A 57,671-nucleotide genomic window follows, 5' to 3' on the forward strand; every position below is an offset into this window, starting at 1 on the left:
CAAATCGGCGCTGCGTCCGGCGCAACCTTTACCTGAGGAAAATACATGAGCACTTTGCTGGAAACCATCGAACTCGACAGCGCACCGAACCCTACCGTCTCCATCATCTGGATGCACGGCCTGGGCGCCGACGGCAACGACTTCGTGCCGCTGGTCAAAGAGCTCGACCTGCGCGGCTGCCCCGCCATCCGCTTCATTTTCCCCAGCGCCGGCACCATGCCCGTCACCATCAACAACGGCTATGTGATGCGGGCCTGGTACGACATCCTCGTGAGCGACCTGGTGCGCCGCGAAGACGAGGCCGGCCTGCGCGCCTCGCAAGGACAAATTGAGGCGCTGATCGCGCGCGAAAAGGCGCGTGGCATTCCCGCCAGCCGCATCATCCTGGCCGGTTTCTCGCAAGGCTGCGCCATGACCCTGCAAACGGGCTTGCGCCACCCGGAGCCGCTGGCAGGCCTGATGTGCCTGTCCGGCTACCTGCCGCTGGCCGACAAGACGGCGGCGGAGCGCACGCCAGCCAGCTTGGCAACACCGATCTTCATGGCCCACGGCACGGCCGACCCGGTGGTGCCGCTCGCCCGCGCGCAGCAGTCGCGCGACTTGCTGACCAGCATGGGGTACAAGGTGGAATGGCACGAGTACCGGATGCAGCACTCGCTGTGCCAGGAAGAGATCGACGCCATCGGCGCGTGGCTGAAAAAAGTGCTCGTCTGAAGCAAACAAGGCGCGGCTCGCGCCACGCCTTGCCGTCCTGCCCCGCCTGACGCTTGCTCAGGCTGGCAGCGGCGTTACGCCCAATGCCGGCACCGCCGTCTGCGCGCCATTCATCACCATGGCCAGGAAGGTGTAGTAGCCATTGATGCCCATCAAGTCGACCACGCCGTGCTCGCCAAACAAGGCCAGCGCGCGCGCGTACGTGGCATCGCTGACCTGCTTGCTCTGTTGCAACTCCATGCAAAAGTCGTGCACGGCTTGCTCGTCCTCTTTCAAGGCCGCGGGCAGGCGTCGTGCCGCGATGGCGTCCACGGCCGCTTGCGCGATGCCGTTCTGCACGGCCAGCGGCGCGTGGATGGCCCACTCGACTTGCTGGTCCCACTGGCGCGCCGTCACCAGGATCGCCAGTTCAGACAGGCGCGTGCCGATGGCGCTGCGGTAGCGCAAATATTCCCCCATGCGCTGCGCCGTTTCCATCAGCTCGGGGCTGCGGATCAGCGGCACGAAGGGGCCGTACAGCGCCCCGCGGGGACCGTCGATGATGGCTTGCGCGGCCGCGCGCTGCTGCGGGTCCAGCTGCGCCAAAGGCAGCGGCGGCAAGCGGTCGATATCGCTACCGGCCATCAGGCGGTCCAGGCAACCACGTCCTGCTGCTGTTCGCCCAGGCCGGCGATGCCCAGACGCATGCTGTCGCCTTTTTTGAGGAAGCGCTGCGGCTTGCGGCCCTGGCCCACGCCCGGCGGCGTGCCCGTGGCGATGACGTCGCCCGGTTCCAGCGTCATGAATTGCGACAGGTAGCTGACGATCTGCGCCACGCTGAAGATCATGGTTTGCGTATTGCCCGTCTGCATGCGCTTGCCGTTGACTTCCAGGTACAGGTCCAGGTCCTGCTCGTCGATGACTTCATCGCGCGTCACCAGCCACGGGCCGACGGGGCCGAAGGTGTCGCAGCCCTTGCCCTTGTCCCACTGGCCGCCCCGTTCCAGCTGGAACGAACGCTCGGAAATATCGTTCACGACGCAGTAGCCGGCCACGTATTTCAGCGCGTCTTCCTCGCTCACGTACTGCGCGCGCGTGCCGATGACGACGCCCAGTTCCACTTCCCAGTCCGTCTTTTTCGAGCCTTTCGGCAACACGACATTGTCGTCGGGGCCATTCAGGCAAGTGATTGCCTTCATGAACACGATCGGCTCGGCCGGGATCGGCATGCCCGATTCGGCCGCATGGTCCGCATAGTTCAGGCCGATGCCGATGAACTTGCCGACCTTGGCCAGCGGCACGCCGAAGCGCGGGTTGCCGCGCACCAGGGGCAGGGTCTTTTCGTCGAGCTTGGCCAGCTTGCGCAGGGCCTTGTCGGACAGTTGTGCGCCGTCGATATCCTGGACCACGCCGGACAGGTCGCGCAGTTTGCCTTCTTCATCGATCAGGCCCGGTTTTTCCTTGCCTGGACGTCCATAACGAACGAGTTTCATAGTCTTCCTTGGAGTTGATCATTGCCGCTGTGCAGGCTGCCATTTTACCGGATGGCCCGGCACGCCTGTGGCGGCCGATGAAAAACATCGCAAGTCCCGGCAACTGCAAGGCTGCCAGCACGCCAAACGCCACCTGGTATGCCTGCGGCGGATACTGCAGCTGGCTGTTCAGGGGCCAGCAGCCAAGGATCAGGCCAAAGCCCGCCTGCACCAGGAAGGCGCCCGTGAAAATCAGCAGATTCAGGCAGGTGGCCGCCCTGCCCGTCAAGCTGGCCGGCATGCTTTGCGCAACGATCGCATATTCGAGGCCCGTGACCGTGCCCAGCAAGGTAAACAGCACGGAGAGCAAAGGCAGACTGGGCACGCTATTGCAGGCCATGGCCACCTGCACGGCGACAAACAGGGCCACGCCGATGGCGGCCACCTGCATCGGTGCGATGCCGCGCCGGCCCGCCCACTCCGTCAGCATGCCCATGCCGATGGCGCCAAAGATCACGGCCGCCATGCCCAGGTACAGCAGATATGCCACGTTGCCGTCAGACATGCCGCCCACGTCAGCCAGCCAGCGGCCTATCCACAAGCCTTGCACGCCAAAAAACACCGTGTGCGGCAGCAGGATCAAGCCGATGGTGCGGCGAAAGCCGGGATCGCGATACACGCTCCAGACGCTGACCTTGCTCGCCTTGCTCGCCTTGCTCATGCCTGCGGCAGGCGCGGGCATGGCCGGCGACAGCACGCGGATCAGCAAGCCGATGGCCAGCGCCGCCAGCGCCAGGCCCAGGAACACGCCGCGCCAGTCCGTGTAGTGCAGGGCCAGTTTGACGGGCATGGTGGCCGTGGCCGCGCCCAGGCCGCCGATGGCGATCAGGTAGCCATGCACGGAAGGCAGGCGCGACGGTGCGACGGCGCACGAGATCGCTTTCACGGCGGCCATGAAACAGCCGCCGAGTCCCGCCCCCATGATGGCGCGCGCCCACATCAATTCGGCAAAACCGTGGCCCCGGCTGAACAGCCATACGCCGGCGGCCGCCAGCGCCAGCAGCCAGACTTGCACGGCGCGGGGGCCGTAGCGGTCCAGCGCCATGCCTACGGGCAATTGCACCAGCGCAAAGGCGAGGAAGAAGGCGCTGGTCAGCAATCCCAGCTGGGCCGGCGTCAGGGGCATCGCCGCCAGCAGCTCGGCTGTCAGCACGGCATTGACGCCACGTAGCAGGCAGGACAGATAATGGCCCAGCGCAAACGGCAGGAACACCAGGCAAAACACGGCCACGCCGGAGCGCGATGGTGCGCCGGCGGCCCGCATGCTCAGGCCGCCTGCGCCAGGCGGATGACTTTATGCGGTAGCTGCGGCATAGGCTCATCCGTTTCAAAGAAGAATTTTTCCTGGCCGAACGCGGGTTTCAAATGGTCCATCCACGTCGCTTCCGCGTCGAACTTTGCATAAAACGGCCGGCGCACCCAGTCCGGATTGCGCGCCTGCAAGAACTGCAAGGCGAACAGTTTTTCACCGTTGATGGTGACGATGCCATCGATGACGACCTTGCCGGGGAACGCGCTCATGGAAGGCCCGCGCACCGTGCGCGACAGGCCCGACACCATCTGGTAGGCGGCCTGGAAAATCTCATGCGCCTTGGCCAAAGGCAGCTCGAAATAGCCGCGCGGTCCCGTATCGCGCTCGACAAACATGTAGTACGGAATCGCGCCCAGGCGCGTGCCCGTCTGCCACAGTTCGGCCCAGCTTTTCGGATCTTCATTGATATGGCGGATCAGCGGCCCCTGCATGCGCAAGGTGGCGCCCGTGGAAACGATGCGTTTTACGGCTTGCTGCGCGATATCCTGGCGCAACTCGACGGCGTGGCTGTAATGGCCCATCACGGCCAGGTTCTTGCCCGCCTTGACGATGCGTTCGAACAGGCGCAGCAAGTCGTCCGCATCGCGGTCGGACACAAAGCGCTGCGGCCAGTACGCCACCGCCTTGGTGCCGATGCGGATGTTCTGGATATGCTCGAGGCCCGGCTCCAGCAGCGGCTCCAGGTAGGCGGCCAGTTGCCGCGTGTTCATGATCATCGGGTCGCCGCCCGTGATCAGCACGTCCGTCACTTCCGGGTGCAGCCTCAGGTAGCCGGCCAGTTCATGCGATTCGCGCGCATCGAATTTCATGTCATCCATGCCGACGAACTGCGGCCAGCGGAAACAGAAGGTGCAATAGGCGTGGCACGTCTGGCCCGCGCTGGGGAAGAACAGCACCGTCTGCGCATATTTATGCTGCAAGCCGCGCACGGGCGCATCGTTGACGCGCGGCACGTTATGCGTCATCTGCCCGGCCGGGTGGGGGTTCATGCCCAGGCGCAAGCCATGCACGTAGGCATCGATAGCCGCCTTGTCCTGCCTGACGAGCACCAAGTCGCGCAAATGGGCGTACTGCTCCGGCGGCAGCATGTCGCGGTGGGGAAAGACGAGACGGTAGATGGGGTCGTCCGGGATATTGTTCCAGTCGATCAGCTGGTCCAGCACATATTCGTTGGTGCGAAATGGCAACACATGCGACACCACTTGCACGGCTTCACGCTGCTCTTCCGGCATCCAGGCCCACTGCCGCGCCTGCTGAATGGTTTGCCGCGTATACGGTTTGAACTTGGATGGAAACGGCTCGGTAATCAATGCGGACACGGTTGGCTCCTTGCCAGTAAATAACGATAACTTCCATGAAATCAGCCGAATGGCGGCCAATTCCACCCTTTTTGTCGCACGCGGCCACTCTTGGCATGCTGCGAAAGTCATCATAGTTCTTGCCGCACGGAACCAAATTGCCGCACATCAACAAGCCTTCCGATACGCGGCAAGCTGCCTGCGAGCAAGACCTTAGTTTGTTCCATCGCAATTTGAGCGCGCCCAGACCGACGTAAATTACGGCTTGGCAACACATCCCTCGATATCAAAGGAGTTTTCATGAAACGCATAGTCACGGGTAGCTTGCTGTGCCTGGCATTTGCCAGCGCCAGCGTCAGTGCCGCGGTCGAACCGACGGAAAAAGACGCCATCGCCATGGCCGAACGGGGCGCCGCCTTCATGAAGGCGCATGGCAAGGAAGAAATGATGAAAAAGATCACGGCGAAAGATCCCGATTTCGTCCAGGGTTCGCTGTACGTGGACATGCGCGACATCAAGACGGGCATCGTGCTGGCGCACCCGATCAACCCGTCCATCGTGGGCAAGGACTTGACGGACGTGCCCGACGCGAACGGCAAGAAATATCGCCGTGAAATCATCGAACTGGCGCAAAAGCAGGGCAAGGGCTGGGTCGACTACCAGTACAAGAACCCCACCAGCGGCAAGATCGAGCCGAAGACCACCTACATTTTGCGCGTCAATGACGTCGTGCTGGAAGCGGGCATCTACAAGAAATAAGCCATCCCCGGCGCAGTGCGGGCGCGGCGGCTGGCCGCCGCGGCGCCTGCGGTGTGTACAGCCACTGGCAGGAGTCAGACATGCTCAATAAACTACGCATCGGGCCAAAATTACTGCTGGCGCCCGTCCTCATCCTGCTGCTGCTGATCCTCAGCTCCAGCGGCGCCTGGTATGGCATGGTGCGGCAAAATGCCTCGCTGGAAAACATGGTGCGGGTGCGCATCACGCACCTGAAAGCCGCCTCCGACGTGGCCGGCGACGCCAAGCATGTGCACGGCAATATGTACCAGCTGCTGTCATGGACGAATGGCAGTTTCGCCAAGGCCCGCATCGATGCGCTGGAACAACAGATCAAGGCGCGCCACGCGGCCATCGGCAGCCAGCTGGCCGCCTTGCGCGGCACGGCCACGGGCGCCGAGCGCAGCCTGGTCGATGCGGCCATCACGGCGCTGGCCGCCTACCGCAAGGCGGTGCTGGAAACCATGGAAATGGCGCAGATGGACCAGTCGATCGCCACCAATTCCATGCAAAAGGCGGAAACCCAGTTCGTCCAGCTGAGTACCCAGCTGGCGCAGCTGTCGGCGCTGGAGACCACGCTCAGCAGCCAGGCGCACGCGACGGCCAGCGCGGAATTTCGCAGCCTGGGCTGGAGCATGCTGCTGACCGTGCTGCTGTCCATCCTGGTGTCCATCGTGGTGACGATGCTGGTGCGGCGCGCCATGCTGGCGGAAATCCGCGGCATCGCCGACGCCGTGCAAGACCTGGCCGCAGGCAAGCTGATCGCCGGTGCGCCCAAGCAGGGCAACGACGAGATCGCCGATACGTCGCGCGTGCTGGACCAGACCATCGCCAACCTGAACCAGACCTTGCGCACCATCATGGGTGCCGTGCAATCGATCGATACGGCTTCGCGCGAAATTGCCAGCGGCAACCTGGACTTGTCGGCGCGCACGGAAATGCAGGCCAGTTCGCTGGAAGAAACGTCGAGCGCCATGGAAACCCTGACGGAAGCCGTCAACGACAATGCCAGCAATGCCCAGCTGGCCTGCGACCTGGCCGCGCAGGCGTCGGACCTGGCCGTGCAAGGGGGCTCGTCGATGAAAGAGGCGGTGACGACGATGGCGACCATCCGCGCCAATTCGCGCCAGATCGTGGACATTATCGGCGTCATCGACGGTATTTCCTTCCAGACCAATATCCTCGCCCTGAACGCGGCGGTGGAAGCGGCGCGCGCGGGGGAACAGGGCCGCGGCTTTGCCGTCGTCGCTTCGGAAGTGCGCACCCTGGCGCACCGCTCGGCGCAGGCGGCCAAGGAAATCAAGACCCTGATCGCCACCTCCGTCACCACCATCGACGGCGGCAGCGTGGCCGTGCAAAAGGCCGGTGACAGCATGGGCGCCATCGTTGCCTCCGTACAGCAGGTGAACGACATCATCCAGCGCGTGAAACAAGCCAGCGCCGAGCAGGCGTCGGGCATCACGGAGGTGAACCAGGCCGTCACGCAAATGGATGATGTCACGCAGCAAAATGCCGCCCTGGTGGAACAGGCGGCGGCCGCGGCGGCCAGCCTGCAGGACCAGGCCGTGAAACTGTCGGCGGCCGTGTCCGTGTTTACGCTGGATCAATTGGCGCCGGTCGCGCACGCCAGCGTGGATGAGCAAGCCTTCCAGGATCCGGCCAGCCCCGTCCAGGGCGCACCGGCCGAACGCCGCGCATTGCACAGCCCACTACGCGGCGCACCACGCAGCAGCGCGCCCCGGCGCCAGCGCGGCAGCTGACGCCAGGCATCAAGCCACCGGCACGCGCAGGGGTTTGCTGACATACGGCGAACCTGCCAGCACGAAACGCCACGGCGTCTCCATCGCCTTGGAAATGCCGATGCGCGGGCCCGCCTGCACGCTTGCCTCCCCTTCGCGCGGCAGCAACATGAACGGCGGCGCATCGAGCGCCAGGCGGTTCTGCAAATGGCTCACGCCCAGCGCCTGGCACACCTTGCCCGGCCCCGAGCACAGCAGCCGCAAGGCTTCCACGCCGCGCCGTTCGCGCATGACATCGATACCGGCCAGCGGTTCGATGGCGCGGATCAGCACGCCAGCGCCATGACCCGGCTCGCGGCAGACAAAATTCAGGCACCAGTGGATGCCATACGAGCGGTACACATAGGCGTGCGCGGGCGGGCCGAACATGGCCGCATTGCGCGGCGTCATGCCGCCATACGTGTGCGAGGCCGGGTCCAGCCGGTCATACGCTTCCGTTTCCACGATGCGCCCGCCCACGCCATCGACCAGCACGGTCACGCCGATCAGCTGGCGCGCCACCACATGGGAATCGTCCGCAAAATCGATACCGGCAAGGATTTTTTTCATGCGGCAATTGTAGCGCCGCCCGACGCCGCGCACGCCGCGGCCAGCCTTGAAAACAAATAAAACTTACCGTTTCAACCATGAATGAGCGTCGCAAAACGGCGAAAATCAAACGCGAAGCGGCAAAAAAACAGGATTTTTTCGACAATCCATTGCTGATATGAACTATTGCCATGCATAAACAGCGATAATCGTCCGGCACTGCGTTGCACGCCCCGTGGCGGCCAGCGGCAGCGCACGACAGAATATCCACCAGCAATGCAAAGACAATGATGATGAGAGCGGCAGCGCAAGCGCAGGTAGTGCAGGAAGATCCGGTCGACGCCCTGATGCGTTCCATCCGTATCCCGCCGCGCCCCAGCCTGCTGGTCGATTTGCAGCGCGAACTGGCCGAGGACGACCCGTCGCCGCGCAGGATCGCGCGCATCATCGCCGATGACGTGGGCATGTCGGGCGCCCTGCTGAAACTGGCCAATTCGCCGTTCTATGGCGCCGCGCGCAAGGCCAAGTCCGTCGAGCAAGGGATCAATTTTCTGGGCATCAACCAGTGCAGCGCCATGATGACGGGCCTGCTGGCGCGCCAGGCGCTGGAAGCGGAAGGCGTGGAACTGACCAATTTCTGGGATGTGTCGGCCAAGCGCGCGCGCGCCGTGGTGTTTACCTCGCGCAAGCTGCGCATCGCCCCGCCCGATATCGCCCACACCTTCGGCCTGTTCTGCGATATCGGCGTGCCCCTGTTGATGAACCGCTTCCCCGACTACGTCAACACCTACGCGGCGGCGGCCAACGATGCGCACAACTGTTTCACGACGCTGGAAGACGCGCGCCACCAGACCAACCACGCGGCCATCGGCTGCCTGCTGGCGCGCAACTGGGGCCTGTCGTCCGACGTCTCGTGGGCGATCCTGCACCACCACGACTACACGGTGCTGGCCGACCCGTCCACGGATGACGCCATCCGCTCGCTCGTCGCCCTGTCGCTGCTGGCCGAAAAGGGCATTCAGCGCTACCATGGCAACAGTACCTCGCTGGAATGGGACAAGGGCGGTAGTCTTGCCTGCCAGCATCTCGGCCTGTCGCAGGAAGAAGCGGCCGACCTGCTCGACGAACTGCACGAGATGTTCGATACCGACCATTGATGTCCCAGGCTGTATCATCTATCCCGGCGCCAGGCCAAGCCTTGGCGCCCGTTTCCGTTTGCCTGACCCGAATTACTTAACCTGTTGACCGCCATGCCCAAAAATAAGCGCCCTGTCCCCCGTAAATCCGCCAACACCCCTGAAGACAAGGATGAAGCCGTCACGCGCATGCTGTGCACGATGGCCCTGAACCTGGCGGAACAGGAAGACAGCGAATCGCAGGGCACGGTGCTGGCCGAGCAAGCCGTCGAATTCGGCCGCCTGATCCGCAAGGCCCTGAACCAAAAGAAGGATGAAATCCTGTACGACGCCATCGAGCGTTCCAAGTACGAAGACGTGGGCGCCTACCAGTACCTGCGCAGCCATATCGAGGAAGCTTCTTCCGTCGTGACGATACGCCGCGAGAATGCGCCCGCCATGGAAATCAACGCCTTCGTCGTGCCGCTGCTGGTGCAAAGCACGGGCGGCTTGCAGGAAGCGGACAGCTTCCAGGACCAGGACGCGTTCGAGGCGCTGGTGAAGAGTTTTCAGCAATCCGAGCTGGAAAGCGCCAAGGCCAAGGTGGTCCTGATGAGCCATGCCTACGACCTCGACGAGATCGACCGCATCACCTACAGCCATCTGCACGAGATGGTGCGCGACGCGTATTCGTCGATGACGGACAAGAAGATCGTCGCCACGCCGGGCCTGGAAAGCAGCATCGTCGGCTGGAGCGCAACGGCCTTTGGCCCGCAGGACACGGCCGTCGAACTGCGCTTCCTGCTGGGCTTTGCCCTGAAGCGCGTGGACGACCCCTTCTATGCGGAACCGAAGGATGAAGCGGCGCTCGACGCGTGGTTCGACGCGCGCATGGCGCGCTACCAGCAGTGGACGGCGGATGTGGGCGGCCTCGTCAAGCGCTGCCTGGCGCCGGCCGGCAGCGCGCTGGAAGTGAGCTTCCTGTACCAGGACCTGTTCCACGGCGGCAAGGAACAAGGCATGAGCGAATACGCGATCCTGCAGATGATGTCGGGCATCAATCACGCCCTGGCGGAAAACCAGGTCGATGCCGGCGACGTCGCGGTGGTGGTCGGCCCGGCCGACGAGCACGGCGAGATGCTGCTGCGTGTAAACGTGCATGCGGCCGGCGGCGCCTTGCTGCACAGCGCCGACAAGCCGCTGGACCTGGCCGCCGACCTGCAGGACGAAGTCGACGATATCTGCGACGCGCTGGCCACCATCGGCGTGACGCAATTGTCCGTGGCGCTGAAATTCGACGCCCAGGGGCAGCCGCTCGAAGCGCAGGCGTACACCCCGGCCGCCTGACGGACGCCTGCGGCAATTACGCTTCCAGCTTGAACAGGCTGACCAGCGCCGACAGCTGATGCGCCTGTTCCTGCATCGCTTGCGCGGCGGCGGCGGCCTGCTCCACCAGGGCCGCATTTTGCTGCGTCACGTCGTCCATGCTGATGATGGCCTGGTTGACTTGCGCGATGCCCTCGCTCTGCTCGTGCGTGGCGCTGCTGATGTCGTGCATGAAGGCCGTCACCTTGGCGATGCCGTCGACCACGTGCAGCATGGCGTCGCCCGCCTGGCCCGCCAGTTCGCCGCCCGCCTCCACCTGCGTCACCGAGACGCCGATCAACTGCTTGATTTCCTTCGCCGCGCCGGCCGCGCGCTGCGCCAGGCTGCGCACCTCGCCCGCCACCACGGCAAAGCCGCGTCCCTGCTCGCCCGCGCGCGCCGCCTCCACGGCCGCGTTCAGGGCCAGGATATTCGTCTGGAAGGCGATACCATCGATCACGCCCGTGATCTCGGCGATCCGGCTGGATGACTGGCGGATGGCGCCCATGGTGTCGACCATGCGCGCCACCACGGCGCCGCCCTGGCGCGCCAGCTGCGCCGCTTCGCCGGCCAGCGCGCTGGCCTGGCGGGCATTGCCCGCATTCTGGCTGACGGTGCCCGTCAGCTCCTCCATCGAGGCGGCCGTCTGCTCCAGCGAACTGGCTTGCGCTTCCGTGCGCGCCGACAGGTCCAGGTTGCCGTTGGCGATTTCCTGCGACGCCGTGGCGATGGCTGCGGCGTTGCCGCGAATCTGGCGCACGGTGCCGGCCAGGTCCTGCTGCATGCGCGCGATGCTGTGCAGCAGGCTGGCGCTGTCGCCCGCCCGCAGGGCCACGGCGACGGACAGGTCGCGCCCGGCGATGCGCCGCGTGACGTCGCCCGCGTAGGCCGGCTCGCCACCGAGGGCGCCCAGCACGCTGCGGATCACTTGCCAGCCCAGCGCCGACATCACGGCCAGGGCGGCGAGGAAGCACCACAGGAACTGCATCGCCGCATGCCAGAAGGCGTTCTCGATATCGTCATTGAAAAAGCCCGTGCCTATCCACCAGCCCCAGGGCTTGAAGGCGATGATGCCATTGAGCTTGGCGACCAGCTGGCCTTCACGCTTGCTCTTGACCGTCACCAAGCCCACCTCGCTGCTGGCCAGCGCCTCGACATACGCCTGCGAATCGGGCCGGCCATCCATGGTTTCGCCTTCGGCGATCACGCCGATATTCTTCGGGTTCGGGTGCACCAGGTTCAAGCCGTTCGGCAGGCGCGCCCAGTAATAGCTCTTGCCGTCGTTGTTGAGCTGCGTCAGCGCCTCCCTGGCGGCCGCCTGCGCCTGCTCGCGCGTCAGGCGTCCCGCCAGTTCCTCGGCGTGGTAATGGGCGGCCAGGTGCTCGCCCATCTTGAGCATGTTGACGATCTGCGCCGCGCGGTCATGCCGCATGGCCTGGTGCAGGTTGCGCAGGCTGTAGGCGCCCAGCAGGGCCATGCCGAGCAGGGCGGCGCCAACCAGCAGGATCAGGCGGTGAGAAACTTTCATGGGTATCCTTTGGAGCAATCAGTGTGCATGGCTGCGCGCCATCGGCCACCACAGGCGTGGCTGTCCCCGCCCGGCGGCCGGTGACGGCTGGCGGACAAGCGATGGGCAGGCGCGGGAGGCTAGCGTTTGGGTTTGATGGCGAGATGCGGCATGAAATATTCAGGCCGCAGTTTGCGGGTAATTTCCAGCACCGGCAGCACGTGGTCGAGATGGCTGCGCATGGCCGTGACGGCGTATTGCGGATCGCCGGAGGCCACCGCTTCCACCACTTCGCGGTGTTCGGCCATGACGTCGCTCATGCGTCCTTCCAGGGGCAGGGTCAGCTGGCGGTAGCGGTCCATCTGGGTCTTGGCCTGCAGGATCATGGGCCACACGCCGGGATAGCCGGACAGCTCGGCCAGGGCCGCATGAAAACTCTCGTCGGTGCGGTGGAAGCCGCGGATGTCGTTCTGCGCGATGCATTCGGCCTGCGTCGCCAGAATGGCGCGCAGGCTGGCGATGCCTTCCGGCGTGGCCCGTTGCGTGGCCTTTTCGATGATGGCAGTCTCCAGCGCGCAGCGCACCAGCATGGCTTCCTCCAGCGAGTCGAGCGGGATGCGCGCGACAAAGGTACCCACGCGCGGCAGCACCTCGATCAGGCCTTCCTCGGCCAGCCGCTGCACCGCTTCATGCACGGGCGTGCGGCTGGTGCCCAGTTCATCTGCCAGCTCCTTTTCCACGATGCGCGTCCCCGGCAGCATGCTCATGTCGACGATACGCTGGCGCAGCAATCCATACACGCGGCGCGCGGCGCTGACACCGGTTTCGCCATCGGCAGGAGGAAGAGAGGACGTCAGATTCATAGACTTATTTTAGCGGAACGGCAAGGTTAAACAGGAAAAAACAGTGTCTTCGATGATACAGGGTCTGCGCTCATCCGGCAGGCATTTCCGTGCGCGCGATGATGGCGCCGCGCTGGCCGATCACGCATGCGGCCAGGCGGTGTCCCGCCGCCGCCGCCAACGCCGGCGATTGCCCTGCCAGCCGCGCCGCCACGTAGGCCGCGCCGAATGAGTCGCCGGCAGCCGTGGTGTCGACGACGTTGCGCACCGGCTGCGCCGCCACTTCCTCGACGACGCCGTGAAAACGGACGATGCACGGCTGGGCGCCGCGCTTGAGCACGATCTCGGGCACGCCCAGGGCGCCGGTGCGCGCCAGTACCTGCGCCACGTCGGCCGGGCCGTACAGGGCGTCTTCATCGTCCAGCGTCAGCAGCGCCAGCGACGACAGGCTCAGCACGCGATGGTAGACCGAGGCGGCCGCATCGGCGCTTTCCCACAGGCGCGGACGGTAGTTATTGTCGAAGATGATCTGCCCGCCCTGCGCCTGGCATTGCGCCAGCGCCGCCAGCAGCACTTCGCGGTCGGCCGGCGCCAGGATGGCCAGGCTGATGCCGGACAAATACACGTGGCGCGCGCCCTCCAGCTGCCGCAGGATGGCGGGCGCCTGCGGCCCGCGCAGCCAGTGGCGCGCGGCCGCATCGCCGCGCCAGTAATGGAAGCGGCGTTCGCCGTGCGCATCCGTCTCGATCAGGTACATGCCGGGCAGCTTGTCGGCCAGGCGCTGCACGCAGCGCGTGTCGATGCCCTCGTCCTGCCAGCTGGCGCACATCTCGTCGGACAGGCTGTCGGTGCCCAGCGCCGTCACGTACGCCACCGCGTGGCGGCGCGCGTCGAGCTGGCGCGCCAGGTACACGGCCGCGTTCAGGGTGTCGCCGCCGAAGCGGTAGGCCATGGCTGGCCGGTTCTCTCCGTCCGCGCGCTGCAATTCGATCATGCATTCGCCGATGACGAAAACGGTGTGTGGTGCCTGCATTGCGATTTCCTCCCGATGATTCATCGTTGCAGAGCGGCGCCGCGCCGGCATCCCGAAAGATGGCCGGCGCGGCGCGGTGCTCCTGTGGTGCTGCTATGGTGCTACCCGGGCCTGCGCCGCAGGCTTACTTCTTGTCCCACGTCGAACCGAACAGGTTCGACTGGCCGATGGCCGGGAAGTCGACGAAGGCCTTGCTGCAATCGACCACTTTTTCCACGTCGACCGCCTGCGTGGCCGTGCCGTTGACCGTCACGCGCTCGGCCGCATTGGCGAAGATCGGCAGGTTCGTGCCCTTGATCGTCAGGTTCGCATCCGACGAGGTCATCGTCGTGCCGTTCGGCGCATCCGTCACCACGTTATTCAGGGACATCACCAGAGGATACTGCGGATTGTCGAAACCGCCCGTATTGGCCTTGAAGCCCTGCAGCTTGATGGCCGTGTTACCCAGGATGCGCACGTTATCGAGGGTGATATCGTGGAAGTTCGGGTACAGCGGACCGGCCGTCGGCAGCGCCTTGGTGCTGTAATAGGTGGTAAACAACAGCGCGTTCTGCGCATCGCGGATGCAGATATTGCGGTAGTGGACGTTGCTCACTTCGCCGCCGCGCGCGTAGTCCGACTTGATGCGCAAGCCTTCTTCCGAATGCGTGAACGAGTTGTCATACACCTCGACGTTGGTCACGCCCGCATTCGTTTCGCTACCGACCGAAATACCATGGCCCCAGTAGATATGGTTATGCGCGATGACGATGCCGTGCTTGCGGTCCGAACGCACGTCGCGCTTGCCGTCGATGGCGAACAGGCCCGAGCCGGCCGGCGATGGATTGGCACTGCCCTTCAGGGCCACGTCGTCGTCGCCCGTGCTGACGAAGTTATACGCGAAGACGAAGTTCTTCAGGTAGCCGTCGAACGACATGGCGCCCGTCGAGGTGGTCTTGCTGCCCGTGGCCAGCTTGCCGGAAATGGCCTTGCTGGCCGCGCCCGGATCGAAGGCGTCGGTGTTCTTGACGTTGTCCGCGTTCCAGGTCTCGCCGTTGTACAGCGGATTGCCGTTGCCGGCCGGGTTGGCGAAGGCCGCCAGGGTCGGCGTCTGCACCTTCACGCCCCACACCGTCAAGCCATCGACGCCGCTTGGCACGACGTGGAAGTTGGCGCTGTTATTGAGCGAGATGCGGTACAGGGTCAGGTTTTTCGCGTAGTTGAACACCATCATGCGGAAGTTCGACTGCGAGCCCGTGCCCGTCACGCCGTTCTGCACCATGTTGCCCAGGAAGGCCAGGTCCCACCAGCTCATGTTGCGCGCCGACGATTTCGAGTCGACGATGGTGCCGCCGTTATCGCACGATACGCCATCGGCCGCCTGCTTGCCCGTGGCGTACATGGCGTAGGTGTTCGAGCAGGTCATGTCGACCTTCATCAGCGGATACAGCTTGTTGGTGGTGACGATTTCCGCATACGCGCGGCTGTCGATGGAGCCATCGCCCATGACGGCCGAGTTGACCAGGTTGCTGCCATTGATCAGCGCCGAACAGTTGCCCGAGCTGCCAGCCTTGCTGGAGCTGACGGCCGTGTTGCCGCAGTACGGGCCGGCCGGATTCGGCGAGTAGGTGGTGACGTCGCGCGAGGCATACAGGGTCACGCCCTTGTCGATCCACAGGGTCACGCCCGACGGCAGGGTCAGCGGACCGCTGATGAAGCCATCGCCCACGCCGGAGCTGTTGACCACCAGGCGCACGGCGAACTTGCTGCCGCGGTATTCGGGCTTGGCCAGTTCCTCGCCCGACACGCCGGCGATATTCACGTTCTTCACGTTGGCGGTCTTTTGCGCGGCCGTGGCGGCGGCATCGGCGGCGGCGATCTTCGCGCCCACTTCGGCATCGACGGCGGCGCCGCAGGCGTCCAGCGCGGCCTGGATGCGGGCCTGGTCAGGATTGGCGGTGGCGGTGGTGACGACGGCGCCCACGCCCGGCTTGGACGGGTCGGCTTCCGGCGGCAGCGAGCCGTCCGGACGGCGCACCAGGTTGCTCGACGCTTCCAGCGTGGCGCAGACCTGCGTGTCCTTCGGCAGGCTCGGTTCGGCCGGCAGGTCCGGATCGAACGCGGTCGTGCCGACCTGGTAGACGCTGCCAGGGCTATAGGTGGTGGCCGTGGCGCCGTCGGTGCTGCCACCGCCGCCGCAAGCGGCCAGCATGGCGGCCAAGGGCAATGCGACGCATGCCTGCGTCCAGCCTGAATTGAGTTTTTTGCTACCTGACTTCATGAATGCATCTCCTGATATAAGCGCCGCTCTGAGGTGGCAACGCTGTATAAATAAGCCGGTCACGCGGTTCCGCTGGAACCGGTGGCGGGCGGTGTCCCGGCTCGCGCCGGACTACTTCAGAAACGGGCGATGAAGCCGAAACCGAACGCGCGCGGCGAATTGCCTGGCGCGAGGAAGGCATCGTCCTGGCCCGAGTTATTGCTGTGCAGCGGCGACTGGCCCAGGTTGACGTTCTGCTGCGACTTGTTGTTGATGCGCGTGAAGTACATATACGGCATGAACTGCTCGTCGATCTTGTAGGTCGCGCCCAGCGAGATCTGCGTCGCGCCGAAATCGTCCGGCTTGGCGAAGGTGGTGTTATCAAGCTTGCCCAGCTTGCCGGCGGCCAGCATCACGGTCACGTCGTAGCCCACTTCCTGGCTCAAGGAGGCCATCACGGAGCGCTGCTTCATGCTGCCCGTGGTGAGCGAGGTGTAGATGTTGCCGGGCGTCGGCAGCGACTGCACTGCGTAGCCGTAGCTGCCCGATTCGAAGCCCAGGCCGACCGAGGTCTTGGTGGGGAATTTGTAGGTGGCCAGCAGCTTGTAGAACGAGGTGTTCACGCCGCTGACGGAGGCATTGCGCATGCCGAAGCCCTTCGACAGGTTTTCCACGTCGACGCCCGTGTTCTGCTGGCGGTCGTAGCCGGCGCCGATGGAAAACGCGCCGATGCTGTACTTGGCCGCCAGCGAGTAGCGCGCGCGGTCGTCGCCCGTCGTGCGCTGCTCGTCAAAGCCGTAGGAAGCGCCGGCCTGGAAGCCGCGCCATTCCGGCGACAGGTAGTGCGCCGAATTCTTGTAGCGCGCCTCGCCGCGGCCGAACAGGCTGTCGGCGTTGCCGCTCAACTGGGCCGAGGTGTTGTTCCACACGTCGACGCCTTGCACCGTCAGGCCCAGGTTGCCGCCCAGGGCGCCGCCCGAACCCACCAGGCTGCGGTAGACGGAATCGTTATTGCCGACGATGAAGCGGCCGAAGCGCTTGCTCTCGACGCCGACAAAGGTATTGCGCGATTCGATGGTGGCCGACTTGCCCTGGCCGTTCACGCCGCCTTCGTCGAAGTTGTTCAGGCTGCCCTCGATCTGCCAGATGCCGCGGATATCGTCGCGCAGGCCGATCGAGCCGGCAAAGCCGATGCGCGAATTGCCGTCCGAAATGCGGCCACGGCTGGCGTACGGCGTGGCGCCGCCGACGGCTTTCACCGATTCGATCTCGCCGTTCAGGAAACCGTAGATGCGGGTTTCGACATGGCGGTTTTCCAGGATGCCTTCGGCCAGCGCGCCGCCGGACAGGGCTGCCAGGATCGCCGCCGCCAGCAGTCGGCGGGTGCAACGGTTGTTCTGTGGTGTCATGTGCTTCTCCTCTTCTCGCGCCTGCATTGGCGCATATGTATAAACAGCAAAAAACAGCTCCCCGCCGCACCGCGCGGTGCAGGAAAACAGCGGGGAAAATGGGGGGATGCGGCGGTCGTCAGGTACTGAAGGCAGGCTTGGCCAGCGGCACGCCGGGCGCCATCTTTTCGCGGATCAGCAGGCAGACGACGGCGGCGGCCACCAGGTCGAACACGGCCAGCAGCATGAACAGGGGGCTGTAGCCGACCAGCGTCACCAGCACGCCGAACACCAGCGTGAAGATGGTGGCGCCCAGGTAGCCGGACATGCCGGCCAGGCCCGTGGCCGTGGCCACTTCATTCTTGCCGAAGACATCGGAGGTGATCGAATACAGCGCGCCGGACAGCGTCTGGTGGGCAAAGCCGCCCACGCACAGCAGGGCGATGGCCGCATACGGGCTGGCCACCAGGCCGATGCAGGCCGGGCCGATCATGCACACGGCACCGACGACGACGACCAGCTTGCGCGAGGTGAACAGCGACACCTTCCAGTACTTGTGGAACCACGGGCTCAGGTAGCCGCCCAGCACGCAGCCGATGTCGGCGGCCAGGAAGGGCAGCCAGGCGAACATGGCGATTTCCTTGATGTTCATGTGGCGCTCGGTGGCCATGTACAGGGGGATCCAGGCATTGAAGGTTTGCCAGGCCGGTTCCGACAGGAAGCGCGGGATGGCGATGGCCCAGAAATTGCGGCTGCGGACGATCTGGTGCCAGCGCGCCTTGGGCGCCTTGTCGCTGTGGTGCGTCGCTTCCTGGCCTTCCAGGATGAAGTCGCGCTCCTGGTCCGACAGCAGTTTCTGGTCGCGCGGATGCTTGTAGAAGGCCAGCCACAGGCCCGTCCAGACGATGCCGATGGCGCCGACGATGACGAAGGACATTTGCCAGCTGCCGTGCAGGATGGTCCACACCACCAGCGGCGGCGCGCACAGGGCGCCGATCGAGGAGCCGATGTTGAACCAGCCGATGGCGATCGAACGCTCCTTGGCGGGGAACCACTCGGTGGTCGCTTTCACGCCGGCGGGAATGCCGGCCGCCTCGGTCAGGCCCAGCATGCCGCGGAACAGCGCCATGCTTTGCCAGCCCGTCGCCATGGCCGCGCAGGCGCAGGCCACGGACCAGGCCAGCGCAAAGACGGCGAAGCCAAGCTTGGTGCCGATGGCATCGATGACATAGCCGGCGATGGGCTGCATCAGCGCGTAGCACACCTGCCACGCCACCACGATGTACGAGTATTCCTGCGTGGTGATATTGAGCTCGCTCATCATCGTGGGCGCCGCCACCGACAAGGTATTGCGCGCCAGGTAATTGACGATCAGGCCAGCCGTGACCAGACCGACCATCCACCAGCGCATGCCGCGTATTTTAGTCATGTTGTCTCCCTCTATCCATCCAAGGCGGCGCAGCTGCGCCGCCACTTTTTGGACCGTTCAGCCTTCCTGGGGAAGTGCCTTCGGTCTCGGTTCTTATGGGTACTGCGGTGCTGCGGTACTGCGGTACTGCGGTACTGCGGTGTTGCTGTTGCGGTGCGGCCGTCCTACACGGCCTGCAGGGCGCCGCGCATGCCCTGTGACGCGATGTCCTGCAAGGCCGCAGCCACGGCGGGGGCCAGGCCGGGCACCGCGTTCATATCGCGGCCCCACACTCTTTCCTGCGCCAGCCAGCCCTGCGCCAGCTCTGGCAGGGTCAGGCGGCCGGCGTCGGCATCGGCCCAGCCCTGGCTGAACCACGCCAGGCTGGCCGCGTCGTCGGACAGGGCGATGACGTCGCCGCGGTACAGGCGCATGGTGGCGGCCAGCGCCAGCACCAGGCGCTGCGGCAGGCGGCCGTGCAGTTCCACGTAGCGCAGCAGCTGCGGCGCGATGCGCGCGGCGAACTTGCTCCAGCTGTTCAGGGCGATGGACGCCAGGCGATGCTGGATATACGGATTGCGGAAGCGCAGCAGCACGTCGCGCGCGAACTGCTGCAGTTCGTCCTGCGGCAGGGGCAGCGCGGGGATGATTTCCTGCGCCAGGGTGTCGGCCAGCCAGGCGCCCACTTGCGCGTCGTTGACGGCGTCGCCCACGGTTTCCAGGCCGGCCAGCAGGGCCACGGGCACCAGCGCCGTATGGCCGCCGTTGAGGATGCCCACCTTGCGCTTCTTGTAGGGCGTGATGTCGTCGACCAGCAGGATGTTCAGGTCCGCGCCCGCCAGCTTCAATTCATCGGCCAGCGATGCGGGGCCTTCGATGACGAACAGGTAGTAGTATTCGGCGGCCACGAGGAACTGGTCTTGATAGCCGAGTTGCGCCTCGATGGCGGCGGCGTCTTGCGGGTAGCCGGTGACGATGCGGTCGACCAGCGTGGAGCAAAAGACGCAGGCGTTATCGAGCCAGTCGGCAAAGCCCGCATCGAGCTGCCACAGGCGGGCGAAGTGCAGCACGGCCGCCTTCAGGGCCGGGCCATTCTGTTCGATCAGTTCGCACGGCAGCAGCACCACGCCTTTTGTACGGTCGCCTTCAAAATACGCGTAGCGGTCGAACAGCAGGCGCGCCAGCTTGGCGGGAAAGCTCGAAGGCGGCGCGGCGTCGAAGGCATCGCTGTCGTTGGTGGCGATGCCTGCCTCGGTGGTGTTCGAAACGATGAAGCGCAGCTCCGGCAGGCTGGCCAGCGCCAGGTAGTCGCCGTACATGCTGGCGGGATCGATTTCGCGCTGCACGCAGGAGATGGTGCGCACAGTGCTGACGGGCTGGCCCGCTTCGTCGAGGCCGCGCACGACCGTGGTAAACAGGCCGTCCTGCACGTCGAGCAGGGGCGAGGCGCTGCCGCCGCGCGGACGCACCACCACCACGCCCGCGTTCAGGCCGCTGCGTTCGTTGAGCAGGTCGATCTGCCAGTCAAAAAAGCCGCGCATGAAATTGCCCTGGCCGAATTGCAGGATCTTGACCGGCAGGTCGAACGGTGTACTACGGCGCAATGCTTGCATGGGAATCTCGTTCACAGTGAAATGTCGCGTTTCCAGAAGATGAAGTCGTATTGCTGCAGGCGGTCGGCCTTGGCCTGGTACTGGCCGCCGGCGGTGGCCACCACCATGTCGAACAGGCCGTTGGCCACGTCCGGCAAGGGCGTGCCGTCGATCACGGGCCCGCAGTCATAGTCGATCAGGTCCGACAGTTTTTTCGCCACCCGCGTGTTGCTGGAGATTTTCAGCACCGGCACGATCGGGTTGCCCGTCGGCGTGCCCAGGCCCGTGGAAAACAGCACCACGTTGGCGCCCGAGGCCACGATGCCCGTCACCGATTCGACGTCGCCGCCCGGCGTGCACAGCAGCGACAGGCCCGGCTTCGGACTCTGCTCGCCGTAATCGAGCACGCAGACGATGGGCGAGGTGCCGCCCTTCTTCGCCGCGCCGGCCGATTTCATGGCGTCCGTGATCAGGCCGTCGCGGATATTGCCGGGGCTGGGGTTGTCGGCGAAATGCGTTCCGACGGCTTCGGCGCGCGCCTCGAAATCGCGCATCAGGCCCAGGAAACGGCGCTTGTCGTCGTCGTTCTCGCAGCGCTCGATCAGGTTCGCCTCGACGCCGCACAGTTCCGGGAATTCGGCCAGGATGGACGAGCCGCCGACGGCCACCACCATGTCCGACACCAGGCCCATGGCCGGGTTGGCGGAGATGCCGGAAAAGCCGTCCGAGCCGCCGCACTTGACGCCAATTTTGAGGTGCGACAGCGGCACCGGCTGGCGCCGCACCTTGTTCGCTTCCTTCAATTGCGCCAGCGTGTCCGTCAGCACAGCCTTCATCATGGCCTCTTCGCTATCCCATTTCTGCTGTTCGTAGATCAGGCAAGGCTTGTCGAAGTGCGGATTCTGTTTCGCCAGCGCGTCCTGGAACATGGCGATCTGCGCGTTCTGGCAACCGAGGCTGAAGACGGTGATGCCTGCCACGTTCGGATGGTCGGCGTAGGCGGAGAGGATCTTGCACAGCGAGCGCGCATCGGCGCGCGTGCCGCCGCAGCCGCCGTTGTGCGTGATGATGCGCACGCCGTCGAGGTTCGGGAACGGACGCACGACGGGTTTCGGCGCTTCCATGTCCTCGCCCAGCAGCGACAAAGTGAACGAGGCCAGGTCGTTGCGCGTGTAGCCGAGCGGCGCTTCGAGCGCATTGCGCAGGTGCTCGACGTTGCGGTTTTCGCAGAAGACGAGCGGGAAGATCAGCCAGTAATTGGCCGTGCCCACCCTGCCGTCGGCGCGCACCACGCCGGGGAAGGTGGCGCCGTCCAAGCGCGCCACGTCGGGCGGTGTCCAGCTGTATGGCGCCTGCGGCGCGAGTTCCACTTCGGCCGCGTAATGCTGCAGGTTTTCCGTGGTGACGGCTTCGCCGCGGCGGATATCCACCGTGGCCTTGCCGACGGGGACGCCGTACAGGCGCAGGATGTCGCCGGCCGCGAAGGCGCGGCGGGCCAGCTTGTGCTTGGTCTTCACGGCACTGCTGATCAGGATGGACTCGCCCTCCCAGTTCACCACCTCGCCGGCGGCCAGATCGGACAAGGCGACCAGCATGTCGTCGTCTGGGTGGATACACAACACTTTTTGCATGACTAATTCCTGGCGGCGGCTAAGGGATTACAGCTGAAAATACTTTTGCGCGTTTTCGTAGCAGATGCCGCGCACGATGGTCGACAGCGCCGCGAAATCATTCGGGTATTCGCCGCCGTGCACCCATTCGCCGATCTGGCGGCACACCAGGCGGCGGAAATAGTCGTGGCGCGGGTACGAGGCGAAGCTGCGCGAATCGGTCACCATGCCGACGAACACGCCCAGCACACTGTGATTGCCGAAGCCGACTAGCTGCTGCAGATTGCCTTCCTTGTGGTCGTTGAACCACCAGGCCGGACCGAATTGCAGCTTGCCCGCCACCGTGCCGTCCTGGAAATTGCCCACCATGGTCGACAGCACTTCGTTCATGTTCGGGTTCAGGCAGAACAGCATCGTCTTGGGCAGGCGGTCGTCCAGGTCCAGCGCGTTGAGCAGGGACGCCAGGCCGGCGCTGCAACGCATGTCCGAGATCGAGTCGTAGCCCGTGTCCGGCCCCAGCAAGCCGCGCATGCGGTCATTGTTGTTGCGCTGCGCGCCGATGTGCAGGCACATGGTCCAGCCGTAGTTCGCATACACGCGGCCGATCGCTTCGAGCAGGCCGCGCAGGTACAAGCCGTTTTCCACGTCGTTGAGCAAGGTGCCTTGCAGGCGCTTGGCGAACAGCGCTTCGAGTTCCTCGGCGCTGGCCGCCTGCACGGGCAGGGTCACGTCGACGGCGTGGTCGGAGATGCGCGCACCGCGCGAGTGGAAAAATTCCACGCGCACGGCCAGCGCGGCGATCAGCGAGGCAAACGAGGTGACGGGCACGGACGAGACGTCGCCCAGGCGCTGCAGGTACTCGGGGAAGCGCGGCTGGTTGATGCGCATGGCCTTGTCCGGACGGTAGGCGGGCAGCACGCGCGTCTTCAGGCCGGAGGCGGCGATTTGCGCATGCTGCAGCAGGTCGTCGGCCGGATCATCGGTGGTGCAGGCGATTTCCACGCCCGCCTGTTCCAGCAGCGACCAGGTGTCCATGGTGGCCAGCATGGCGTTGGCCTGCTCCCAGATGGCGTCCGCATTCGCTTCGTTGATCAGCAGGTCGATATTGAAGATGCGGCGCAGCTCCAGGTGGCTCCAGTGGTGGATCGGATTGCCGATGGCCAGTGGCAGCACCTTGCAAAAGGCGCGGAATTTTTCCTGGTCCGAGCGCTCGCCCGTGATGAATTCCTCGGCCACGCCGGCCGTGCGCATCAAGCGCCATTTGTAGTGGTCGCCGGCCAGCCACAGCTCGGCAATGTTGCGGAAAGTCTTGCGGCTGGCGATCTCGCCCTGCTGCAAATGCGAGTGGTAATCGATGATCGGCAGGTCGGCCGCCACTTCGTGGTACAGCTTGCGGGCCGTCTCGGTGGTGAGAAGAAAATCCTGATTCATGAACTCGGTCATCGTAGCCATCTCCTTGCTGCGCGCGACGGGCATCGCGCTATGTTTTGTCGTGGCACCAAATTGGCGCACTCTGATATATCAGGATATTAAATGTAATATATCAGTAAAGGCAAGCGCAAAAATCAAGTGAGGGCGTCGGATGGGCGTGGAAACAACAGGCGGCGGGCGGATGGTACGCGCGTCAGCGGGCGGCCGCCGGCAGAATGCGCGCTGGGCTCAGCGCGCGGTGGGCTGGCGCCAGGCAGCGCAATGCGGGCGATGGCGAGCGCTATCGGGCAAGCGCCTGGCGCAGGACGCCCCACTGCGCGAGCTTGTCGACATACGGCCGGGTATAGGCTGGGCTGCTCGATGGCAGGTTAATGATCTGGTAGCGCGACACCTGCTCGCCCAGCACCTTGATGCCCACCTTGGCGGCCGTGCCGCCATTGAAGGCGATGGCGCGGATGGCGGGAAAACGTGCCAGCAAGCCGGGCAGGTCGTTGTCGTCGCGGTTGCGGATATTGCTGTCGAGACTGCCTGCGCGGTGCGCCTGCGCCACCACGTCCCACAGGCCCACGCCATGCGCCAGCACGCTGGCCAGGCGCGCGTCGTACGGCAGGCCCGTCAATTCCACGCCCAGGATTTCGCCCAGCAGCCGCCAGAACTTGTTTTGCGGATGCGCATAGTACTGGCTGTGCGCCAGCGACTTTTCGCCGGGCAGGCTGCCCAGTATCAGCAGGCGCGTCTGCGCATCGACGACGGGATCGAAGCAGCGCTTGCGCGTGTCAGCCAGCGGCGCTGGCGTAGAAAGGGAAGAGCTCAAGGCGGATGTCCTGCGGTGTCTAAACAAGCCATTTTACCCGTGCCACGGCGGCAAACTGGCGACAGGCCGCCGGTGTAGAATTGCCGGATAACCATTCCGACAAGAGACGGCCCCATGCGCACCATCGATACCCTGCTGGCCCAGTATGGCGAAAGCCACCGCAACCACGTCAATGAATGGGTGCACATCGTCTGTGTGCCGCTGATCGTTTTCAGCCTGCTGGGGCTGCTGTGGAGCCTGCACGCCAGCGTGGCGCTGCTCGGCAGTATTGTTGCCCTATACTACTATTACAGGCTGTCGCGTCCGTTTGCCATGGGCATGCTGGTGATGTTGGCCGTCATGCTTGGCCTGCTGCAGGCCATGCCGGCGCTGACCATCTTGCCCGTGTCGCTGGCCGTCTTCGTGCTGGCATGGATAGGCCAGTTCATCGGCCACCAGATCGAAGGCAGGAAACCATCGTTCCTCGATGACCTGCGCTTTCTGCTGGTGGGGCCGTTATTCGTGCTGGGTTTCCTGTACCGCCGGCTGCGGCTGGCGTATTGAAATACTGGCGGTCACGAGCACCCGTAACAGATTTTTACTATTCGCAACTAGGTATCTCAAGCAAGTGTCCTTATGATAAGTAATAACTTTTTTTATGGCCGGTCGACGTAACCGGTACACCAATTTTTGTCCAAGGGAGTTCCACATGAAAGCACCAATAATTGCAGTGGCATTGCTGGCCACCTTGGCCGGCTGCGCCGTACAACCGAACTCGGCGAATGTCTACAATGCGCGCCAGGCGCAAAATGAACAATCGGTACGCATGGGTACCGTTGAATCCGTGCGCGAAGTGACCATCGACAAGGGCGAGACGGGCACGGGCGTACTGGCGGGCGCCGCCTTGGGCGGCGTGGCCGGTTCGGCCGTCGGCGGCGGCAAGGGCGCCATCGCGGCCAGCATCCTCGGCGCGGTCGCCGGCGGCATGGCCGGCCAGAGCATCGAAGCGAATGCCGCCAACAAGCGCGGCCTGGAAATCACCGTGCGCCTGGACAATGGCGACATGCGCGCCATCGTGCAAGATGCCGATGAACTGTTCCGTCCGGGCGAGCGCGTGCGCCTGCTGTCGGATGGCCGCAAGACCCGCGTCACACACTGATCGCCTTGCCGGCGCATGCGCTCAGCCGAATGCGCCGGCAGCGAGCCAGGCGGGAGGGTGCAGCCAGATGGCAATCACGGCGGTGACGATGACATACGCAATCACGCTGCATACTTTGAGCTGCAGTGAGGCGGACATGGCACGCTCCTTTGACGGTGCAATTCGACATGCATTTCGGAAAACAGTTACTTGATCATAAAGTAAATATTTTCATAAATTCAACATTCTCCAGAAGCACTGCGTTGGCTCAATGCCTGTGTGCATCTTCCGGCCCTCGTTGACAAGCTCGACCGGGACGCGCTATGCCCGTATACTTGCGCGATGTCCTCTCCCCTCCTGTTCATCATTGCCTGCCTGATCTGGGGCTCCACCTTCTGGGCCATCACCTTGCAACTGGGCGATGTCGCGCCCGCCGTTTCCGTGGTCTACCGTTTCGGCCTCGCCTCCGCCACCCTGTTTGCCTGGTGCGCGCTGCGCGGCGATACCCTGCGCCTGCCCTGGCGCGCACAACGATGGATGCTGCTGCAGGGCCTGGCCTCGTTCGCCCTCAGCTATGTGTGTACGTATAGTTCGGAGCAATACCTGGTCTCGGCCCTGGTCAGCGTGCTATTCGCGCTGATGGTGTTCTGGACGCCATTGCTCAACCGTATCGCTTTCGGCACGCCCATCACCTGGAGCACCTGCTGCGCCGCCCTGGTGGCCATCTGCGGCATCGTGCTGCTGTTTTACCAGTCCATCGGCGCGGCGCTGCAGGATATTCTGGGCGGCGGCAATGGACATTTCTTGCTGGGATTCATGCTGGCCCTGGTGGCCACCATGTCGAGCACGGTGGGAAACGCGCTCGTCATGAAAGTGCGCGAGCAGTCCGGCAACGTGATGCTGACCATGGCCTGGACCATGCTGTGGGGCACCCTGATGGTGGCCGCATGGGCCATCGCCACTGGCCAGTCCTGGCAAGTGCCCACGCGCCCCAGCTACTGGATGGGATTGCTGTACCTGGCCATTTTCGGCTCGGTGATCGCCTTCAGCGCGTATTTCACTTTAATCGCGCGCATCGGCACGCAAAAGACCGTGTATATCGGCGTCGTGACGCCCGTCATTTCCGTGCTGCTGTCGGTGCAGTTCGAACACTACCGGCCCGCCCCCATCGAGTGGCTGGGCATGGCGCTATGCCTGTCCAGCGTGGCCTGGGCCCTGACGTCGGGCGCGCGCAAGACCAGCGCCATCGCTTCCCTTTCCAGTAATCAACCAACCAAGGCAACATGAATACGTCACCCTCCCTCGCCATCCGGCCCGCGACCGCCTCCGACGTGGCCGCCATCTTCGGCATGATCCACGAACTGGCCGTCTTTGAAAAACTCGAACACATGATTAGCGCCACGCAGCCCATGCTGCACGACAGCCTGTTCGGCCAGCAGCCCGTGTGCGAAGCGCTGGTGGGCGAGGAAGACGGCGTGGTCGTCACCTTCGCCCTGTTCTTCCACAACTTTTCCACCTTCCTGTGCCGCAAAGGTCTGTACCTGGAAGACCTGTATGTGAAGCAATCGGCGCGTGGCAAGGGCTATGGCAAGCAGATGCTCGTGGCGCTGGCGCAACTGGCCGTCGCACGCGATTGCGGCCGCTTCGAATGGTCGGTGCTGGATTGGAATGAGAACGCGATCAACTTCTACCAGGGCATGGGCGCGGACGTGATGCCGGACTGGCGCATCTGCCGGGTCACTGGTGATGCCTTGACGCAATTGTCGGCGGGAACACCGACACCCGCATAAACCGATTGCCCAAAAAAAATCCCCGCGGGCTAGCGGCACCGCGGGGTGAACCCATTGTCAAGTGGGAGGGGGAGAATGCAATCAACGGTTATCAATATAAACGCTACGACTTGTCACTGCGCTGACCTTTACATTTGCTTACCGGGCCTTACATTTCCCTTAAATCTGACAGACGAATGTGCATCATTTGCCACAGTTTATTTCCGTGGCTCAATCAATGTGCCATGCAAGCCGATATGTTGTGGCGCAACCCCACTGCCGCCCTGCGATTTTCTATGGATTTGGTACACTGTCAGGCAGGCGATGCAGCCAGCAACCACGGCAAAAATGACCATGCGACGCTCCTTGGGTTTATTCAGGGTATCTGGGCCTGCGGCTGTCTCTTCACTTGGCCAAGCAGGAAAGATTCAGTGTGGCATCTTCGGCTCGTGGGGCATTGCGGAAGATCAAACGTGCCCACTTGGCGGCCCGATCGCGTTTGATGCGACGCAAAATGGCGGCATTCCGCTCACACAAAATGAACGAATCGCTACGCACTGGAGCCTCATCATGAATGTCTCTGCCAAACCGCTCGTCATGAAACTGTACCGCGCCTACCTGCGTTCCCGACTGGAACGCTACACGCGCGACTTGCAAGCCATCGCCGAACAGCGCGAGAACGACTTCCAGGCCGAACGCATCCTGCACCAGGCGGTCGTCTCGGTGCGCTCGAAACTGCATTCGCTGTAGCCGTGCAGACGTCAGCGCTGCCGGCCGGCAACGGCCCAGCGCTCCACCAGCTCGAACAAGCCTTGCGTCAGCAAGGCCAGCACGGCTGCGGGAATGGCGCCGGCAAGCAGCATGTCGTTGTCATTCAGCGCCAGGCCGATGGTGATGCGTTCGCCGTACCCGCCGGCGCCGATAAAGGCGGCGATGGTGGCCGTGCCCACGCTCATCACGGCCGCCGTTTTAATGCCCGCCAGCATCACGGGCAGCGCCAGCGGCAAATCCACATGCAGCAGGCGGTCGCGCCGGCTCAAGCCCAGTGCCAGCGCCGCCATGCGCAAGCCGTCCGGCACCTGCAGGATGCCCGTGCACGTATTGCGCACGATGGGCAGCAGCGCATACACGAATAGCGCCACCAGCGCCGGCACCATGCCGATCATGCCCAGCACGGGAATCAGGATCGCCAGCAGGGCCAGCGACGGCACCGTCTGCAGCACGCCGACGAACGCCAGCACCGTTTGCCGCAGCGGCGCCGAAAACGCCGCCAGCACGCCCAGCGGAACGCCGATCAGGCAAGCCAATGCCACCGACAGCAGCACCAGGGTCAGGTGCTGGCGCGTCAAGGTCCACAGATCGTCGCCGATGATTTTCTCCAGCAGATTGCTGCGCGCCGCCGGTTTGGTCGCCTGCGTCCCCGAGGCCAGCCACTGCCGCGCCACGTCCGCAAACCGCTTGCCATCGATTTCCACGGCCGCATTCATGGCGATCATGTCGCCCTCGCTGATGCGCCCCTGCAGCGCTTGCAACGCTTGCCAGGCGGCGGGAAAACGCGGCGGCAGGTCGAGCCGGTACAGCAGCATGGCGTCGTAGCGGGGAAAATACTGCTGCGTGTCGGCCAGCACGCGCAAGCCATATTGGCGGATCTTCGCATCCGTCGAATAGATGTCGATCACGTCCACCTGGCGCTGCGCCAGCGCCTCATAGGCGATGCCGTGATCGAGTCCGCGCGGACGCTGCGGCAAGCCATAGCGCGCGGCCAGGCCCGGCCAGCCGTCGATCCTGCCGATGAATTCATGTGACAGGCCGAATCTCAACGCGGGATGCCGCGCCAGCTGGTCCAGGCTGGCAATGCCCTGTTCATCGCCGCGCATGGCCAGCGCATAGGTATTGTTAAAGCCCAGCGGCACGGCCACGCCCAGGCCCAGCGGCGCCAGTTCGCGGCGCATCTGTTCCAGATCAATCGGCTTGTCGTGCTTGAGGATTTCGCTGGCGATGGTGCCCATGTATTCGGCATACACGTCGATGCTGCCCGCCTGCAGCGCGGCCAGCACGATGGCCGTGTTGCCCAGTCCCTGGCGGTGCTCCGCCCTGACGTGCGGCGCGGCGCTCTGGCGGACGATCTCGCCGAGGATGTAGGACTCCGTGAAGCGCTTCGAACCCACCTTCAGGGTGCCGCCGTCCAGAGCGTGCGCGGGCGCGGCGGCGAAGAGGAGCGACAACAGCAGGTAAAACAGACAGTCAACAACACGCACGCGGCGCTCCAGGGCGGATGATCAGTCCGGCAAGCTTACCACCGGCGTGCGCCAGACACCGCCATGCACCACGCCCGCGCACGGATTCAGGCCCAGCGCATACGCCAGGTCGGCCGGGCGCGCGATGCGCCACAGGGCGAAATCGGCGCGCTTGCCCAGGGCCAGGCTGCCCGTTTCATGCTGCAAGCCCAGCGCGCGCGCCGCGTGGCACGTGACACCGGCCAGCGCTTCCTGCGGCGTGAGGCGCCACAGGGTGCAGGCCATGTTCATCGCCAGCAGCAAGGACGTCATCGGCGAGGTGCCCGGATTGCAGTCGGTGGACACGGCCATCGGCACGCCGGCCGCGCGCAGCGCCGCCACCGGCGGTGGCTGCGTCTCGCGCAGAAAATAATACGCGCCCGGCAGCAGCACGGCCACCGTGCCGTGTCTTGCCATGGCGGCGATGCCGTCCGGCGACAAAAATTCCAGGTGGTCGGCCGACAAGCCGCCGTAGCGGGCCACCAGCGCCGCGCCGCCCAGGTCCGACAACTGCTCCGCATGCAGTTTCACGGGCAGGCCCAGCGCCTGTGCCGCGTCAAACACCCGCTGCGTTTGCGCCGGCGTGAAGCCGATGCGCTCGCAAAACGCGTCGACGGCGTCGACCAGGCCGTCGCCAGCCAGCGCGGGCAGCATCTGCGCGCACAGCAGGTCGATATACGCATCGGCCTGGCCCGTAAATTCGGGCGGCAGCGCGTGCGCGCCCAGGAAGGTGGTGCGCACGGACACGGGCAGCCGTTCCCCGATGCTGCGCGCCACGCGCAGCATCTTCGCTTCGCTGTCCGCGTCGAGGCCATAGCCGGACTTGATCTCCAGCGTGGTGACGCCCTCGGCCAGCAGCGCCAGCACGCGGGGCAGGCTTTGCCGCAGCAATTCATCGTCGCTGGCCGCGCGCGTGGCGCGCACGGTGGACATGATGCCGCCGCCGGCGCGGCTGATGTCTTCATAGCTGGCGCCATTCAGGCGCGCCTCGAATTCATCGCTGCGGTTGCCCGCATGGACGATGTGCGTGTGGCAGTCGATCAGGCCTGGCGTCAGCCAGCAGCCTTGCCCATCGTGCAGTACCGCACCGCTGGCCGGCAGCTCGTCGCCGGGGCCGAACCAGGCGATGCGGCCATCCTTGACGGCGATGGCGGCGTCGAGCAGCTCGCCGTAGCCGTTCACCATCGTGGCCAGGTGGACGTTGTGGATGACCATATCCCAGTCTTGCATGCTATTTCCTTCTCAGGTGAACAGGTCGACGCGCAGCACGGCCGAGCGCTGCAAGGCGTCCAGTTGCCACTCCGGCGCATCGTCGGCATCGAGCAGCAGCGCGTCATGGCGGGCCAGCGCGAACTGCTGCCCGCCACCGCGCGCCAGCACGGCGCCATCGCCGACGACGAACAGCAAGGTCGTCGCGCTGCGCCGCACCAGCCGGCCAGGCGCCATGATCTTTTCCAGCTGGTGGCGGCAGCGGTCGCGCCGCGTCATCACGTTGAAATCCGTCGTCGCGCCCTTGACTTGCGCATGCACGAGGGCCTCGCCGGGAAACCACAGCATCGGCTGCGCCGCGTTCAAGAGCACCTTGCGCGCGCCGTCCAGCGTCAGCTGCACGCTGTCGCCTTCGACCAGCATCAGGCTGCGGTCGATGCCGGGAAAGCTGGAAAACGGCCCGTCGGCCATGATGGTCGCCAGGCTGATGCGCCAGTCGAAATCATCAAAGCCCGCATCGGGCGGCGAAATGGCGATTTCCGTCGTGCTGCCTCCGCCATTCTTCCACGGTGCGGCGCGCAGGCATTCGTGCGCAAGGAAGCTGGCCATCAGAGCGCCCGCAGCTGGGCCAGGGTGCGCTTGTAGGCGGTGGCGATGGCGTCCTGCGCCACGTGGCGCCCGCCGCGTACCTGCCACTGGCCACCGCACAGCACGTCGCGCACCAGGTTATCGTTACCGCAGAACAGCACGCTGCCCAGCACATCGTCGATGGCCACGCCGCACAGGTTCACATGCGCGTCATCGAGCACCAGCAGGTCGGCGCGGCAACCCGGCGCCAAGGCACCGAGCTTGCGTCCGGCCGCCTGCGCCCCGCCCCGCAAGGCGGCTTGCCACAGGTAGTCGCCCACGCGGCGTTCGCCGGGTGTGGCGGCCACATTGCGCTGCTGGCGCTGCAAGCGCTGGCCGTATTCGAGCCAGCGCAATTCCTCGACGGGCGACTGTGACACGTGGCTGTCGCTGCCGACGCCGAAGCGCCCGCCAGCGGCGATGAATTCGGCCAGCGGGAACAGGCCGTCGCCCAGGTTCGCCTCCGTCGTCGGGCACAGGCCCGCCACGGCGCCGCTGGCGGCCATCCGCGCCACCTCGTCGGGCTGCACATGCGTGGCGTGCACCAGGCACCAGCGCGCATCGGCATCGACGTGATCGTACAGATACTGCACCGGGCGCCGGCCGCTGTAGTCCAGGCACTGGCGCACCTCGCCCTGCTGCTCGGCGATATGGATGTGGATGGGACGGCCCTGCGGCAGCGCGTCCGCCACTTCACGGATCTGCGCCACGCCGGCGGCGCGCAGCGAATGCGGCGCGAAACCCACCTCCACCTGCCCGCCGCGCTGCGGCGCCAGCGCCTCGATGATGCGCAGCACCTCCTGCGCGTCGGTGCGGAAGCGTGCCTGCTCGGGTTTGAGGGGCTGTGCGCCGAACCCCGCATGGCTGTACAGCACGGGCAGCATGGTCATGCCGATGCCGCTGGTGCGGGCCGCGGCCAGCACCCGTTCCGCCGTTTCCGCAGGACGCGCATACAGCGCGCCGGCCGCATCGCGCTGCAGGTAATGGAATTCGCACACGGCCGTGTAGCCATGGCGCAGGCATTCGGCAAACAGCTGCGCGGCGATGCTTTCCAGCTGCGCCGGCGTGATGTGGCGCGCGAAGCGGTACATCAGCTCGCGCCAGGTCCAGAAGCTGTCCGCGACATGACTGACCTCGTCACCCGCGACTTCCGTCATGCCGCCCAGCGCCCGCTGGAAGGCATGCGAATGCAGGTTAACCATGCCGGGCAAGACATACTCGGCCACTTCCGCGCCGGGCGGCGGCGTGGCGCCCTCCTCGACGTGGGTCAAGTCGCCGTCCGCATCCCATTCCAGCAGCACGTCGCGGCGCCAGCCTTGTGGCAGCAGCGCGTGACGCGCGAACAGACAGGTACTCAATGCGCCACCCATGCCACGGCCGCTGCCATCATCTGGCGCAGCAGCGGCTGCACCTTGGCCGCCAGGTCGGGCCGGTAGCCGAACGGCGCCGCCTCGTCCATGTACAGGCACTGGCACATCTCCAGCTGGATCGCATGCACGCGCTTGTCCGGCTGGCCGTAATGGCGCGTGATATGCCCGCCCTTGAAGCGGCCATTCAAGGCCACGGTAAAGGCATCCTGCGCGCGCGCGATGTCCACCACGGCGGACGTCAGGCCCGCATCGCAGCTGGCGCCATCGGCCGTGCCGAAATTCAGGTCGGGCAGCTTGCCGTCAAAGAAGCGCGGCACATGCGAGGCGATGGAATGGGCATCCCACAGCACCACGGCGCCATGCACGCGCAGCAGCCGGTCCAGCTCGGCGCGCAGCTGCGCATGATACGGCGCCCAGTAGCGCTGCAGGCGCTGCTGCACGTCGGCCGCATCGGGTTCGCGGCCGGCCAGGTACAGCGGCTCGCGGTGGAAGGTATCGCTGGGCAGCAGGCCCGTCGTATCCTGGCCCGGATACAGATTCGTGTCTTCCCGCGGACGGTTCAAGTCGATGGTGTAGCGCGACCAGCGCGCCGACAGCACGGACGCATCCATCTCCTGCAAAAAGCCATGCAGCTCGCGCAGATGCCAGTCCGTGTCGGCCTTGATCAAGGCCTGCGGCGTCATGCGCGCGGCGATATCGTCGGGAATGTCGGTGCCCACGTGGGGCATCGACACGAGCAGCGGGATGCTGCCTTCGTTGAAGCGGAAATCCATGCTTGTCTCCTTGCGCGCGCTCAGGCGTATAGCGGGGCGAACAAATTCTTGCAGGTGCTGCTCAACTCACCGTACAGCACCATCTGCTTGGCCGCCTCGATGTCGGGGGCAAAAAAACGGTCGGCATCGAAGAACGGCACTTTCTGGCGCAGCTGGTGGTGCACATGCTCCAGGTGCGGCGAGGTTTTCAGCGGACGGTGGAAATCGATGCCCTGCGCGGCGGCCAGCAGCTCGATGCCGACGATGACGGCCGTGTTGTGCGCCATGTCGTCCAGGCGGCGCCCGGCGAACGTGGCCATGCTCACGTGATCCTCCTGATTGGCGGACGTGGGCAGGCTGTCGACGCTGGCCGGATGCGCCAGCGACTTGTTTTCCGACGCCAGCGCGGCGGCCGTCACGTGGGCGATCATGAAGCCGGAATTGACGCCCGGGTCGCGCACCAGGAACGGCGGCAGGCCGGACAAGGTGGCGTCGATCAGCAGCGCGATGCGGCGCTCGGCCAGCGCGCCGATTTCGGCGATCGCCAGCGCCAGGGTGTCGGCGGCAAAGGCGACCGGCTCGGCATGGAAATTGCCACCCGAGACGATTTCCGCCTGCCCGGATTTGCCATCCTGGAAGATCAACGGATTGTCGGTGACGGCATTGGCTTCGATCAGCAGGGTGCGGCCCGCATTGCCCAGCAAATCCAGGCAGGCGCCCATGACTTGCGGCTGGCAGCGCAGGCTGTACGGGTCCTGCACGCGCTCGTCGCCTTCCAGGTGCGAGGCGCGGATGGCGCTGTTGGCCACCAGCTGGCGGTACATCTGCGCGGCCAGGATCTGCCCCGGCTGGCCCCGCACTGCATGCACGCGCGCGTCGAACGGCGCATCACTGCCCTTGGCCGCGTCCAGCGACAGCGCGCCCGTGACCATGGCCGCTTCCAGCAGGCGTTCGGCCATGAACAGACCATGCAGCGCCAGCGCGTTCGACACCTGCGTGCCGTTGATCAGCGCCAGGCCCTCTTTTGCCGCCAGCACGACGGGCGCGATGCCTGCCTGTGCCAGCGCCTCGGGCGCCGGCATCAATTCGCCGTTGACGCGCACGTCGCCCACGCCCAGCATGGCCAGGGTCATGTGCGACAGGGGCGCCAGGTCGCCCGAGGCGCCGACGGAGCCCTTGGCGGGAATGGCCGGCATGATGCCCGCGTTGTACAGAGCGATCAGGGTATCGACGATCAGCGGGCGCACGCCGGAAAAGCCGCGCGCCAGGCTGCCGATCTTCATCAGCATGATCAGGCGCACGACGGCGTCCGACAGCAGTTCTCCCGTGCCGACCGAGTGCGACAGGATCAGGTTGCGCTGCAATTGCTCCAGCTTTGCATCGGGGATGCGCGTCTTGGCAAGCAGGCCGAAACCCGTGTTGATGCCGTAGGCCGCATCGCCCTTGGCGACGATGGCCTGCACGGCGGCGGCCGACGCCTCGATGACGGGATAGGCCTCGGCGGCGAGGATCAGTTTCGCGGGCGCGGCCCACACGGCGCGCAGGTCGCCCAAGGTCATCGCGCCCGGTTTCAGGGTCCAACTTTTGGCATGCTGTGTCATAGTCATTCGGATTGAGGTCTCAAGGAATCATGGGAAGAATCAGGCCGTTGCGCTTGGCGCAGGCGGCCGCCGTTTCGTAGCCGGCATCGGCATGGCGCATCACGCCCGAGCCGCTGTCGTTGACCAGCACGCGGGCCAGGCGTTTCGCCGCCGCTTCTGTGCCGTCGGCCACGATGACCATGCCCGCATGCTGAGAATACCCCATTCCCACGCCGCCGCCATGGTGCAGCGAGACCCAGGTGGCGCCGCCGGCCGTGTTGAGCATGGCGTTGAGCAGCGGCCAGTCGGAAACGGCGTCCGTGCCATCCTTCATGCTTTCCGTCTCGCGGTTCGGGCTGGCGACGGAACCCGTGTCCAGGTGGTCGCGGCCGATGACGATGGGCGCCTTCAGTTCGCCCGTGCGCACCATCTCGTTGAAGGCCAGGCCGGCGATGTGGCGCTCGCCCAGGCCCAGCCAGCAGATGCGCGCCGGCAAGCCCTGGAAGGCGATGCGCTCGCGCGCCATGTCCAGCCAGTGGTGTACCTGCTTGTGGTGCGGGAACAGCTGCTTGATCTTCGCATCCGTTTTATAGATGTCTTCCGGGTCTCCCGACAGGGCCACCCAGCGGAACGGCCCCCGTCCTTCGCAAAATTGCGGGCGGATATACGCGGGCACGAAGCCGGGGAAGTCGAAGGCGTTCTGCACGCCCTGGTCGAACGCCACCTGGCGGATGTTGTTGCCGTAATCGACAGTGCGCACGCCCATTGCGTGGAAATCGAGCATGGCTTGCACCTGGGCGGCGCAGGAATCGGCGGCGGCCACCGTCAGGCGCGCGTGGCGCTGCGGGTCCTGCTGCGCCGCCTTCCAGTCCGACACGCTCCAGCCGCGCGGCAGATAGCCGTTGACCAGGTCATGCGCGGACGTCTGGTCCGTCACCAGGTCGGGCACCAGGCCGCCCGCCTTCGCGCGGCGCACCAGTTCCGGCAGCACTTCGGCCGCGTTGCCCAGGAGGCCAATGGAAATGGCTTCCTTGCGCTCGGTGTGGTACTTGACCAGTTCCAGGGCTTCGTCCAGGCTGGCCGCCTGCTTGTCCAGGTAGCGCGTGCGCAGGCGGAAATCGATGCTGCTTTGCTGGCATTCGATGTTGAGCGACACGGCGCCCGCCATGGTGGCGGCCAGCGGCTGCGCGCCGCCCATGCCGCCCAGGCCCGCCGTCAGGATCCAGCGTCCGCCCCAGTCGCCGCCGAAATGCTGGCGCCCCGCCTCGGCGAAGGTTTCATACGTGCCCTGCACGATGCCCTGCGTGCCGATGTAGATCCAGCTGCCGGCCGTCATCTGGCCATACATGAACAGGCCCTGGCGATCGAGTTCGTTGAAGTGTTCCCAGTTGGCCCATTTCGGCACCAGGTTGGAATTGGCGATCAGCACGCGCGGCGCGTCCGCGTGGGTCTGGAACACGCCCACCGGCTTGCCGGATTGAATCAAGAGGGTCTGGTCGTCTTCCAGCTCGCGCAGCGAGGCGAGGATCTGGTCGAAGCAGGCCCAGTTGCGGGCGGCGCGGCCGATGCCGCCATACACGACCAGGTGCTGCGGATTTTCGGCCACGTCCGGGTCCAGGTTGTTTTGCAACATGCGGTAGGCCGCCTCGGCCTGCCAACTCTTGCAAGCCATGACCGTGCCGCGCGGGGCGCGGATGGTACGGCTGGCATCAAAGCGTGGATCGGTGTCCATTGTGCTGTTCATGCTGTCTCCTCGTAGGGGGCGAGCGGACATGCGTGGTCCGCTCTGGTACGTCCAGCATAGGTTGTCTATACAACCAAGTCAACAGGTTTTCTTTGGGGTCAGACCCGCCGGGTCTGACCCCAGCCCTCTACACCATTCTATTTTTTCTCGAACACGCGCTGGCCCGCCACCCACGTCTGCAGCACCTGCGTCTTGCCGATGGCCTGGGGGTCGATCTTGAACAGGTCCTGGTCGACGACGATGAAATCCGCCCATTTGCCCGCTTCCAGTGTGCCGATGACCTTCTCCTGGTGCGCCGCCCAAGCCGCGTCCAGGGTGAAGCAGCGCAGCGCTTGCGTCACCGTCATCGCTTGCTGCGGATACCAGCCGCCGGCCGGGAATCCCGCGCTGTTTTGCCGCGTGACGGCCGCATGGATGCCCTCGAACGGGTTCGGCGACTCGATGGGGAAGTCGGAGCCGCAGGCGATGCGCGAGCCCTGCTGGAGGAAGGTGCGCCACGCATACGCGCCCTTGATGCGTTCATGGCCCACGCGCTGCTCCGCCATGTTCTGGTCGGACGTGGCGTGCGTGGGCTGCATCGACGGCACGATGCCCAGGCTTTTGAAACGGGGGATGTCGGACAATTGCACCACCTGCGCGTGCTCCATGCGGTGGCGCAGGCCCATGCCATGGTATTGCGCGATCAAGGCCTGGTAGCCGTCGAGGATTTGATGGTTGCCGGCGTCGCCGATGGCGTGCACGTTCACCTGGTAGCCGGCGCGCATGGCTTTTTCCATCTTCGCGCGCATGGCATCATCTTTGAAGAACAGCAGGCCGCTGGTGGTCGGATCGTCGCTGTACGGCGCCAGCAGGGCCGCGCCGCGGCTGCCCAGGGCGCCGTCGGACAGCAGTTTCACGGCGCGCAAGGCGTACATGTCGCGCGCATAGCTTTTTAATGGGCCGCTTTTTGACAATGCGTCGAAGTCTTCCGTCGTGTCGGCAATCATGCCGTAGACGCGCACCGTCAGCTTGCCGTGGTCCGCATAGTCGCGGAACAGCTGGTCCTGCATCTGGCCGATGCCCGCGTCGTGCACGCTGGTCAGGCCCGCCTGCGACAGCTGCGCCAGCGCGCCATCGAGGGCGGCGCGGTTTTCCACGTCGCCCGGCTTGGGCAGCACGGCGGCCATCAAGTCCATGGCATTATCGACCAGCACACCGGTGGCGTTGCCATCCGCGTCGCGCTCGATCTTGCCGCCGGCCGGATCCGGCGTGACGCGCGTGATGCCGGCCAGCGCCAGCGCGCGGCTGTTGGCCCAGCCCGCGTGGCCATCGACCCGGCGCAGCCAGACGGGCCGCGCGCTTTCCACCGCATCGAGTTCCGCCGCCGTGGGAAAGCGCCCCAGCTTCCAGATTTCCTGGTTCCAGCCGCTGCCGATGATCCAGCCGCGCTCGGGATGCGCGCGGGCGAAGTCGCCCACGGCCTGCACGGCGGCCGGCAGCGACGATGAACCGTACAGCATCACGCCGCTGGCGATCGTCCCCAGGCCGAAGACGTGGCCGTGCGCGTCGATCAGGCCAGGCAGCACCGTCTTGCCCTGTACGTCGATATAGGTGGCGCCCTTGGCCGCCTGGCGTTTTACATCGGCAGCGCTGCCGATGGCGAGCAGCTTGCCCGCGTCGTCAAAGGCCAGCGCCGTAAAGCGCAGCACCTTGCCGTTGGCGTCGAGCGTGTAGCCGTTGGCATTGCCGATGACGGTATCGGCGTGCGCGTGGGCGAAAGTGCCCAGGCAGGCGAGAACGAGCAGGGTGCGGCGCAGGGTCGGCATTTCCATCTCCAGGTCTTAGTCGTTGGCAAAAAGACGAGTGTATAGAAATTGGCAAAATGGTCAATCAGGCAGCAGTGGGTTGCCGCAGCATCAGCCAGTAATCGCAGCCCGTGACGGCTTCCGCGTAGCGCCCCACCGAGACGAAGCCCAGGCGGGCATAAAACGGCAGGCTGCGTTCGTTGTAGGTCTCCAGGAAGCAGGCGGCGCCCGCCGCATCGACGGCCGCCAGGCCTGGCGCCAGCACGGACGCGCCCAGTCCCCGCCCCTGCGCGTCCGGGGCGATGCCGGCGATCGACAGATACCAGGCCGCGCTCAAGTCGTGCGATGCCAGCGCATGCTCCATGTTTGCGACGATGGCCGTGAAATGGGCAAAGCCCTGCTCTCCCAGCAGCACGCGCAAGGCATCCTCGCGCTGCGCGTAGGCGGCCTGGCGCCGGGCCGCCGGCGTATCCGTCGTCCAGATGGCGGCGCCATTGCCGGCCGCATCGGCCAGGTCGACGCGGCCCGCTTGCCAGCCTTCGGCCAGCGCCAGCGCGAAGTACGCTTCCAGCATGGCCAGCCGCGCCGCTTCGTCGTCGCCGCAGGCCACCGTGACGGCGCGGTAGAACGGATCGCCGATCAGGGCGGCGGCCAGGCTGCGGGCGGTATTGGAAACTTCGGTATGCGATGGGCTGGACATGGGATTCTTTCAGTTCGTTGTATCTTGCGACGCCCGGCATCTTAACGCAAGCGCCCAAGCCTTGCGCCTGGTCAATACTCGCATCGCGGTGCCAGCCTACGCTGGCGTTTTGTCGCGGAGTCCCCATGGCCAGGCACCATGTCATCAGCACCACCGCGTGCGACGTGTTCTTCAAGCTCGTGGCCCACCAAAAGAAAAGCCTGGGCGCGCGCTTCGACAGCATGATCGTCACCTTCAGCGCCGACGGCCAGCCGGTGCGCGGCGCGACCCTGCGCGATGCAAAAAGCGGCTGCGAACTGCACCGCCTGGCCGGCCAGCCCGACGAATGCTGGTGCTGCGGCTACGACGAGCAGCTGGAATTCGTCTCGCAAAACAAGGTGCCGCTGGCGCATGCCGACTACCGGCTCACCTTGAGCAATGGCGAAACGTGGACGGGGACGACGGATGCGAAGGGACGCACGGGGCGCGTCACCAGCAAGCGGGAAGAGCAAATAACGATGGTGGAGTTTTTCCCACAAGAAGACAGCCTTCCCTGCTGCTCTGCTGCACCAGACCCAGTGGCTTCGACGACGATAATAGTGGAGCTACAAGACGTAAAAACGACCGACAAGGATCTCGATACATCAGTAAAACAGGTAAAAATCGATAGCATGGCTCGCCCGCTTACCCAGGGTGAAATAGACATGGCATGGATGATTTTCGAGGATGCCGTCGACTATAGCAAAGTCAAAATTCACAAGAGGCCTTATCTATGGCTGTTCCAACCAAAAAACACTGCCATGACACCCAATGGGGAAATGTACTTTCATGAGTCGAGATTTCTGGACGATTTTTCTAGTACTGATAGGATCCGGCGCCGTTGGTTCATTCACGAAATGGTCCATGTTTGGCAGTATCAACTGAGATACCCAGTGGCAATGCGGGGCGCATTCAGAATTGGGTTGGATTATAACTATGAGCTCAGCCACACAAAAAGACTAGCTGACTACAACATGGAAGCACAAGGGGATCTACTGGCTGACTACTATGCGTTAAAGTATTTGAAGCATCCTCCAACGATGCAACAGGAGCAATATGCCAATGACCAAGCACTATACGAAGAAGTACTCAGTGACTTTTTCACAGACAGAAAAAGCGAAAAAAATTTACCTGGCGGCAATATCGAGCGTACTCCTCTCGTCGATATCCCTTGAAGTATCCGCAAGATCGCGCATCGCCGACGCAGAAGTAAGTTCGGTTGACGGCGTACCGTGTTTCACAATCTCGCAGAAGGAAGAAAGTCGCAACGGCCAGCCACTCCTGGGAGCACTCAGCATTTCAGACCTGTCAGAAAAGCCCGTCGTTGGTGTGTGGAGTTTTTATATGACTGGTGGAAAAAAAGTACCGCTCTCGTCAAAAAGCTGCCTTCGGTATGGTGACCTTCCCCAAGGAGCGAACGGCATGCCCGCCCCTGAACTGCAAACAGGACGGGTCTACAGCATTTTCCTCAATGGAAGACCAAATGATCCTGCAGACCCTACCTATGGCTACATGGGAAAGTTTTGCATAGTAGCCACGGCCACTGGTGAACGAAAAATCATCGCCATTGGCAGCGACACGCCAGCGTGGAAACAGGATAGTTGCCCGGAGCATTCGCTCATCAGATAGTGCAAGGATCGCCATGCCATATCGTCACACACTGCTATTCCTGCTTGCCACGCTGACGACTATCAATGCCTCGGCGTGGTCGCGCATGGGCACAGCCGCCGTCATGACAGAGGCTGGCCTTCCCTGCTTCAAGATTGCCAGCGAAGAGGAGCATTCAAGGGGGCCTGTCAGCCTGAAGATGCTGACGATCAGCACACCTGGGCCGAATGGCTGGAAAGATGTATGGACGGTCATGTTTCCCAATGCATCGTTTGGCGACCCCAGCTATCGTCTGCCAAACAAGGGATGCGTGCGCTATGGCAAGGCACCCGAGGGGGCCGAGAGCAGCGATGCCGCGCCGCTGGTTGCGGGAAAAGTGTATGGCGTATCCTTCCTGGGAAGGCCGCCATCCGCGTCCGATCCCACTTCGCGCTACTCGGCAGATTTCTGCCTGCTCACGGCACCCGCCGGGGGTTTCCAGGTAATTCAACTGAAAAATAGCAAAAATACTTGCGCGCCCGAGGAAAAACCAAGATAGCGCGTGCCATTGCATCCGTCACGCACAGACCACGCCTCGCGTTCAAGACTTGGGCGGAACCGCCTCAATCGATTCCTCCCCCCGCTGCGCCGGCGCCCTGAACCATTCGCCGGGCGGCACCACGTGCGATTCTTTCGGGTCATCGATGTAGTGCGGCGAGGTGATCTGCACGTCGAATTCGTTGAAGACGTCGATGATGTTCTGGTGCAGGCGGTTCAGCACTTCGGCGCGCTGGCGGGGGACTTCGGCGCTGGCGTAGGCGACGAGACGGTATTGCACGTAGTAATCCTGCAGGGCCAGTTGCATCACGTACGGTTTCGGCGTGGTCGACAGTTCCATCGTGCGCGAGGCGGCCAGTTCCAGCATGGCGTGCACTTGCCGCCACGGCGTGGCGTAGCCGATGGTGACGGTGGAGTCGAGCACGAAGCCGCCGCCGGGCTGGGCGCGCGAATAATTCTTGGTCGTTTGCGACATCACCCATGCGTTCGGCAAGGCCACTTCCTCGCCCAGGCCCGTGCGCAGGCGCGTCTCGAACATGCCCAACTCGACCACGGTGCCTTCGCAGTCGCCCACGCGCACATATTCCCCCTTGCGCAGGGCGCGCGTGTACATCAGGATCAAGCCGCTCGCGCCCTGGCCGACGATGCTCGACGCGCCGATCGACACCATCAGGCCCACCAGCACGGACAGCCCCTGGAAGGCGGCCGTGTGCGAACCGGGCAGATACGGGTACGCCATGGCCAGCGCGAACAGCCAGATCACCACGCTGGCGATGCGGCGCGTGGGCAGGGCCGTGTCCTTGTCGAGCCAGCCGATCTGCAGTTCGCCGCTTTCCACGCGCTTGAACAGCGAGGCGGCCGTGGCGGCGATCAGGCGCGCGATGGCGAAGATCACGCACACCAGCACCAGGCCCGGCAAGGCGCCGATGATGGCGTGGAAGACGTCGGCCGCCACGTCGAACAGGTAGCCGCTCAGGCTTTCGCCCCACGAACGCGTGTACGGCAGGCGGCCCAGCACGAAGGCGGCCCACAGATAGGTGGCCATCAGGCGCAAGCCCCACAGCACGGCGCTCAGCAGTTGATACGCGAAGGCGATGTAGTGCTCGGCGTCGAGCACGCGCACGTTTTTCAGGCGCACGTCGCGCAGGCGCGCCGCCAGCAAGATGCCGCTGCGGCGCTTGGCCCAGCGGTACAGGCGCGTCAGCCCCACCCACACCAGCCAGAACACGAGGGTGGCGGCTGCGCACACGGCGGCGGCGATGGCCAGGTAGCGCCAGCTGCCCTGTTCTCGATAGTCGAGCACGGCCTTGCTCAGCTCCTCGGCCGCCGTTTTCGCCACACTTTCCGTCGTGTCGCCGGCCAGCAAGTTGACGTCGCCGGGCACGACGACGAACAGTTGCACACCATCGAGCAGCACTTGCGTGCCTTCGGGAATCATGCGCGTGCTCGCCTGCAGCGGACCGTTTTTCGCCAGCACGCCTTCCAGGCGGCGCTGCGCCCCAATGGCGCGCTCGTCGGGCGGATAGCCGGCCAGCGCGGCGCGGAAGACAAATACCTTGCGGTTGGCAAACATCAGCGGCGCCGTCCTGGCCGACGCGCCATTCGCCTGAGAAACGGCGGACGCGGCCTGCGAAACGAGCGAGGAAGAGTCCTCATCCGCATGGGCTGCGGGCAGCAGGAAAATCGTCAACAGGAACATCAGGCGGAGCAACGCGGACATGGCAGGAGGAAAAAGTGGCTGGGAGTGGCCATCATGCCATGTAATCCTGGAAACTCAAGGGTCACACGTATTGTTTAGCTCGCATCATGAAAAATGATGCCCACGGTGTGGCGCATGCCCGAGCGCAGGCGCGACACGCCATGGCGCATGGTCACCCGGTAACTGCCACGCGTGCCGTTCACAGGCCGCTGCGCCACGGGGAAAATGACGGCGTCGCCCTGCGCCAGCGGCACCACTTCGGCGCGCGACTGCATGCGCGGGCGCTGCTCCGTCAGCACGAATTCGCCGCCCGTGAAATCCTCATGCGGGCGCGACAGCAACACGGCCAGTTGCAGCGGGAACACGTGCTCGCCATACAGATCCTGGTGCAGGCAGTTGTAATCGCCTGCACGGTAGCGCAACAGCAAGGGCGTGGGCCGGATTTGGCCGGCCGCATGGCAACGCGCCAGGAACGCCGCGTGCGTTTCGGGAAAGCGGCTGTCGAGGCCCATGCTGGCGTGCCAGCGGTTGGCAATCGCTGCCAGCGGCCCGTACAACCGTGCGCGCAAGGCGGCCACCGCATCGGGCAGCGGATAGGCCCAGTACTGGTACTCGCCCTGGCCAAAGCCATGGCGCTGCATCACCACCCTGCTGCGAAAGCGCGCTGCCTCGTCGTACTGCGCCACCAGCTCCCCGCACTGCGCAGGATGGAGCAAACCCGGCACGACGGCATAGCCGTCTTGATTCAGATCATCCTCGATCTGCCGCCAGTCCAGCGCCATCATGCCTTCCCCTCGCGTTCGAGCAGCGCCTGCTTGCGCTCCACGCCCCAGCGGTAGCCGGACAAGGCGCCATCGTTGCGCACCACGCGGTGGCACGGGATGGCGATGGCCAGCGCATTCGCCGCGCAGGCGCCCGCCACGGCCCGGGCGCCGTTGGGCGCGCCGATGCGGCGGGCCAGCTCGGCATAGCTGACGGTGCTGCCGGCCGGAATCTCGCGCAACGCTTGCCATACGCGCTGCTGGAAGACGGTGCCGCGCACGTCGAGCGGCAAGTCCAGGCCCAGCCCCGGCGCCTCGACCAGGCCGACCACCTGCGCCACGGTCTGCTCGTAATCGGCTTCCGCGCCGCGCAGCTCGGCGCGGGGAAAACGGTCCTGCAAGTCGCGCAGCAGCACTTGCGGATCGTCATCGATGAGGATGGCGCAAATGCCCTTCTGCGTGCTGGCCACGAGGATGGCGCCCAGCGAACAGTCGGCGATGGCGAAGCGGATCACGGCGCCCGTGCCGCCGTCGCGGAAGGCGCCCGGCGTCATGCCCAGCAAGCCCGGCGTGGCGGCATACAGGCGGCCGCTGGAATTGAAGCCGGCCGCGTACAGCGCCTCGGTGACGTTGCCGTCCTGCACCAGGCTGGCCTTCAGGCGCTCGCCGCGCCGCGCCGCCGCATACGCTTTCGGCGTGATGCCCGTGTGCGCCTTGAAGACGCGGTGGAAGTGAAAGCGGCTCATGCCGGCGGCCCTGGCAAGGCTGTCCAGGTCGGGCAGGTTCTCGCTGGCGTCGATCAGGCGGCAGATCTCGGCCACCAGGGCCGCCTGGCGCTGGGCCAGCGGCGGCAGGTTCGGCTTGCAGCGCAGGCAGGGGCGAAAGCCGGCCGCCTCCGCCTGCTCGCAACTGGCGTGGAAGGCCACGTTGCGGCGCAGGGCGGGACGGGCCGCGCAGGAAGGCCGGCAATACACGCCCGTCGTGCGCACCGAGTAATAAAAGACGCCGTCGGCGTCGGGCGCGCGCCGCTGCAGGGCATCCCAGCGTTCATCATCGGTCAGATAAGAGTGTTGCATCTCGGACTCCGTGCTTGTGATTGGCAAGTATCCAGCATAGCCAGCGCCGGCGCACGCCGCACTCCGGCGCTTGCTTTTGAATTCAAAAAAAGGCTGGCGGCGCCTGCCTGGCTCGGTGCTAAAATCGGCCATCGCGCGTCCGCCCGGAGGCGCGCCCTGCCTGCGCCTCGGAGAAACCGCATTGGACGATCACAATACACAAGAAAATACGCCCATTTTCCAACGCATCAAGGATTTTCTGCTGGCCGGCATCGCCGCCGGCCGCTGGAAGGAAGGCGACGTGATTCCCTCCGAGCAAGCACTGGTGAAACAATTCGGCGTCTCGCGCATGACGGTCAACCGCGCCGTGCGCGAACTGACGAGCGAGCAGATACTGACGCGGCGCCAGGGTTCCGGCACCTATGTGGCACAGCAAAAATACCAGGCGACCCTGCTGGAAATCAAGAGTATCGCCGATGAAGTGCGCGCGCGCGGGCATATCCACCGCAGCAGCTTGCAGTTGCTGGAGCGCACCAAGGCTTCCGATTTGCTGGCCAAGCAATTCGGCCTGCCGCCGGAGCACCCGCTGTTTCACTCGCTGATCGTGCATTTTGAAAACGGCGTGCCGATCCAGGTGGAAGACCGCTGGGTCAATCCCGTGTGCGCGCCCGACTACATGACGCAGGATTTTTCCAGCATCACGCCCAACGAATACCTGATGGCCGCCGCGCCCCTGCAGGGCGCCACCTACAGCATCGAAGCGCTGTCGGCGCCGCGCGACATCGCCGAAATGCTGGCCATCGACACGAAACAGGCCTGCCTGGTGCTGCGCCGCCAGACGCGCTCGGGCGGCAAGATCGCCTCGATCGCCACCATGTGGCACCCCGGACACCGCTATCAGTTCGCGGGCAGTTTTGCTTAAGGCTCCGCAAGCAAGCCCCAATAAACTCCTGTGATTGCTGACTTCCATACCGGCGCCCTACCCGGTGGCCGGCGAGGCTTGCCAACTGCTGGCAGTGCTCGACCTGCGTCGCGGTCGGCGCCTGGCCTAGCATCCGGTTTTGTTTGTCATCACTTCACCAGCATTTCCCGACGATTACTTAGCACGATTTTTCCCGGCATTTCTCACAAATTCTCACCAAATGACAAAAAAAACAGGCCACTGCAGAGCAAAAAGAGGCCTGTTTTTACCATTTCCGAACTTAAATACTCTGAGTAAATATTCGATGCTATAGTTGCCGCCAGAAAGCGCCGCCAGCGTTGATTCGCGCGCGCATCCTGTATGCCAGCCCGGTCCAATCACGCCCCAGAAAGGGATGCATTTGTCGTATTGCAGCCACACGAGTTTCGGCGCACCACGCCCCCGGCGCCTTGCGCTGCGCCGGCTCGCGCGTACGATGCTGGCTGCGGGCGGCCCGCTGTCCCTGCCCGCCCTGGCACAAGCGGCGCCGGGCACGGCGCCAGCACAGCTGTGGCCGTTTGCGGCGGCCAGCGCCACCGCCCTGGCGGCACTGGCTTGCTGGCAAGCCTGGCGCTGGCGACAACAAGCACGCCATGCGCAACTGCCCGTGGATGCCGGTACGGAACGCCTCTCCGTGCACGCCTTGCGTGGCGCCGCCATGGCCGGCTGGACCTGGCGGCGTGAAGCCGACCAGTTGCTGTTCGCCCCCCTGTATCAGGAAGTGTTGGGCGATAAGCAGGCGCGGCTGGAGCACACGCTGACCGCCTGGCTGGCCGAAGTGCACCGCGATGACCGCGCACGCCTGAGCCTGGCGTTTCGCCAGCATTTCGACGGCCAGGCGCCAGGTACCTTCAATTGCGAATTTCGTTTGCGCCACAGCGATGGCCAGTGGCGCTGGCTGTTGGCGCGCGGCGCCGTCCTGACCCGCGCCTCCGATGGCGCCGCCACGCAGGCGAGCGGTATCGTCTGCGACATCAGCGAACGCAAGCAGGACGAAGAATGGCGCATGCGCTGCATGCTGGAAGCGGCGCCCGAAGCCATGCTGGTGGCCGACGTGGAAGGCAAGGTGCATTACGCCAACCAGATCGGCGCGCGCTGCTTCGGCTATCCGCTGGCGGAGCTGACGGGTATGTCGCTGGAGCAACTTGTGCCGGAAAGCACGGCCAGCCAGTCCTCGGGCGATCCGCAAGCACGCCACAGCCTGCCTGGCAGGGTGATGATGGCGCGCCGCCGCGACGGCACGCACTTCCCGGCCAAGGTCAGCCTGTCGCCGCTGCGCATGGCGGGCCAGGTCTTTTCCATCGTCTCGCTGCGCGACATGACCCAGCGGCAACGTGCCGAGGAAGCGCTGCACGCCAGCTCGGAACGCTACCGCCTGATCGTGCAGACGGCCGCCGAAGGTATCTGGATGACGGACGCGGAAGGCAATACCACCTTCGTCAACCCGAAGATGGCGCACATGCTGGGCTATACGGTGCAGGAAATGCTGCATCGTCCGCTGCTCGCATTCATGGACCGCGACAGCCAGCTGCTGATGCAGCGCCGCCTGGCCAGCCACGGCAGCCAGGCCAGCCAGCCGGACCAGGTCGATTTCCGCTTTTTCCGCAAGGATCAGTCGAGCATGTGGGGCTTGCTGTCGAGCACCAGCATCCAGTCGGATAGCGGCGAGCCGGGCGGCACCCTGGCGATGATCACCGACATCACGGAACGGCGCCAGGCATCGATCGCCCTGTCGAACTCCAGCCAGCGCATGGCGTCCGTCTTCGGCGCCGTGACAAATGGCCTGGTGGTGCAGGACAGCCACGGGCATATCCTCGAAAGCAACGCGGCCGCCGAGCGCATGCTGGCGGCCAGTCCGGCCGGCAACAGCCTGTGGCAAGCCATCCGCGAGGATGGTTCCGCCTTCGACCAGCGCAGCCATCCCGTGCACATCACCCTGTCGACGGGCGAAGCCATGCGCGACGTGCTGATGGGCGTGCAACAGCCGGACGGCAGCCTGTCGTGGCTGTCCGTCAACACGGAAGCCATCCGCGATGAATACGGCAAGGTGGGCATGGTGGTGGCCAGCCTGACGGACATCACGTATCACAAGCGCAGCGAAAGCGCCTTGCGCGAACTCAATGAACATCTGGAAGAGCGCGTGGCGCAGCGCACCGAGCAGCTCGACCAGGCCAAGCAGGTGGCCGAGGAGGCCAGCCTGGCGAAGGGCCAGTTCCTGGCCAACATGAGCCATGAAATCCGCACGCCGATGAATGGCGTGATCGGCATGGCTTACCTGGCATTGAAGACAGAGCTGGAACCGCGCCAGCGCGATTACCTGGAAAAAATCCGTTTTGCCGGCGAACATCTGCTGGGCATCATCGACGACATCCTCGACATCTCGAAAATCGAGGCGGGCAAGCTGGAAATCGAGCGCGTCAACTTCAGTTTCGACCATGTGGTGCAAACCCTGATGACGGTGGTGGCGCCGCGCGCCGCCGGCAAGAACCTGGAACTGCTGTTTGAAATCGACCCGCAGTTGCCGGCCGTGCTGGTGGGCGACCCGCTGCGCCTGGGGCAAGTGCTGATCAACTACGCCAATAACGCCATCAAATTCAGCGAACAGGGCAGCATTACCGTGAAAGTACGCAAGGTGGTGGCGGATGCCAAACACTGCCTGGTGCGCTTCGAAGTGTGCGACCACGGCATCGGCCTGTCGCAGGATGAAATGAGCAAACTGTTCCAGTCCTTCCAGCAGGCCGACACGTCCACCACGCGCGAATATGGCGGCACGGGCCTGGGCCTGGCCATCTGCAAGCAGCTGGCGCAGCTGATGGGCGGCGACGTGGGCGTCGACAGCCGTCCCGGCGCCGGCAGCACCTTCTGGTTCACGGCCAACCTGGGCATTTCCGACCAGGCGGCGCCCGCCATGCTCGACAGCATGGTGCAGACGGCGGCCGCCATGCGCGCCAGCGCCGACGCGGCCCTGGTGATGCGCACGCTCAAGCATGCGCGCATCCTGCTGGTGGAGGACAACACCTTCAACCAGCAGGTGGCGCTGGAATTGCTGGAAGAAGCGGGCGCCTCCGTCTGCCTGGCGAACAATGGCGAAGAGGCGCTCGACCTGCTGCGCCAGACGCAGTTCGACTGCGTGCTGATGGATGTGCAGATGCCGCTGATGGATGGCTTGCAGGCAACGCGCCACATCCGCGCCGACCCGCAGCTGGCGCATTTGCGCGTGCTGGCCATGACGGCCACGGCCACCAGCGAAGACCGCGTGCGCTGCCTGGAAGCGGGCATGGACGATTTCATTTCCAAGCCCATCCAGCCGGCCATGATGTATCAGACCATCGCCAGCTGGCTGCCGGCGCACGAGACGCCACCGCCGGCGCGCACGCGCGCCGCGCCCGCCTTCAAGACCACGCTGGCCGGCGATCCGCAGGTCATCGACCTGTCCATCCTGGCCAAGCTCCTGGGCTACAACCCGCAAAAGGTGCGCAAGTTCGCCTTCAAGTTCCTGCAGACGACGCAGGACGGCTTTGACGACATCGATGCGGCCCTGGCGCGCGGCGATGTGCACCAGGTGCGCGAACTGGGGCACCGCATCAAATCCTCGGCGCGCACCGTGGGCGCGCTGGGCCTGGCCGAACTGTGCCATAGCCTGGAAACGCTGGCGCCGGGCGAACCGGCCGAGGAGGCCGAGCAGGCACAGCGCATCGTCACGCGCCTGTGGCCGCTGCTCGACCAGATTACCGAAGAAATCATGAACAACACCAGCTTTGCCAATGACGATTAATCAGCGACCGCCAATTGACGTTGCGGCAAGCTAACGGCATCCACCCGATGCTGCAGACAAACCGGAAACTGAAAGACATCACGATGAACAATGCATCCAATCACCACACCGAGGCCCAGGCCCAGAATGAAGGCCAGGCAGGCCTGGCACCACTGCGCATCCTGCTGCTCGACGACGATGTCTTCATGCTCGACGTGCTCAGCGACATGCTCGAGCAGCTGGGCCACTTCGACATCCGCTGCGAGTCGCACAGCGAGCAGGCGCTGTCCACCTTGCAGCAGCACCAGCCCGATTTGCTGATCTGCGACCTGTCCATGCCCGACATCGACGGCATCGAATTCCTGCGCATGGCGGCGGAAAACGGTTTCCGTGGCGGCGTCGTGCTGCTGTCGGGCCTGCATTCGGCCGTGCGCCTGGCGGCCGAACGCCTGGCCATGGCCAATGGCCTGCATATATTAGGCACCTTCCGCAAGCCGATGGAGAGCGCGGAATTGCAGCTCATGGTGACATTGCAACTGCAGCACACGGCGCGCCAGGCCAGCGTGCAAGCCTGAGGCCGGCCAGTGGGCGAGGCTGCCGCCACAGGCGCCGCAGGCCAGCAGCCATGCGGCTTGGCGGCCCGCCGCATGGGCCGCGGGCCGATCTGCCTCAAGTTTTTCTGCAATAATCGCCACGCTTTGAAAAAATGGGTTATTATTTCAGCCATCCCCGCCTGCATACCTCTGGTCGCACCTTCCAAGAACATTGAATTCGTGCCCATTGCCCCCATCTGCTAGCTGCATTCCAGGAAGCATGGATGGCGAACCAGCGTATGGTTAATTCCAGGCATTATTGATCCCACCCTCATTTGAGGAAAATATGAGCGAAAATATCAAACACATTAGCGATGCATCTTTTGAAGCAGACGTCCTGAAATCCGAGTTGCCAGTACTGGTCGACTTCTGGGCAGAATGGTGCGGTCCCTGCAAGGCCATCGCCCCGATCCTGGAAGAAGTCGCCAAGGAATACGCCGGCCGCATCGTGATCGCCAAGATGGACGTGGACGCCAACCAGGCAGTGCCTGCCAAGTTCGGCATTCGCGGCATCCCGACCCTGATCCTGTTCAAGGATGGTGCCGCCGCCGCGCAAAAAGTGGGCGCCATGGCCAAAGGCCAGTTGACCGCTTTCGTCGACAGCAACATTTAATGTATGATAGGCAGCGCTGCGCCCGCAGCGCCGCCTGACTGAACACACCGGGAAGCGGCTTTGCTACCATTCAGGCAAATCCTTCCCGACTAATTAATCAAGCCACGCAGTTCCCTCCCCTACCTTTACATCCCGTCTCGGGACACTCAACACATATGCATTTATCCGAACTAAAGGCCCTACACGTATCCGCCCTGCTTGAGATGGCGATCGGTCTTGACATTGACAACGCGGCCCGCTTGCGCAAACAGGAGCTGATGTTCGCTATCCTGAAAAAACGCGCCAAGTCCGGCGAACAGATTTTTGGCGATGGCGCCCTGGAAGTGCTGCCTGACGGCTTCGGCTTCCTGCGCTCGCCCGACGCCAGCTACATGGCGTCCACCGACGACATTTACATCTCCCCTTCGCAAATCCGCCGCTTCAATCTGCACACCGGCGATTCGATCGAAGGCGAGGTACGGACCCCGAAAGATGGCGAACGCTATTTCGCACTGGTCAAAGTAGACAAGGTCAACGGCGAATCGCCGGAAGCCTCGAAGCACCGCATCCTGTTTGAAAACCTGACGCCGCTGCACCCGAACGAGCCGCTGCGCCTGGAACGTGAAATGAATGGCCAGGAAAACATCACCGGCCGCATCATCGACCTGATCGCCCCGATCGGCAAAGGCCAGCGCGGCCTGCTGGTGGCATCGCCGAAATCCGGCAAGTCCGTGATCCTGCAGCACATCGCGCATGCGATCACGGCGAACCACCCCGACATCACCCTGATCGTGCTGCTGATCGACGAACGTCCGGAAGAAGTTACCGAAATGCAACGTTCGGTACGCGGCGAAGTCGTCGCCTCGACCTTCGACGAGCCGGCCACGCGCCACGTGCAAGTGGCCGAGATGGTGCTGGAAAAAGCCAAGCGCCTGGTCGAAATGAAAAAAGACGTGGTCATCCTGCTCGACTCGATCACCCGCCTGGCGCGCGCCTACAACACCGTGATCCCTGCCTCGGGCAAGGTGCTGACCGGCGGTGTCGATGCGAACGCGCTGCAACGTCCAAAACGCTTCTTCGGCGCCGCGCGCAATATCGAGGAAGGCGGCTCGCTGACCATCATCGCCACGGCGCTGATCGAAACGGGTTCGCGCATGGATGACGTGATCTTTGAGGAATTCAAGGGTACCGGCAACATGGAAGTGCATCTGGAACGCCGTCTGGCCGAAAAACGCGTCTACCCGGCCATCAACCTGAACAAATCGGGCACGCGCCGCGAAGAACTGCTGATCAAGCCGAACGAGCTGCAAAAAATCTGGATCCTGCGCAAGTTGCTGTACTCGATGGACGAGATCGAGGCGATGGAGTTCATTCTCGACAAGATGAAGGCCACGAAGAACAACGCGGAATTCTTCGACATGATGCGCCGCGGCGGCTGATTTTTGGGGTCAGACCCGCCGGGTCTGACCCCAGCCCTCCGCTGACCATCGCGTACAAGCCGCTCATCGAGCGGCTTTTTTATTGCCGTCGGCCCCAAAGCGCTATATAATCGACGGTTGCATTATTTTAAACCCTGGCAAGTGATCGGCAATCGGGTCAAGAAGCAAGACGACCGACGAAGTGCTGTTTGGCTACCTACTTAGAGAGAATCCCATGAAAGTCGATACCCATCCAGAATATCGCGAAGTTGTTTTCCACGATCTGTCGTGCGATTTCAAATTCGTTACCCGTTCGACCATCCAGACCCGCGAAAAAATCACCCACGACGGTAAAGAATACCCACTGGTGAAGATCGAGGTGTCGGCTGAATCGCACCCATTCTTCACGGGCAAGCACAAAATCGTCGATACCGCCGGTCGCGTCGAGAAGTTCCGTCAGAAGTTCGGTTCCGTTGGTTCGAAAACCGCAGTCGCAGCAGGCTGATTTTTGCCGCGATGCGGCAAAAAAAAAGGCAGCTTCGGCTGCCAGAGAAAAGGCAGCCACGGCTGCCTTTTTTGTCTTTGGCCGCTTTACTTTATACTCGCGCATACCCGACGCCATTCGTCGCGTCTTGCCACTATCCTGATACCGATTATCGATGAAGCCAGTCCGCCTTCCCGCCGCTGCCACACTCGCGCTGCCACGATGGGCCTTGTTTGCGCTTGGCCTGCTGTACATCCTGCCTGGCCTGATCGGCCGCGAACCGTGGAAGAACGATGACGCCGCCAGTTTCGGCATCATGTGGACCATGGCGCATGGCGGCCTGACTGACTGGCTGTGGCCCAACGTGGCCGGCCTGTCCATGCCCGAGGAAGGCCCGCTGGCCTTCTGGCTGGGCGCCATCACCATCAAGCTGTTCGGCTGGATCGATGGCGACGTGTTCGGCGCGCGCATGTCGACCATCGGCATCTTCGTCGTCAGCACCCTGTCCGTCTGGTACACCGCCTTCAACCTGGGCCGGCGCAACGACGCCCAGCCGCTGCGCCTGGCCTTCGGTGGCCAGCCCGAGCCGGACGATTTCGGCCGGACCCTGGCCGATGCCGCCGTGCTCATCTATCTTGGCTGCCTGGGCCTGCTGCAGCACAGCCACGACATCACGGCCGAGGCACTATACGTTTCCCTGATGGCCTATCTGCTGTACCGCGCCGTGCGCTACGTGGAAGGTCCGTCCGTGCGCAACGCAGCCCTGCTGGGCCTGGCGCTGGGCGGCCTGACCCTCGCGCGCGGCTGGATCACGCCGGCGGCGCTCACCGTCGCCATGCTGCTGTGCACCGTCTTCCTGCGCCTGTCGCTGCTGCGCAGCGTGCGCCACCTGGCGCTGGCCGTGCTGGTCGCCATCGCCCTGACCCTGGTATGGCTGTTACCGGGCGAATGGCTGCAACCGTATGGCCATTCGCCGCTGCAGGCCTGGATGGAGTGGAACTGCCGCCAGTTCAGCCCGCCCAGCGTGAAAAGCGTGCAGTATTTCTTCCGCGTCGGCATCTGGTTCTTCTGGCCCGCCTGGCCATTTGCCGCCTGGGCCGTGTATGCCTGGCGCCGCCAGCACCACGTGCTGCACATCGTCGTGCCGCTGACCTTTGTCGCCATGCTGGCCATCCTCGGCCTGTGCCATCCCGATCCGGAACCGAGCCAGCTGCTGCCCCTGCTGCCGCCACTGGCCGTGATGGCCGCATTCGGCCTCTTGACCATGAAACGGGGCGCCATCAACGCCATCGACTGGTTCTCCGTGATGGTGCTGACCATTTGCGCCCTGGTGCTGTGGCTGTTCTGGTTCGCCACCCTGACGGGCTGGCCGCCACGCCTGGCCTACAATGCGCTGAAACTATTGCCAGGATTCAAGCCCGAACTGGAATTGGGCGCCTTTTTCGTCGCCGCCTGCGCCAGCGCGGGCTGGGTGGCGCTGGTGCACTGGCGCATCTCGCGCCAGCCGGCCGTGCTGTGGCGCGCCGTGGTGCTGTCGTCGGGCGGCCTGATCCTGATCTGGGTGCTGATCATGACGCTGTTCCTGCCGCCGCTGAACTACAGCAAGAGCTACGCCAGCGTGGCGCACCAGATTTCCGTGCATCTGCCGCCGGGAACCCGCTGCATCAACAGCAACGTCGGCCCGGCCCAGCGTGCCTCGTTCGCCTACTTTGGCCACCTGCCGTTTGCCCAGGTGGGCCAGCAGCAGTGCGACGTGTTCCTGTTGCAAGACAGCATCAAAGTCCCGGACAACAAGGAACGCCTGCCCGAGCACCATGGCGCCGACTGGATCAAGCTATGGGAAGGCCGTCGCCCCACCGATGACGTGGAACGCTTCCGCCTGTACCAGCGCGTCAGATAAGCAGCAAAAAAAACCGGGCTAGCCCGGTTTTTTATTGCACTGAAAGAAACATTGATCCATTGGAAAAATGTTGCCTTTAAATATAGTTCATTACTTAAATTGAACGAGAATTGCTTTTTAGGTTATAATATGGGCCAGCGTGATGGCGGTGTTCTTGCTCTCCCGCCCTTTCGTCCCTCATTGAATATGAAAATACCCATGAAATCATTTGCCACACGCACCTTGCCGCTCATCAGCGCCGCCCTGTTCGCCTTCTCCTTCAGCGCCTCCGCCCAGGCTACCGTGATTGACCTTGGCGTCGCCAATGGCTACTCCGCCTTTATTTTCGGCAACATCGGCAGCAGCGCAGCCAGCGGCTTCACCAGCGTTGGCGGCAGCATTGCCGCTGGCGGCGACATTTTCCTGAACAACTACTCCGTTGGCACCAACAAAACGGCAGGCAGCGCCACCAATACGGTCGTCGCTGGCGGCAACCTGAACACGGGCTGGGGCACGCTGAAAGGCTCGGCTGTGTACGGCGTCAGCAACTCGAACGCCAGCCTGACGGCCCCCCAATGGTTCCCGACCGACAACATCAGCAAAGGCAATGCCTCGACCCTGGATTTCGCGGGCGCCAAGCAGCAATTGACGACCCTGTCGAGCGATGTGGCCAAGCTGCAATCGAACGGTACCGTCATTTCGCAGTACGGCAACATGACGCTGGTGGGCAACATCAATGCCGATGTCAACATTTTCAACATCGATGCGTCGAATCTGCATAACCTGACGCTGGACCTGTCCTCGCTGAAAAGCACGGCCAGCATCATCATCAACGGCACCGCCACCAGCATCACCATGAGCGGCGGCTTCGACAATTTCGCCAGTTTCGCCAACCGCACCTTGTTCAACTTCGCCAACGCCACCACCACCAGCCTGAACAATGTCGGCATCAACGGCAGCATCCTGGCGCCGAACGCCGCGTTCTCGGGTTCGGGCGACATGAACGGCACCCTGATCGCCAATTCGGTCAGCTCGGTCAATTACGGCCATGTGGCGATGAACGGCTCCGGCTTCAACACGGTCAACGTCTCGGCCGTGCCGGAACCAGGCACCTACGCCATGCTGCTGGCCGGCCTGGGCTTGCTGGCCTTTTTGCGCCGCCGCACGCCAGCGCGCGCGCCACAGGCACAAATGGCTTGAGCTTGACGCTGACGCCATAAAAAACACCGGGCCGCGCAAGCGTCCCGGTGTTTTTTTATGTATCCACGCAAACCTTATTGCGTGCCCAGGCCCAGATCATTGGCCACTTGCTGACGCAACACATATTTCTGGATCTTGCCCGTCACCGTCATGGGGAATTCCTCAACGAAACGCACGTAGCGGGGAATCTTGTAATAGGCGATCTGCCCGTCGCAAAAGGCGCGGATATCCTCGCTGGTGGCCTGCGTGCCAGGCCGCAAGATAATGCAGGCACACAATTCCTCGCCATACTTGGCATCCGGCACGCCCACGCATTGCACGTCGAGCACGCTCGGGTGGCGGTACAGGAATTCCTCGACTTCGCGCGGGTAGATGTTTTCCCCGCCGCGGATGACCATGTCCTTCGAACGGCCGACGATGCTGCAAAAGCCATTGGCGTCGATGACGGCCAGGTCGCCCGTGTGCATCCAGCGCGCCGTGTCGATGGCCTCGGCTGTCTTTTCCGCATCGCCCCAGTAGCCCTGCATCACGGAGTAGCCGCGCGTGAGCAACTCGCCTTTTTCGCCGCGCGGCACGATGCGCCCTTCCGCATCGATGATTTTCACTTCCAGGTGCGGGTGCACCCTGCCGATGGACGAGACGCGCATCTCGCGCGGGTCCTCGATCGCCGTCTGGAAGCTGACGGGCGAGGTTTCCGTCATGCCATACGCAATGGTGATCTCGGCCATGTGCATCAATTCGATGACCCGCGTCATGACCTCCATCGGGCATGGCGAACCGGCCATGATGCCGGTGCGCAGCCGGGACAAGTCATATTGCTTGAAGTCGGGATGGTCGAGAATGGCGATGAACATGGTGGGCACGCCATGCAGCCCGGTGCAGCGCTCGGCCTGCACCGTGTCCAGCACGGCTTTCGGATCGAAGCCTTCGCCGGGGAACACCATGGCTGCGCCATGCGTGACGCAGGCCAGGTTGCCCAGCACCATGCCGAAGCAGTGATACAGGGGCACGGGGATGCACAGGCGGTCCTGTGCCGTCAGGCGCATGGCTTCGCCGATGAAAAAGCCGTTGTTCAGGATATTGTGGTGCGTCAGGGTGGCGCCCTTCGGCGCGCCCGTGGTGCCGGAGGTGAACTGGATGTTGACGGCATCGTCAAACTGCAAGGTGGCGCTCACTGCTTCCAGGCGCGCCAGGTCGGCGTCCGTGATGCCGTCCATCAGCGCATCGAAGTTGTGCATGCCCGGCGTGGCGGCCGTGCCCAGGCGTATGACGTGGCGCAACTGCGGCAGGCGCGGCGACTGCAGCGCGCCCGCGCGCGAACGGGCGATTTCCGGCACCACGTCCTGCACGATGGCCAGGTAGTCGCTGGACTTGAAGCTGGGCGACAGGATCAGCGCGCTGCACTGCACCTTGTCGAGCACGTATTCGAGTTCCGCGCGCCGGTAGGCGGGGTTGATGTTGACCATGATCAGCCCCGCTTTCGCCGTGGCGAACTGCGTCAGCACCCATTCGGCGCAGTTTTGCGACCAGATGCCGACCCGCTCGCCCGGCTGCAGGCCCAGCTTCAGCAAGCCGGCGGCCAGGCGGTGCACGCGCTGCTGGAACTCAAGATACGTCCAGCGCACGTTCTGGTGCGCCACGATCAGGGCGTCGTGCTGGCCGTAGCGGGCGGCGATGCCGTCCAGGTAGGCGCCGATGGTCTCGCCGATCAACGGCGTCTCGTGGGCGCCGTGTACATAACTCATTGCTTGCATGCTGTCTCCAGGGTGTGTGGCGCGCGGCGCTCTTGTTATCGTCATCGATGCTGAAAATTATAGCCGCATATGCCAGCGCCCTGCGCCCGCCCATGCGGGGCGCCAGGCGCGCGGGACCTATGTTGCCGACTTAACAAATAAGCGCAC

50 protein-coding genes (1 of these 50 cut by a window edge) are annotated in these 57,671 nt (G+C 64.2%); 21 read left to right on the forward strand and 29 right to left on the reverse strand.

Annotated elements, in window-relative coordinates; translation table 11 throughout:
* Together mog and BM193_RS13665 are read left to right on the forward strand one after the other, a co-directional pair.
* Positions 1–49, forward strand: the end of a protein-coding gene (mog, locus tag BM193_RS13660; RefSeq protein ID WP_092796578.1) for a molybdopterin adenylyltransferase. The gene continues 581 nt to the left of window position 1, outside the view; only the last 49 of its 630 coding nucleotides appear in the window; the start codon falls outside the window, past its left edge; it ends in the stop codon at positions 47–49.
* A complete protein-coding gene (locus tag BM193_RS13665; RefSeq protein ID WP_092796580.1) occupies positions 46–714 on the forward strand; it encodes an alpha/beta hydrolase in 669 nt (222 codons plus the stop codon). The genes mog and BM193_RS13665 overlap by 4 nt, the downstream gene beginning before the upstream one ends.
* Positions 715–771: 57 nt before the next feature.
* Here BM193_RS13665 and BM193_RS13670 read toward each other — a convergent pair whose 3' ends face one another.
* From BM193_RS13670 to BM193_RS13685, 4 genes are read right to left on the reverse strand one after another with little or no spacing between them, the layout of a single operon-like run.
* Positions 772–1,338 (reverse strand): carboxymuconolactone decarboxylase family protein, encoded by a 567-nt coding sequence (locus BM193_RS13670; RefSeq protein WP_092796582.1) that lies wholly within the window; start codon positions 1,336–1,338, stop codon positions 772–774.
* Complete coding sequence (locus BM193_RS13675; RefSeq protein WP_092796584.1) at positions 1,338–2,186, reverse strand: fumarylacetoacetate hydrolase family protein; 849 nt, start codon at positions 2,184–2,186, stop codon at positions 1,338–1,340. The genes BM193_RS13670 and BM193_RS13675 overlap by 1 nt, the downstream gene beginning before the upstream one ends.
* Positions 2,131–3,489 (reverse strand): MFS transporter, encoded by a 1,359-nt coding sequence (locus BM193_RS13680; RefSeq protein WP_175533275.1) that lies wholly within the window; start codon positions 3,487–3,489, stop codon positions 2,131–2,133. The genes BM193_RS13675 and BM193_RS13680 overlap by 56 nt, the downstream gene beginning before the upstream one ends.
* A 2-nt stretch (positions 3,490–3,491) precedes the next feature.
* Positions 3,492–4,769: a KamA family radical SAM protein gene (locus tag BM193_RS13685; RefSeq protein ID WP_368087076.1), complete on the reverse strand. Its 1,278-nt coding sequence runs from the start codon at positions 4,767–4,769 to the stop codon at positions 3,492–3,494.
* Positions 4,770–5,135: 366 nt separating this feature from the next.
* On the opposite strand from BM193_RS13685, the gene BM193_RS13690 reads away from it, so the two are divergent.
* The gene (locus BM193_RS13690) at positions 5,136–5,594 is read left to right on the forward strand and encodes a cache domain-containing protein (protein WP_092796588.1); all 459 of its coding nucleotides are present in this window, start codon (positions 5,136–5,138) and stop codon (positions 5,592–5,594) included.
* A gap of 80 nt (positions 5,595–5,674) precedes the next feature.
* Positions 5,675–7,372, forward strand: coding sequence for a methyl-accepting chemotaxis protein (locus BM193_RS13695; protein ID WP_092796590.1), 1,698 nt, complete (start codon positions 5,675–5,677; stop codon positions 7,370–7,372).
* 9 nt (positions 7,373–7,381) lie between these two features.
* Here BM193_RS13695 and BM193_RS13700 read toward each other — a convergent pair whose 3' ends face one another.
* The gene (locus BM193_RS13700; RefSeq protein ID WP_092796592.1) at positions 7,382–7,960 is read right to left on the reverse strand and encodes a DNA-3-methyladenine glycosylase; all 579 of its coding nucleotides are present in this window, start codon (positions 7,958–7,960) and stop codon (positions 7,382–7,384) included.
* A 269-nt stretch (positions 7,961–8,229) separates the two neighbouring features.
* On the opposite strand from BM193_RS13700, the gene BM193_RS13705 reads away from it, so the two are divergent.
* A complete protein-coding gene (locus BM193_RS13705) occupies positions 8,230–9,096 on the forward strand; it encodes an HDOD domain-containing protein (protein WP_092797172.1) in 867 nt (288 codons plus the stop codon).
* Between the two features lie 93 nt (positions 9,097–9,189).
* On the forward strand, positions 9,190–10,401 hold the full coding sequence (locus BM193_RS13710; RefSeq protein ID WP_092797174.1) for a hypothetical protein: 1,212 nt from the start codon (positions 9,190–9,192) through the stop codon (positions 10,399–10,401).
* A 16-nt stretch (positions 10,402–10,417) separates the two neighbouring features.
* Here the strand turns inward: BM193_RS13710 and BM193_RS13715 are convergent, their stop codons facing one another.
* The 10 genes from BM193_RS13715 to BM193_RS13760 form a co-directional block, all read right to left on the reverse strand.
* Positions 10,418–11,947: a methyl-accepting chemotaxis protein gene (locus BM193_RS13715; RefSeq protein ID WP_092796594.1), complete on the reverse strand. Its 1,530-nt coding sequence runs from the start codon at positions 11,945–11,947 to the stop codon at positions 10,418–10,420.
* Positions 11,948–12,066: 119 nt separating this feature from the next.
* The gene (locus tag BM193_RS13720; RefSeq protein WP_092796596.1) at positions 12,067–12,789 is read right to left on the reverse strand and encodes a GntR family transcriptional regulator; all 723 of its coding nucleotides are present in this window, start codon (positions 12,787–12,789) and stop codon (positions 12,067–12,069) included.
* Positions 12,790–12,859: 70 nt separating this feature from the next.
* Complete coding sequence (locus BM193_RS13725; protein WP_092796598.1) at positions 12,860–13,801, reverse strand: 2-dehydro-3-deoxygluconokinase; 942 nt, start codon at positions 13,799–13,801, stop codon at positions 12,860–12,862.
* 124 nt (positions 13,802–13,925) lie between these two features.
* On the reverse strand, positions 13,926–15,992 hold the full coding sequence (locus tag BM193_RS13730; RefSeq protein ID WP_254786169.1) for a glycoside hydrolase family 28 protein: 2,067 nt from the start codon (positions 15,990–15,992) through the stop codon (positions 13,926–13,928).
* Between the two features lie 185 nt (positions 15,993–16,177).
* Positions 16,178–17,449, reverse strand: a complete 1,272-nt coding sequence (locus tag BM193_RS13735) for a porin (protein ID WP_175533276.1) — start codon at positions 17,447–17,449, stop codon at positions 16,178–16,180.
* A 118-nt stretch (positions 17,450–17,567) separates the two neighbouring features.
* A complete protein-coding gene (locus tag BM193_RS13740) occupies positions 17,568–18,857 on the reverse strand; it encodes an MFS transporter (RefSeq protein ID WP_092796604.1) in 1,290 nt (429 codons plus the stop codon).
* Positions 18,858–19,021: 164 nt separating this feature from the next.
* Positions 19,022–20,449 (reverse strand): tagaturonate reductase, encoded by a 1,428-nt coding sequence (locus BM193_RS13745; protein ID WP_092796606.1) that lies wholly within the window; start codon positions 20,447–20,449, stop codon positions 19,022–19,024.
* An 11-nt stretch (positions 20,450–20,460) separates the two neighbouring features.
* Positions 20,461–22,059 carry a UxaA family hydrolase gene (locus BM193_RS13750; RefSeq protein ID WP_092796608.1) on the reverse strand — a complete coding sequence of 533 codons (1,599 nt, stop codon included), beginning with the start codon at positions 22,057–22,059 and terminating at the stop codon, positions 20,461–20,463.
* A 27-nt stretch (positions 22,060–22,086) separates the two neighbouring features.
* A complete protein-coding gene (gene uxaC / locus BM193_RS13755) occupies positions 22,087–23,490 on the reverse strand; it encodes a glucuronate isomerase (protein ID WP_217649396.1) in 1,404 nt (467 codons plus the stop codon).
* A gap of 259 nt (positions 23,491–23,749) precedes the next feature.
* The gene (locus tag BM193_RS13760; protein WP_254786121.1) at positions 23,750–24,283 is read right to left on the reverse strand and encodes a DNA-deoxyinosine glycosylase; all 534 of its coding nucleotides are present in this window, start codon (positions 24,281–24,283) and stop codon (positions 23,750–23,752) included.
* A 114-nt stretch (positions 24,284–24,397) separates the two neighbouring features.
* On the opposite strand from BM193_RS13760, the gene BM193_RS13765 reads away from it, so the two are divergent.
* The 4 genes from BM193_RS13765 (at position 24,398) to BM193_RS13780 (ending at position 27,190) form a co-directional block, all read left to right on the forward strand.
* Positions 24,398–24,826 (forward strand): Mpo1 family 2-hydroxy fatty acid dioxygenase, encoded by a 429-nt coding sequence (locus BM193_RS13765; protein WP_092796612.1) that lies wholly within the window; start codon positions 24,398–24,400, stop codon positions 24,824–24,826.
* A gap of 145 nt (positions 24,827–24,971) precedes the next feature.
* Entirely contained in the window at positions 24,972–25,421 is a 450-nt protein-coding gene (locus tag BM193_RS13770) for an outer membrane lipoprotein (protein WP_092796614.1), read from the forward strand.
* A gap of 321 nt (positions 25,422–25,742) precedes the next feature.
* Positions 25,743–26,687 (forward strand): DMT family transporter, encoded by a 945-nt coding sequence (locus BM193_RS13775; RefSeq protein ID WP_092796616.1) that lies wholly within the window; start codon positions 25,743–25,745, stop codon positions 26,685–26,687.
* Positions 26,684–27,190 (forward strand): GNAT family N-acetyltransferase, encoded by a 507-nt coding sequence (locus BM193_RS13780; RefSeq protein ID WP_092796618.1) that lies wholly within the window; start codon positions 26,684–26,686, stop codon positions 27,188–27,190. Before BM193_RS13775 ends, BM193_RS13780 begins: the two co-directional genes overlap by 4 nt.
* A gap of 197 nt (positions 27,191–27,387) precedes the next feature.
* On the opposite strand, the gene BM193_RS28775 is transcribed toward BM193_RS13780, so the two are convergent.
* Positions 27,388–27,525 (reverse strand): hypothetical protein, encoded by a 138-nt coding sequence (locus BM193_RS28775; RefSeq protein ID WP_175533277.1) that lies wholly within the window; start codon positions 27,523–27,525, stop codon positions 27,388–27,390.
* A 214-nt stretch (positions 27,526–27,739) separates the two neighbouring features.
* Here BM193_RS28775 and BM193_RS13785 point away from each other — a divergent pair, with 214 nt between their 5' ends.
* Complete coding sequence (locus BM193_RS13785; RefSeq protein WP_092796620.1) at positions 27,740–27,919, forward strand: hypothetical protein; 180 nt, start codon at positions 27,740–27,742, stop codon at positions 27,917–27,919.
* An 11-nt stretch (positions 27,920–27,930) separates the two neighbouring features.
* Here the strand turns inward: BM193_RS13785 and BM193_RS13790 are convergent, their stop codons facing one another.
* The 9 genes from BM193_RS13790 to BM193_RS13830 all read right to left on the reverse strand — a co-directional run bounded on the left by BM193_RS13790 (position 27,931) and on the right by BM193_RS13830 (position 39,211).
* Positions 27,931–29,427: an ABC transporter permease/substrate-binding protein gene (locus BM193_RS13790; RefSeq protein ID WP_254786122.1), complete on the reverse strand. Its 1,497-nt coding sequence runs from the start codon at positions 29,425–29,427 to the stop codon at positions 27,931–27,933.
* Positions 29,428–29,448: 21 nt separating this feature from the next.
* Entirely contained in the window at positions 29,449–30,675 is a 1,227-nt protein-coding gene (hutI, locus tag BM193_RS13795; RefSeq protein ID WP_092796622.1) for an imidazolonepropionase, read from the reverse strand.
* Between the two features lie 12 nt (positions 30,676–30,687).
* Positions 30,688–31,263 carry a HutD/Ves family protein gene (locus BM193_RS13800; RefSeq protein ID WP_092796624.1) on the reverse strand — a complete coding sequence of 192 codons (576 nt, stop codon included), beginning with the start codon at positions 31,261–31,263 and terminating at the stop codon, positions 30,688–30,690.
* Positions 31,263–32,651, reverse strand: a complete 1,389-nt coding sequence (locus tag BM193_RS13805; protein WP_092796626.1) for a formimidoylglutamate deiminase — start codon at positions 32,649–32,651, stop codon at positions 31,263–31,265. The genes BM193_RS13800 and BM193_RS13805 overlap by 1 nt, the downstream gene beginning before the upstream one ends.
* The gene (hutG, locus tag BM193_RS13810; RefSeq protein WP_092796628.1) at positions 32,636–33,424 is read right to left on the reverse strand and encodes an N-formylglutamate deformylase; all 789 of its coding nucleotides are present in this window, start codon (positions 33,422–33,424) and stop codon (positions 32,636–32,638) included. Before hutG ends, BM193_RS13805 begins: the two co-directional genes overlap by 16 nt.
* A 20-nt stretch (positions 33,425–33,444) precedes the next feature.
* On the reverse strand, positions 33,445–35,004 hold the full coding sequence (gene hutH / locus BM193_RS13815; RefSeq protein ID WP_092796630.1) for a histidine ammonia-lyase: 1,560 nt from the start codon (positions 35,002–35,004) through the stop codon (positions 33,445–33,447).
* A 19-nt stretch (positions 35,005–35,023) separates the two neighbouring features.
* The gene (gene hutU, locus BM193_RS13820; protein ID WP_092796633.1) at positions 35,024–36,727 is read right to left on the reverse strand and encodes a urocanate hydratase; all 1,704 of its coding nucleotides are present in this window, start codon (positions 36,725–36,727) and stop codon (positions 35,024–35,026) included.
* A gap of 137 nt (positions 36,728–36,864) precedes the next feature.
* Positions 36,865–38,532: an amidohydrolase gene (locus tag BM193_RS13825; protein ID WP_092797180.1), complete on the reverse strand. Its 1,668-nt coding sequence runs from the start codon at positions 38,530–38,532 to the stop codon at positions 36,865–36,867.
* A 64-nt stretch (positions 38,533–38,596) separates the two neighbouring features.
* Positions 38,597–39,211, reverse strand: coding sequence for a GNAT family N-acetyltransferase (locus BM193_RS13830; RefSeq protein WP_092796635.1), 615 nt, complete (start codon positions 39,209–39,211; stop codon positions 38,597–38,599).
* Between the two features lie 125 nt (positions 39,212–39,336).
* Between BM193_RS13830 and BM193_RS13835 the strand changes: the two genes are divergently transcribed.
* On the forward strand, positions 39,337–40,404 hold the full coding sequence (locus tag BM193_RS13835) for a hypothetical protein (protein ID WP_092796637.1): 1,068 nt from the start codon (positions 39,337–39,339) through the stop codon (positions 40,402–40,404).
* Positions 40,405–40,871: 467 nt separating this feature from the next.
* Positions 40,872–41,375 carry a hypothetical protein gene (locus BM193_RS28345; protein ID WP_139176051.1) on the forward strand — a complete coding sequence of 168 codons (504 nt, stop codon included), beginning with the start codon at positions 40,872–40,874 and terminating at the stop codon, positions 41,373–41,375.
* Between the two features lie 42 nt (positions 41,376–41,417).
* On the opposite strand, the gene BM193_RS13845 is transcribed toward BM193_RS28345, so the two are convergent.
* The 3 genes from BM193_RS13845 to ada all read right to left on the reverse strand — a co-directional run bounded on the left by BM193_RS13845 (position 41,418) and on the right by ada (position 44,910).
* Complete coding sequence (locus BM193_RS13845; RefSeq protein WP_092796639.1) at positions 41,418–43,094, reverse strand: mechanosensitive ion channel family protein; 1,677 nt, start codon at positions 43,092–43,094, stop codon at positions 41,418–41,420.
* Positions 43,095–43,168: 74 nt separating this feature from the next.
* A complete protein-coding gene (locus BM193_RS13850; RefSeq protein WP_092796641.1) occupies positions 43,169–43,858 on the reverse strand; it encodes a 2OG-Fe(II) oxygenase in 690 nt (229 codons plus the stop codon).
* Positions 43,855–44,910: a bifunctional DNA-binding transcriptional regulator/O6-methylguanine-DNA methyltransferase Ada gene (gene ada / locus BM193_RS13855; protein WP_092797182.1), complete on the reverse strand. Its 1,056-nt coding sequence runs from the start codon at positions 44,908–44,910 to the stop codon at positions 43,855–43,857. Before ada ends, BM193_RS13850 begins: the two co-directional genes overlap by 4 nt.
* Before the next feature lie 181 nt (positions 44,911–45,091).
* On the opposite strand from ada, the gene hutC reads away from it, so the two are divergent.
* From hutC to BM193_RS13895, 8 genes are all read left to right on the forward strand, one after another.
* Positions 45,092–45,811 carry a histidine utilization repressor gene (gene hutC / locus BM193_RS13860; RefSeq protein WP_092796643.1) on the forward strand — a complete coding sequence of 240 codons (720 nt, stop codon included), beginning with the start codon at positions 45,092–45,094 and terminating at the stop codon, positions 45,809–45,811.
* 475 nt (positions 45,812–46,286) lie between these two features.
* Positions 46,287–49,625, forward strand: a complete 3,339-nt coding sequence (locus BM193_RS13865; RefSeq protein ID WP_254786123.1) for a PAS domain-containing hybrid sensor histidine kinase/response regulator — start codon at positions 46,287–46,289, stop codon at positions 49,623–49,625.
* Positions 49,626–49,708: 83 nt separating this feature from the next.
* Positions 49,709–50,179, forward strand: coding sequence for a response regulator (locus tag BM193_RS13870; RefSeq protein WP_092797186.1), 471 nt, complete (start codon positions 49,709–49,711; stop codon positions 50,177–50,179).
* Positions 50,180–50,483: 304 nt separating this feature from the next.
* Positions 50,484–50,810 carry a thioredoxin TrxA gene (trxA, locus tag BM193_RS13875; protein WP_070224200.1) on the forward strand — a complete coding sequence of 109 codons (327 nt, stop codon included), beginning with the start codon at positions 50,484–50,486 and terminating at the stop codon, positions 50,808–50,810.
* Between the two features lie 155 nt (positions 50,811–50,965).
* The gene (rho, locus tag BM193_RS13880) at positions 50,966–52,228 is read left to right on the forward strand and encodes a transcription termination factor Rho (protein WP_010401543.1); all 1,263 of its coding nucleotides are present in this window, start codon (positions 50,966–50,968) and stop codon (positions 52,226–52,228) included.
* Positions 52,229–52,442: 214 nt separating this feature from the next.
* Complete coding sequence (locus BM193_RS13885; protein WP_034746247.1) at positions 52,443–52,712, forward strand: type B 50S ribosomal protein L31; 270 nt, start codon at positions 52,443–52,445, stop codon at positions 52,710–52,712.
* 154 nt (positions 52,713–52,866) lie between these two features.
* Positions 52,867–54,591 (forward strand): ArnT family glycosyltransferase, encoded by a 1,725-nt coding sequence (locus BM193_RS13890; RefSeq protein WP_092796645.1) that lies wholly within the window; start codon positions 52,867–52,869, stop codon positions 54,589–54,591.
* 198 nt (positions 54,592–54,789) lie between these two features.
* On the forward strand, positions 54,790–55,770 hold the full coding sequence (locus tag BM193_RS13895; protein WP_092796647.1) for a choice-of-anchor A family protein: 981 nt from the start codon (positions 54,790–54,792) through the stop codon (positions 55,768–55,770).
* 74 nt (positions 55,771–55,844) lie between these two features.
* Here the strand turns inward: BM193_RS13895 and BM193_RS13900 are convergent, their stop codons facing one another.
* Entirely contained in the window at positions 55,845–57,524 is a 1,680-nt protein-coding gene (locus BM193_RS13900; RefSeq protein WP_092796649.1) for an AMP-binding protein, read from the reverse strand.
* Positions 57,525–57,671 lie beyond the last annotated feature (147 nt).

The sequence above is a fragment of the Janthinobacterium sp. 344 genome, assembly GCF_900112025.1.
Taxonomy (GTDB): Bacteria; Pseudomonadota; Gammaproteobacteria; order Burkholderiales; family Burkholderiaceae_D; genus Janthinobacterium.

Coding starts and splice junctions, on each gene's coding strand:
- BM193_RS13665 (WP_092796580.1), top strand. CDS start 46: ATGAGCACTTTGCTGGAAACCATCGAACTCGACAGCGCACCGAACCCT.
- BM193_RS13670 (WP_092796582.1), bottom strand. CDS start 1,338: ATGGCCGGTAGCGATATCGACCGCTTGCCGCCGCTGCCTTTGGCGCAG.
- BM193_RS13675 (WP_092796584.1), bottom strand. CDS start 2,186: ATGAAACTCGTTCGTTATGGACGTCCAGGCAAGGAAAAACCGGGCCTG.
- BM193_RS13680 (WP_175533275.1), bottom strand. CDS start 3,489: ATGCGGGCCGCCGGCGCACCATCGCGCTCCGGCGTGGCCGTGTTTTGC.
- BM193_RS13685 (WP_368087076.1), bottom strand. CDS start 4,769: ATGCCGGAAGAGCAGCGTGAAGCCGTGCAAGTGGTGTCGCATGTGTTG.
- BM193_RS13690 (WP_092796588.1), top strand. CDS start 5,136: ATGAAACGCATAGTCACGGGTAGCTTGCTGTGCCTGGCATTTGCCAGC.
- BM193_RS13695 (WP_092796590.1), top strand. CDS start 5,675: ATGCTCAATAAACTACGCATCGGGCCAAAATTACTGCTGGCGCCCGTC.
- BM193_RS13700 (WP_092796592.1), bottom strand. CDS start 7,960: ATGAAAAAAATCCTTGCCGGTATCGATTTTGCGGACGATTCCCATGTG.
- BM193_RS13705 (WP_092797172.1), top strand. CDS start 8,230: ATGATGAGAGCGGCAGCGCAAGCGCAGGTAGTGCAGGAAGATCCGGTC.
- BM193_RS13710 (WP_092797174.1), top strand. CDS start 9,190: ATGCCCAAAAATAAGCGCCCTGTCCCCCGTAAATCCGCCAACACCCCT.
- BM193_RS13715 (WP_092796594.1), bottom strand. CDS start 11,947: ATGAAAGTTTCTCACCGCCTGATCCTGCTGGTTGGCGCCGCCCTGCTC.
- BM193_RS13720 (WP_092796596.1), bottom strand. CDS start 12,789: ATGAATCTGACGTCCTCTCTTCCTCCTGCCGATGGCGAAACCGGTGTC.
- BM193_RS13725 (WP_092796598.1), bottom strand. CDS start 13,801: ATGCAGGCACCACACACCGTTTTCGTCATCGGCGAATGCATGATCGAA.
- BM193_RS13730 (WP_254786169.1), bottom strand. CDS start 15,992: ATGCTGGCCGCTTGCGGCGGCGGTGGCAGCACCGACGGCGCCACGGCC.
- BM193_RS13735 (WP_175533276.1), bottom strand. CDS start 17,449: ATGACACCACAGAACAACCGTTGCACCCGCCGACTGCTGGCGGCGGCG.
- BM193_RS13740 (WP_092796604.1), bottom strand. CDS start 18,857: ATGACTAAAATACGCGGCATGCGCTGGTGGATGGTCGGTCTGGTCACG.
- BM193_RS13745 (WP_092796606.1), bottom strand. CDS start 20,449: ATGCAAGCATTGCGCCGTAGTACACCGTTCGACCTGCCGGTCAAGATC.
- BM193_RS13750 (WP_092796608.1), bottom strand. CDS start 22,059: ATGCAAAAAGTGTTGTGTATCCACCCAGACGACGACATGCTGGTCGCC.
- uxaC (WP_217649396.1), bottom strand. CDS start 23,490: ATGGCTACGATGACCGAGTTCATGAATCAGGATTTTCTTCTCACCACC.
- BM193_RS13765 (WP_092796612.1), top strand. CDS start 24,398: ATGCGCACCATCGATACCCTGCTGGCCCAGTATGGCGAAAGCCACCGC.
- BM193_RS13770 (WP_092796614.1), top strand. CDS start 24,972: ATGAAAGCACCAATAATTGCAGTGGCATTGCTGGCCACCTTGGCCGGC.
- BM193_RS13775 (WP_092796616.1), top strand. CDS start 25,743: ATGTCCTCTCCCCTCCTGTTCATCATTGCCTGCCTGATCTGGGGCTCC.
- BM193_RS13780 (WP_092796618.1), top strand. CDS start 26,684: ATGAATACGTCACCCTCCCTCGCCATCCGGCCCGCGACCGCCTCCGAC.
- BM193_RS28775 (WP_175533277.1), bottom strand. CDS start 27,525: ATGGTCATTTTTGCCGTGGTTGCTGGCTGCATCGCCTGCCTGACAGTG.
- BM193_RS13785 (WP_092796620.1), top strand. CDS start 27,740: ATGAATGTCTCTGCCAAACCGCTCGTCATGAAACTGTACCGCGCCTAC.
- hutI (WP_092796622.1), bottom strand. CDS start 30,675: ATGCAAGACTGGGATATGGTCATCCACAACGTCCACCTGGCCACGATG.
- BM193_RS13800 (WP_092796624.1), bottom strand. CDS start 31,263: ATGGCCAGCTTCCTTGCGCACGAATGCCTGCGCGCCGCACCGTGGAAG.
- BM193_RS13805 (WP_092796626.1), bottom strand. CDS start 32,651: ATGGGTGGCGCATTGAGTACCTGTCTGTTCGCGCGTCACGCGCTGCTG.
- hutG (WP_092796628.1), bottom strand. CDS start 33,424: ATGGATTTCCGCTTCAACGAAGGCAGCATCCCGCTGCTCGTGTCGATG.
- hutH (WP_092796630.1), bottom strand. CDS start 35,004: ATGACACAGCATGCCAAAAGTTGGACCCTGAAACCGGGCGCGATGACC.
- hutU (WP_092796633.1), bottom strand. CDS start 36,727: ATGAACAGCACAATGGACACCGATCCACGCTTTGATGCCAGCCGTACC.
- BM193_RS13825 (WP_092797180.1), bottom strand. CDS start 38,532: ATGCCGACCCTGCGCCGCACCCTGCTCGTTCTCGCCTGCCTGGGCACT.
- BM193_RS13830 (WP_092796635.1), bottom strand. CDS start 39,211: ATGTCCAGCCCATCGCATACCGAAGTTTCCAATACCGCCCGCAGCCTG.
- BM193_RS13835 (WP_092796637.1), top strand. CDS start 39,337: ATGGCCAGGCACCATGTCATCAGCACCACCGCGTGCGACGTGTTCTTC.
- BM193_RS28345 (WP_139176051.1), top strand. CDS start 40,872: ATGCCATATCGTCACACACTGCTATTCCTGCTTGCCACGCTGACGACT.
- BM193_RS13845 (WP_092796639.1), bottom strand. CDS start 43,094: ATGTCCGCGTTGCTCCGCCTGATGTTCCTGTTGACGATTTTCCTGCTG.
- BM193_RS13850 (WP_092796641.1), bottom strand. CDS start 43,858: ATGATGGCGCTGGACTGGCGGCAGATCGAGGATGATCTGAATCAAGAC.
- ada (WP_092797182.1), bottom strand. CDS start 44,910: ATGCAACACTCTTATCTGACCGATGATGAACGCTGGGATGCCCTGCAG.
- BM193_RS13865 (WP_254786123.1), top strand. CDS start 46,287: ATGCTGGCTGCGGGCGGCCCGCTGTCCCTGCCCGCCCTGGCACAAGCG.
- BM193_RS13870 (WP_092797186.1), top strand. CDS start 49,709: ATGAACAATGCATCCAATCACCACACCGAGGCCCAGGCCCAGAATGAA.
- trxA (WP_070224200.1), top strand. CDS start 50,484: ATGAGCGAAAATATCAAACACATTAGCGATGCATCTTTTGAAGCAGAC.
- rho (WP_010401543.1), top strand. CDS start 50,966: ATGCATTTATCCGAACTAAAGGCCCTACACGTATCCGCCCTGCTTGAG.
- BM193_RS13885 (WP_034746247.1), top strand. CDS start 52,443: ATGAAAGTCGATACCCATCCAGAATATCGCGAAGTTGTTTTCCACGAT.
- BM193_RS13890 (WP_092796645.1), top strand. CDS start 52,867: ATGAAGCCAGTCCGCCTTCCCGCCGCTGCCACACTCGCGCTGCCACGA.
- BM193_RS13895 (WP_092796647.1), top strand. CDS start 54,790: ATGAAATCATTTGCCACACGCACCTTGCCGCTCATCAGCGCCGCCCTG.
- BM193_RS13900 (WP_092796649.1), bottom strand. CDS start 57,524: ATGCAAGCAATGAGTTATGTACACGGCGCCCACGAGACGCCGTTGATC.